The organism is Streptomyces sp. NPDC096152 (assembly GCF_044763235.1).
Classification (GTDB): domain Bacteria; phylum Actinomycetota; class Actinomycetes; order Streptomycetales; family Streptomycetaceae; genus Streptomyces.
Window position 1 is genome coordinate 171,418 of sequence record NZ_JBIWFW010000010.1, and the last position, 56,638, is coordinate 228,055.

General features: G+C 71.9%; 52 protein-coding genes, 2 pseudogenes and 1 riboswitch (1 of these 55 cut by a window edge). Of the genes and pseudogenes, 37 read left to right on the forward strand and 17 right to left on the reverse strand.

What is annotated here, in order from left to right; genetic code table 11:
- Nucleotides 1-130: 130 nt before the first annotated feature.
- Both ACIQ9G_RS31215 and ACIQ9G_RS31220 read right to left on the reverse strand, forming a co-directional pair.
- Nucleotides 131-761 (reverse strand): annotated as a pseudogene (locus ACIQ9G_RS31215) (LLM class flavin-dependent oxidoreductase); the annotation flags it as partial.
- 117 nt (nt 762-878) lie between these two features.
- Complete coding sequence (locus ACIQ9G_RS31220; protein WP_403616236.1) at nt 879-2,333, reverse strand: cytosine permease; 1,455 nt, start codon at nt 2,331-2,333, stop codon at nt 879-881.
- Nucleotides 2,334-2,555: 222 nt separating this feature from the next.
- On the opposite strand from ACIQ9G_RS31220, the gene ftsY reads away from it, so the two are divergent.
- Nucleotides 2,556-3,770: a signal recognition particle-docking protein FtsY gene (ftsY, locus tag ACIQ9G_RS31225; protein WP_403616238.1), complete on the forward strand. Its 1,215-nt coding sequence runs from the start codon at nt 2,556-2,558 to the stop codon at nt 3,768-3,770.
- 227 nt (nt 3,771-3,997) lie between these two features.
- Here the strand turns inward: ftsY and ACIQ9G_RS31230 are convergent, their stop codons facing one another.
- Entirely contained in the window at nt 3,998-4,663 is a 666-nt protein-coding gene (locus ACIQ9G_RS31230; RefSeq protein WP_403616240.1) for a bifunctional DNA primase/polymerase, read from the reverse strand.
- A 447-nt stretch (nt 4,664-5,110) separates the two neighbouring features.
- Here ACIQ9G_RS31230 and ACIQ9G_RS31235 point away from each other — a divergent pair, with 447 nt between their 5' ends.
- The 6 genes from ACIQ9G_RS31235 to ftsH all read left to right on the forward strand — a co-directional run bounded on the left by ACIQ9G_RS31235 (nt 5,111) and on the right by ftsH (nt 14,875).
- Complete coding sequence (locus ACIQ9G_RS31235; RefSeq protein WP_403616243.1) at nt 5,111-6,595, forward strand: hypothetical protein; 1,485 nt, start codon at nt 5,111-5,113, stop codon at nt 6,593-6,595.
- Between the two features lie 355 nt (nt 6,596-6,950).
- A complete protein-coding gene (locus ACIQ9G_RS31240) occupies nt 6,951-8,291 on the forward strand; it encodes an ammonium transporter (RefSeq protein ID WP_403616245.1) in 1,341 nt (446 codons plus the stop codon).
- Nucleotides 8,288-8,626: a P-II family nitrogen regulator gene (locus ACIQ9G_RS31245; RefSeq protein WP_007493361.1), complete on the forward strand. Its 339-nt coding sequence runs from the start codon at nt 8,288-8,290 to the stop codon at nt 8,624-8,626. Before ACIQ9G_RS31240 ends, ACIQ9G_RS31245 begins: the two co-directional genes overlap by 4 nt.
- 25 nt (nt 8,627-8,651) lie before the next feature.
- Nucleotides 8,652-11,168 carry a [protein-PII] uridylyltransferase gene (locus tag ACIQ9G_RS31250; RefSeq protein WP_403616248.1) on the forward strand — a complete coding sequence of 839 codons (2,517 nt, stop codon included), beginning with the start codon at nt 8,652-8,654 and terminating at the stop codon, nt 11,166-11,168.
- 81 nt (nt 11,169-11,249) lie between these two features.
- On the forward strand, nt 11,250-12,797 hold the full coding sequence (gene ffh / locus ACIQ9G_RS31255; protein ID WP_403616251.1) for a signal recognition particle protein: 1,548 nt from the start codon (nt 11,250-11,252) through the stop codon (nt 12,795-12,797).
- Between the two features lie 137 nt (nt 12,798-12,934).
- Nucleotides 12,935-14,875 carry an ATP-dependent zinc metalloprotease FtsH gene (gene ftsH, locus ACIQ9G_RS31260; protein ID WP_403616253.1) on the forward strand — a complete coding sequence of 647 codons (1,941 nt, stop codon included), beginning with the start codon at nt 12,935-12,937 and terminating at the stop codon, nt 14,873-14,875.
- Nucleotides 14,876-14,991: 116 nt separating this feature from the next.
- On the opposite strand, the gene ACIQ9G_RS31265 is transcribed toward ftsH, so the two are convergent.
- Nucleotides 14,992-15,849, reverse strand: coding sequence for an SAM-dependent methyltransferase (locus ACIQ9G_RS31265; protein WP_403616256.1), 858 nt, complete (start codon nt 15,847-15,849; stop codon nt 14,992-14,994).
- A 646-nt stretch (nt 15,850-16,495) separates the two neighbouring features.
- Here ACIQ9G_RS31265 and ACIQ9G_RS31270 point away from each other — a divergent pair.
- The 17 genes from ACIQ9G_RS31270 to ACIQ9G_RS31350 all read left to right on the forward strand — a co-directional run bounded on the left by ACIQ9G_RS31270 (nt 16,496) and on the right by ACIQ9G_RS31350 (nt 30,109).
- On the forward strand, nt 16,496-17,092 hold the full coding sequence (locus ACIQ9G_RS31270) for a hypothetical protein (protein ID WP_361297628.1): 597 nt from the start codon (nt 16,496-16,498) through the stop codon (nt 17,090-17,092).
- A gap of 368 nt (nt 17,093-17,460) precedes the next feature.
- Nucleotides 17,461-17,883 carry a 30S ribosomal protein S16 gene (gene rpsP / locus ACIQ9G_RS31275; RefSeq protein ID WP_403616258.1) on the forward strand — a complete coding sequence of 141 codons (423 nt, stop codon included), beginning with the start codon at nt 17,461-17,463 and terminating at the stop codon, nt 17,881-17,883.
- A gap of 5 nt (nt 17,884-17,888) precedes the next feature.
- On the forward strand, nt 17,889-18,128 hold the full coding sequence (locus tag ACIQ9G_RS31280) for an RNA-binding protein (RefSeq protein ID WP_030612780.1): 240 nt from the start codon (nt 17,889-17,891) through the stop codon (nt 18,126-18,128).
- 81 nt (nt 18,129-18,209) lie between these two features.
- Nucleotides 18,210-18,758 (forward strand): ribosome maturation factor RimM, encoded by a 549-nt coding sequence (rimM, locus tag ACIQ9G_RS31285; protein ID WP_356191708.1) that lies wholly within the window; start codon nt 18,210-18,212, stop codon nt 18,756-18,758.
- Nucleotides 18,758-19,591: a tRNA (guanosine(37)-N1)-methyltransferase TrmD gene (gene trmD / locus ACIQ9G_RS31290; RefSeq protein ID WP_403616262.1), complete on the forward strand. Its 834-nt coding sequence runs from the start codon at nt 18,758-18,760 to the stop codon at nt 19,589-19,591. The genes rimM and trmD overlap by 1 nt, the downstream gene beginning before the upstream one ends.
- A gap of 134 nt (nt 19,592-19,725) precedes the next feature.
- The gene (gene rplS / locus ACIQ9G_RS31295; RefSeq protein WP_356191714.1) at nt 19,726-20,076 is read left to right on the forward strand and encodes a 50S ribosomal protein L19; all 351 of its coding nucleotides are present in this window, start codon (nt 19,726-19,728) and stop codon (nt 20,074-20,076) included.
- 45 nt (nt 20,077-20,121) lie between these two features.
- A complete protein-coding gene (gene lepB / locus ACIQ9G_RS31300) occupies nt 20,122-20,937 on the forward strand; it encodes a signal peptidase I (RefSeq protein ID WP_403616264.1) in 816 nt (271 codons plus the stop codon).
- Entirely contained in the window at nt 20,930-22,027 is a 1,098-nt protein-coding gene (gene lepB / locus ACIQ9G_RS31305; protein ID WP_403616267.1) for a signal peptidase I, read from the forward strand. Before lepB (ACIQ9G_RS31300) ends, lepB (ACIQ9G_RS31305) begins: the two co-directional genes overlap by 8 nt.
- Entirely contained in the window at nt 21,915-22,925 is a 1,011-nt protein-coding gene (lepB, locus tag ACIQ9G_RS31310) for a signal peptidase I (protein ID WP_403616269.1), read from the forward strand. The genes lepB (ACIQ9G_RS31305) and lepB (ACIQ9G_RS31310) overlap by 113 nt, the downstream gene beginning before the upstream one ends.
- Before the next feature lie 181 nt (nt 22,926-23,106).
- Nucleotides 23,107-23,889: a signal peptidase I gene (gene lepB / locus ACIQ9G_RS31315; RefSeq protein WP_403616272.1), complete on the forward strand. Its 783-nt coding sequence runs from the start codon at nt 23,107-23,109 to the stop codon at nt 23,887-23,889.
- A gap of 148 nt (nt 23,890-24,037) precedes the next feature.
- A complete protein-coding gene (locus ACIQ9G_RS31320; protein WP_403616275.1) occupies nt 24,038-24,553 on the forward strand; it encodes an NUDIX hydrolase in 516 nt (171 codons plus the stop codon).
- Nucleotides 24,554-24,609: 56 nt separating this feature from the next.
- A complete protein-coding gene (locus ACIQ9G_RS31325; RefSeq protein WP_018102380.1) occupies nt 24,610-24,918 on the forward strand; it encodes a DUF2469 domain-containing protein in 309 nt (102 codons plus the stop codon).
- A 130-nt stretch (nt 24,919-25,048) separates the two neighbouring features.
- Nucleotides 25,049-25,411 carry a YraN family protein gene (locus ACIQ9G_RS31330; RefSeq protein WP_403616278.1) on the forward strand — a complete coding sequence of 121 codons (363 nt, stop codon included), beginning with the start codon at nt 25,049-25,051 and terminating at the stop codon, nt 25,409-25,411.
- The gene (locus tag ACIQ9G_RS31335; protein WP_403616281.1) at nt 25,411-27,036 is read left to right on the forward strand and encodes a YifB family Mg chelatase-like AAA ATPase; all 1,626 of its coding nucleotides are present in this window, start codon (nt 25,411-25,413) and stop codon (nt 27,034-27,036) included. The genes ACIQ9G_RS31330 and ACIQ9G_RS31335 overlap by 1 nt, the downstream gene beginning before the upstream one ends.
- Complete coding sequence (gene dprA, locus ACIQ9G_RS31340) at nt 27,033-28,193, forward strand: DNA-processing protein DprA (RefSeq protein ID WP_403616284.1); 1,161 nt, start codon at nt 27,033-27,035, stop codon at nt 28,191-28,193. The genes ACIQ9G_RS31335 and dprA overlap by 4 nt, the downstream gene beginning before the upstream one ends.
- Nucleotides 28,194-28,466: 273 nt before the next feature.
- Complete coding sequence (gene whiG, locus ACIQ9G_RS31345; protein WP_392194359.1) at nt 28,467-29,303, forward strand: RNA polymerase sigma factor WhiG; 837 nt, start codon at nt 28,467-28,469, stop codon at nt 29,301-29,303.
- 248 nt (nt 29,304-29,551) lie between these two features.
- Nucleotides 29,552-30,109 (forward strand): TetR/AcrR family transcriptional regulator, encoded by a 558-nt coding sequence (locus ACIQ9G_RS31350; protein WP_403616467.1) that lies wholly within the window; start codon nt 29,552-29,554, stop codon nt 30,107-30,109.
- Nucleotides 30,110-30,337: 228 nt separating this feature from the next.
- Here ACIQ9G_RS31350 and ACIQ9G_RS31355 read toward each other — a convergent pair whose 3' ends face one another.
- Nucleotides 30,338-31,063: a peptidoglycan DD-metalloendopeptidase family protein gene (locus tag ACIQ9G_RS31355; protein WP_403616288.1), complete on the reverse strand. Its 726-nt coding sequence runs from the start codon at nt 31,061-31,063 to the stop codon at nt 30,338-30,340.
- A 347-nt stretch (nt 31,064-31,410) separates the two neighbouring features.
- Between ACIQ9G_RS31355 and rpsB the strand changes: the two genes are divergently transcribed.
- The 5 genes from rpsB (at nt 31,411) to ACIQ9G_RS31380 (ending at nt 36,276) form a co-directional block, all read left to right on the forward strand.
- On the forward strand, nt 31,411-32,367 hold the full coding sequence (rpsB, locus tag ACIQ9G_RS31360) for a 30S ribosomal protein S2 (protein WP_403616291.1): 957 nt from the start codon (nt 31,411-31,413) through the stop codon (nt 32,365-32,367).
- A 151-nt stretch (nt 32,368-32,518) separates the two neighbouring features.
- Nucleotides 32,519-33,355 (forward strand): translation elongation factor Ts, encoded by an 837-nt coding sequence (gene tsf, locus ACIQ9G_RS31365; protein WP_403616294.1) that lies wholly within the window; start codon nt 32,519-32,521, stop codon nt 33,353-33,355.
- A 203-nt stretch (nt 33,356-33,558) separates the two neighbouring features.
- Nucleotides 33,559-34,317 (forward strand): UMP kinase, encoded by a 759-nt coding sequence (pyrH, locus tag ACIQ9G_RS31370; protein WP_403616298.1) that lies wholly within the window; start codon nt 33,559-33,561, stop codon nt 34,315-34,317.
- Nucleotides 34,318-34,525: 208 nt separating this feature from the next.
- Nucleotides 34,526-35,083, forward strand: coding sequence for a ribosome recycling factor (frr, locus tag ACIQ9G_RS31375; protein WP_403616301.1), 558 nt, complete (start codon nt 34,526-34,528; stop codon nt 35,081-35,083).
- Nucleotides 35,083-36,276, forward strand: coding sequence for a phosphatidate cytidylyltransferase (locus ACIQ9G_RS31380; RefSeq protein ID WP_403616303.1), 1,194 nt, complete (start codon nt 35,083-35,085; stop codon nt 36,274-36,276). Before frr ends, ACIQ9G_RS31380 begins: the two co-directional genes overlap by 1 nt.
- A 126-nt stretch (nt 36,277-36,402) precedes the next feature.
- Here the strand turns inward: ACIQ9G_RS31380 and ACIQ9G_RS31385 are convergent, their stop codons facing one another.
- From ACIQ9G_RS31385 to ACIQ9G_RS31395, 3 genes are all read right to left on the reverse strand, one after another.
- Complete coding sequence (locus ACIQ9G_RS31385; protein ID WP_403616305.1) at nt 36,403-37,719, reverse strand: PP2C family protein-serine/threonine phosphatase; 1,317 nt, start codon at nt 37,717-37,719, stop codon at nt 36,403-36,405.
- A 241-nt stretch (nt 37,720-37,960) separates the two neighbouring features.
- Nucleotides 37,961-38,374: a hypothetical protein gene (locus ACIQ9G_RS31390; protein ID WP_403616308.1), complete on the reverse strand. Its 414-nt coding sequence runs from the start codon at nt 38,372-38,374 to the stop codon at nt 37,961-37,963.
- A 417-nt stretch (nt 38,375-38,791) separates the two neighbouring features.
- The gene (locus ACIQ9G_RS31395) at nt 38,792-39,391 is read right to left on the reverse strand and encodes a TetR/AcrR family transcriptional regulator (RefSeq protein ID WP_403616310.1); all 600 of its coding nucleotides are present in this window, start codon (nt 39,389-39,391) and stop codon (nt 38,792-38,794) included.
- Nucleotides 39,392-39,457: 66 nt separating this feature from the next.
- On the opposite strand from ACIQ9G_RS31395, the gene ACIQ9G_RS31400 reads away from it, so the two are divergent.
- Nucleotides 39,458-40,387 carry a DMT family transporter gene (locus ACIQ9G_RS31400; protein WP_403616312.1) on the forward strand — a complete coding sequence of 310 codons (930 nt, stop codon included), beginning with the start codon at nt 39,458-39,460 and terminating at the stop codon, nt 40,385-40,387.
- A 276-nt stretch (nt 40,388-40,663) separates the two neighbouring features.
- On the opposite strand, the gene ACIQ9G_RS31405 is transcribed toward ACIQ9G_RS31400, so the two are convergent.
- From ACIQ9G_RS31405 to ACIQ9G_RS31415, 3 genes and pseudogenes are all read right to left on the reverse strand, one after another.
- Nucleotides 40,664-40,822 carry a hypothetical protein gene (locus tag ACIQ9G_RS31405; protein WP_403616315.1) on the reverse strand — a complete coding sequence of 53 codons (159 nt, stop codon included), beginning with the start codon at nt 40,820-40,822 and terminating at the stop codon, nt 40,664-40,666.
- A gap of 45 nt (nt 40,823-40,867) precedes the next feature.
- Nucleotides 40,868-41,596 (reverse strand): annotated as a pseudogene (locus tag ACIQ9G_RS31410) (tyrosine-type recombinase/integrase); the annotation flags it as partial.
- Nucleotides 41,597-41,714: 118 nt separating this feature from the next.
- Nucleotides 41,715-41,924: a hypothetical protein gene (locus ACIQ9G_RS31415; protein ID WP_403616318.1), complete on the reverse strand. Its 210-nt coding sequence runs from the start codon at nt 41,922-41,924 to the stop codon at nt 41,715-41,717.
- 540 nt (nt 41,925-42,464) lie between these two features.
- Between ACIQ9G_RS31415 and ACIQ9G_RS31420 the strand changes: the two genes are divergently transcribed.
- The 6 genes from ACIQ9G_RS31420 (at nt 42,465) to ACIQ9G_RS31445 (ending at nt 49,845) form a co-directional block, all read left to right on the forward strand.
- A complete protein-coding gene (locus ACIQ9G_RS31420) occupies nt 42,465-43,502 on the forward strand; it encodes a S8 family serine peptidase (protein ID WP_403616320.1) in 1,038 nt (345 codons plus the stop codon).
- A gap of 362 nt (nt 43,503-43,864) precedes the next feature.
- Entirely contained in the window at nt 43,865-44,971 is a 1,107-nt protein-coding gene (gene rlmN, locus ACIQ9G_RS31425; protein ID WP_403616322.1) for a 23S rRNA (adenine(2503)-C(2))-methyltransferase RlmN, read from the forward strand.
- A 91-nt stretch (nt 44,972-45,062) separates the two neighbouring features.
- Nucleotides 45,063-45,170, forward strand: a riboswitch (TPP riboswitch).
- 92 nt (nt 45,171-45,262) lie between these two features.
- A complete protein-coding gene (locus tag ACIQ9G_RS31430; protein WP_403616325.1) occupies nt 45,263-46,345 on the forward strand; it encodes a thiamine ABC transporter substrate binding subunit in 1,083 nt (360 codons plus the stop codon).
- Between the two features lie 23 nt (nt 46,346-46,368).
- Nucleotides 46,369-48,003: an ABC transporter permease gene (locus ACIQ9G_RS31435; protein WP_403616327.1), complete on the forward strand. Its 1,635-nt coding sequence runs from the start codon at nt 46,369-46,371 to the stop codon at nt 48,001-48,003.
- Entirely contained in the window at nt 48,004-49,023 is a 1,020-nt protein-coding gene (locus ACIQ9G_RS31440; RefSeq protein ID WP_403616329.1) for an ABC transporter ATP-binding protein, read from the forward strand.
- Nucleotides 49,024-49,047: 24 nt separating this feature from the next.
- The gene (locus ACIQ9G_RS31445) at nt 49,048-49,845 is read left to right on the forward strand and encodes a maleylpyruvate isomerase family mycothiol-dependent enzyme (RefSeq protein WP_403616331.1); all 798 of its coding nucleotides are present in this window, start codon (nt 49,048-49,050) and stop codon (nt 49,843-49,845) included.
- Between the two features lie 99 nt (nt 49,846-49,944).
- Here the strand turns inward: ACIQ9G_RS31445 and ACIQ9G_RS31450 are convergent, their stop codons facing one another.
- The 6 genes from ACIQ9G_RS31450 to ACIQ9G_RS31475 all read right to left on the reverse strand — a co-directional run bounded on the left by ACIQ9G_RS31450 (nt 49,945) and on the right by ACIQ9G_RS31475 (nt 55,825).
- A complete protein-coding gene (locus tag ACIQ9G_RS31450) occupies nt 49,945-50,658 on the reverse strand; it encodes an LAETG motif-containing sortase-dependent surface protein (RefSeq protein ID WP_403616334.1) in 714 nt (237 codons plus the stop codon).
- A 202-nt stretch (nt 50,659-50,860) separates the two neighbouring features.
- Nucleotides 50,861-51,268, reverse strand: coding sequence for a VOC family protein (locus ACIQ9G_RS31455; RefSeq protein WP_403616337.1), 408 nt, complete (start codon nt 51,266-51,268; stop codon nt 50,861-50,863).
- A 153-nt stretch (nt 51,269-51,421) separates the two neighbouring features.
- Entirely contained in the window at nt 51,422-52,975 is a 1,554-nt protein-coding gene (locus ACIQ9G_RS31460) for a hypothetical protein (RefSeq protein WP_403616339.1), read from the reverse strand.
- Nucleotides 52,957-53,697, reverse strand: coding sequence for an ABC transporter ATP-binding protein (locus ACIQ9G_RS31465; protein ID WP_392194496.1), 741 nt, complete (start codon nt 53,695-53,697; stop codon nt 52,957-52,959). Before ACIQ9G_RS31465 ends, ACIQ9G_RS31460 begins: the two co-directional genes overlap by 19 nt.
- A gap of 248 nt (nt 53,698-53,945) precedes the next feature.
- A complete protein-coding gene (locus ACIQ9G_RS31470) occupies nt 53,946-55,325 on the reverse strand; it encodes an aspartate aminotransferase family protein (protein ID WP_403616342.1) in 1,380 nt (459 codons plus the stop codon).
- Nucleotides 55,310-55,825: an Lrp/AsnC family transcriptional regulator gene (locus ACIQ9G_RS31475; protein WP_403616344.1), complete on the reverse strand. Its 516-nt coding sequence runs from the start codon at nt 55,823-55,825 to the stop codon at nt 55,310-55,312. The genes ACIQ9G_RS31470 and ACIQ9G_RS31475 overlap by 16 nt, the downstream gene beginning before the upstream one ends.
- 205 nt (nt 55,826-56,030) lie before the next feature.
- Here ACIQ9G_RS31475 and ACIQ9G_RS31480 point away from each other — a divergent pair, with 205 nt between their 5' ends.
- On the forward strand, nt 56,031-56,638 hold the 5' end (the start) of the coding sequence (locus tag ACIQ9G_RS31480; RefSeq protein ID WP_403616347.1) for a gamma-aminobutyraldehyde dehydrogenase. The gene runs 832 nt beyond the window's last position; the window shows 608 of its 1,440 coding nt (coding positions 1-608); it begins with the start codon at nt 56,031-56,033; its stop codon lies off the right edge, out of view.

A 56,638-nucleotide genomic window follows, 5' to 3' on the forward strand; every position in this document is an offset into this window, starting at 1 on the left:
CCCACTGACTCGAGGAGATGGGCCAAGTCCCCGCTGCCCCTCTCCTCGAACCCCGTAGGACGTACTGCCCCGGCTCACGCACCGAGCCGGGGCAGTACGTCTTCGCAGAACAGGCGCGGACTGCTTAGCACGCCTCCAGCTCCGGCAGGTGCGCGCTCGGGAAGAACGGCAGACCGAGCCGGGCGGCCCGGCGCGCGGCGGCCCGGGAGGAGCCGCCCACCAGCAGCGGTGGGTGCGGGTCCGAGTACGGGCGCGGGGTGACCCGCACGGTACGGCCCCGGAAGGCGAAGGGCTCACCCGTCCAGGCCCGCAGCAGGGTCTCCAGCACGTCGTCCTGAAGCCTGCCGCGCCCCTTCCACTCCACGCCGGACGTCGCGTACTCCTCGGGCCGGTACCCGATGCCGGCGACGGTCACCAGCCGTCCGCCGCTCAGCGGGTCCGGCACGGCGATGTCCTCGGCCAGGCGCAGCAGGTCGTGCAGCGGTTCGTGCAGCGGGCCGATCGCCGCCGACACGGTGACCGCGAGCCGCCGGGTCGCGCCGAGCACGGCACCGGCGAAGGTGAACGGCGAGGGCGGCCAGTTGCCGCCACCCCGTGGTGCAGTTGTCCGCCACCCCGTGGTGCTCCCCGGTCTGCACCACGGCGATCCCGCGGTCGTCGGCGTACGCGGCCATCTCGACGGCCGCCCGGTAGCGCGCGCCGAGCGAGGCCGGGGTGGCGCCGGGCTCGACGAGGTTGAAAGGGACGACCGTGACGGGCATGGCGACGTCCCCCTTCACCGGGCGTGTGTGCAGGGGGACGTCAACTGACGTGGCGTCGGATTGTGGTATTGGCGGCGGGCGTGCCGTTCGCGTCGGGGCCCGGCCGGTGCGGCGGGGTCAGGCGCCGACGCCCGCCCGCTCCTCGGCCGGCTCCGGCGCGCCGGTGGGCGCCGTCACCACCGCGGGCTTCGGCAGCACCGTGTACAGCAGGCCCGAGATCACGATCGTGGCGACCCAGCCGAGGCCGTACTCGCCGACGACGTTGTTCCGGGCCAGCGGACCCGTGAACCAGTCGGAGGCGGTGAACATCAGGCCCGCGCCCAGGCCGGCCGCCCAGGCGGCCACCGCGGCGGGGGAGAAGCCGCCCCGGTACCAGTAGGCGCTGGTGCGTGTGGTGTCGGCCAGGGCGCGGCCGTCGTACTCCGCGCGCCGCAGCATGTCCGCGCCGAAGACGCCGACCCAGGCGGAGAACGCCACCGCGAGCAGCGACAGGAACGCGATGAACGAGCCCAGGAAGCTCGTCGCCACCAGCATCAGGACACCGCCGAAGGCGAGCGAGATCACGGCGTTCACCGAGACCGCCCAGTGGCGCAGCACCCGGAAGCCGAGGGTCTGCGCGGTGAAGCCCGCCGAGTACATCGACATCGAGTTGATCAGCAGCATCCCGATCAGGGCGATCACCAGGTACGGCACCGCGAGCCACGTCGGCAGGATCTCGCCGAGGAAGGAGACCGGGTCGGCGGCGGAGGCCAGGTCCGGAGTGGAGACCGCCATCACCGCGCCCATCAGCACCATGGGAAGGACGACGAGGCCGGCGCCGCCGACCGTGGTGCCCACGATCGCCTTCGAGGAGGCGGTGCGCGGCAGGTAGCGGGTGAAGTCCGGCGCCGACGGGATCCAGCTGACACCGCCCGCCGCGATCAGCCCGATGCCCGTGATCACCGCGGCCGTGGGCCCGGCGGGCCGGCCGACGACCGCGGACCAGTCGGTGCGCACCACCAGATAACCGAGGACCAGGACCGAGAAGAGACCGAAGAGGTAGGTCGCGTACTTGTTGCACTTCTGCACGGCGTTGATGCCGAGCCCGGAGATCGCGAAGGTCGCGACGACGAACGCCAGCAGCATGACCATGTCCAGCACGCCGCTCGCGCCGAGGCCGAAGAGGATCTTCAGGATGGTGAGCATCGCGTAGGCGCCGGTCACCGCGTTGATCGTCTCCCAGCCCCAGCGGGCGACCCAGATCAGCGAACCGGGCAGCAGGTTCCCCCGCTGCCCGAACACGGCGCGGGACAGCGCCATGCCGGGCGCCCCGCCGCGCTTGCCCGCGATCCCGATCAGCCCCACCAGCCCGTACGACACGACGGGTGCCGCGGCGGCGACGACGAGCGCCTGCCAGACGTCGAGGTGGTACGCCACGACGAGGCTCGCGCCCATCGTGAGCAGCAGCACGCTGATGTTGGCGCCCACCCAGGTGGGGAACAGTTCGCGGGTCCTGGCGGTGCGCTCGTGGTCGGGCACCTGCTCGATGCCGCGGGTCTCCAGGGCGCCTTCGGTCTCGGCGGTCTTGCGCATAAAAAAGTGGTTCCGTGCCTCGGTCGTGGGGGACAGGGGAGGTGCGGTCGTAGCGGGAGAGAAGGGGGGAGACTGGGGGACTGGACGTCGCGGCTCCACGCGGGTGGACGCGAGAGGCTCCATCGTACTTTGATCCGACTCGTGCCTTTAAGTGGTGTTTGTCTCCCCGGCGAAGGCACAAGCAGGGTGTCGCCGGAACCCATGGCTGATACTGGACGGGTTATGGAAACCGTCATCCTTGCTGTAGTCATCGCCGTGGTCGTGCTCGGCGCACTCGGCGGGCTCATCGTCGGCAGCCGACGGAGAAAGTCGCTGCCCCCGCCGCCCCCCGCGCCGCCCGACATCACCGCCCCACCGGCCGAGCCGCACGTCGGCGACGAGGCCGAGACGCCGCGCGAAGAGCCGCGGCGAACGATCGAGGAGGTGGATCTTCCGGGCGGCTCGGCTCCCGTCGCCGTGGAGGAGCCGCCCACCGCCGAAGACCTGCTCCCGGCACCCGTCATCGAGGTGCCGGAGCCCACCGCGGGCCGGCTGGTCCGGCTGCGCACCCGACTCTCCCGCTCGCAGAACGCGCTGGGCAAGGGCCTGCTCACCCTCCTGTCGCGCGAGCACCTCGACGAGGACACCTGGGAGGAGATCGAGGACACGCTGCTCACCGCCGACGTCGGGGTGCAGCCCACCCAGGAACTCGTCGACCGGCTGCGCGAGCGCGTCCGCGTGCTCGGCACCCGCACCCCCGAGGAGCTGCGTGGACTGCTGCGCGAGGAGCTGCTCACGCTGGTCGGCACCGACCTGGACCGCATGGTGAGGACCGAGCCGCCCACCAGCAAGCCGGGCATCGTGATGGTCGTCGGGGTCAACGGCACCGGCAAGACCACCACCACCGGCAAGCTCGCCCGGGTCCTGGTGGCCGACGGCCGCAGCGTGGTCCTCGGCGCCGCCGACACCTTCCGCGCCGCCGCCGCCGACCAGCTCCAGACCTGGGGCGAACGGGTCGGCGCCCACACCGTGCGCGGCCCGGAGGCCGGCGACCCCGCCTCCGTCGCCTTCGACGCGGTCAAGGAGGGCAAGGAGATGGGGGCCGACGTGGTCCTCATCGACACCGCCGGCCGGCTGCACACCAAGACCGGTCTCATGGACGAGCTGGGCAAGGTCAAGCGCGTCGTCGAGAAGCACGCCCCGCTCGACGAGGTGCTGCTCGTGCTGGACGCGACCACCGGGCAGAACGGCCTGGTGCAGGCCCGTGTCTTCGCCGAGGTCGTCGACATCACCGGCATCGTGCTGACCAAGCTCGACGGCACGGCCAAGGGCGGCATCGTGGTCGCGGTCCAGCGCGAGCTGGGCGTACCGGTGAAGCTCATCGGGCTCGGGGAGGGCGCGGACGACCTGGCGCCGTTCGAGCCGGAGGCGTTCGTGGACGCCCTGATCGGCGACTGACCGAACCCGTCGCCCCACGCGCGGCGCCCGTCCCCGGGGTCCAGTCGGGGGCGGGCGCCGTCGCCGTGTCCGGGGGTGCGGGGCGGGTGTCCGTCCGCCGGGGCCGCCTCGGGGCGGCCGGGCGAGTGGGACGCGCCGGGTGGGATGAGCCGGGTGGGATGAGCCGGTGGGCCGGACGGACCGGTGGGCCGGACGGGCCGCGGGCGGTTCCCCGCCCTTCCGCGGGGCTACGCCCGAGACCGGTGCGCCACGTAGGCCAGGGTGCCCAGGAGCAGGCGGGCCTCCGGGGGCTGGGCCGTGTCCAGGGCGGGCGGGCGCAGCCAGCGCACCGGGCCGAGGCCGCCCCGGTCGGAGGGCGGTGCCGTGATGTACGTGCCCGGGCCCAGGCCGCGCAGGTCGAGGGAGCCGGGGTCGTCCCAGCCCATGCGGTAGAGCAGCCCGGTCAGTTCGACGGCGGCGCCGGGGGCGACGAAGAAGTGCGCGCGCCCGTCCGGCGTCGCGGCCACCGGGCCGAGGGGGAGGCCCATGCGCTCCAGCCTGGTCAGGGCGCCCCGCCCCGCCGGCTCGGCCACCTCGATCACGTCGAAGGCGCGTCCGACCGCCAGCATCACCGCGGCCCCGGGCATCTCCGCCCAGGCCCTGCTCACCTCGTCGAGGGTGGCCCCGGCCGGGATCTCGGGCGCGAAGTCCAGGGGGTGGGCGCCCGGTGCGGGACAGTCGGCGTGGCCGCAGGAGCAGGCGCCGCCGGCGGTCCGCGCGCCCCGCACCACGGGCCAGCCCCACAACCCGGTGTACTCGGCCACCGCCGTGCACTCCTCCGCCGAGCGGTACGACCGGCCGCGCCGCCGCGTGCCGGAGCGGATCTCGCGCATCCCGCCGATCGTGAACCCCATGCCCCCTCCAACGGCTCCGGCGCCTCGATGGTTACGAGGCGGAAGCGGATCGTGACTCTCCGTCCACACTCCCTCCCCGGCGTGGCCGGGTCCAGGCGGCGCCCGGCAGCGCCCCGGGTGGTGCGTTCGGCGGTGCGCGCCCTCCCGTGCACCGCTCCGCCCGCTCGCTGTTGTCCTATGTCAAGTGAATCGCGCCACGGCCACCGAGAGTTCATTCGAAGGGGTGGCGAATGGTGGCGTTTCCGGGATCGCTGTGGCTGGACGGGTGATCGTAGGATTACTGTGAGTGTGCGAGGCCTGGGGCACGTGCACTCGTGGGTATGCCGGAGGCAAGTCGGCAGTCCGTTCGAAGGGTGAGAAGCGGCGGACGGACGGCCGTATTGACGGGCATTCTGATAGGGCTTGGCGCACTCGGCGACAAGTGGTCTCAGGGATGGGGGCGTTCCAGTGAGCGGCAACGGCGGTGGCGGGACGAACGCTGCGAGCGCGGACAGGCGCCCCAACGAGCTGCTCACCTCCTGGTTCGTGCGCAGCGGCTGGTCCAAGGGCGAGCTGGCCCGCCAAGCCAACCGCCGTGCACGCCAGTTGGGCGCCAACCACATCTCCACCGACACCTCGCGCGTACGGCGCTGGCTGGACGGGGAGAACCCGCGCGAGCCGATCCCCAGGATCCTGTCGGAGCTGTTCTCCGAGCGCTTCGGCTGTGTGGTGTCGGTGGAGGACCTCGGCCTGCGCGCCGCCCGCCCGTCGCCCTCCGCGATCGGGGTCGACCTGCCGTGGACGGGCCCGCAGACCGTGGCCCTGCTGAGCGAGTTCTCGCGCAGCGACCTGATGCTGGCGCGGCGCGGCTTCCTCGGGAGCTCGCTGGCCCTGTCCGCGGGCCCGTCCCTCATCGAGCCGTTGCAGCGCTGGCTCGTGCCGTCCCCGCCCGCCCCGCTCCAGGAGCCCGAGCCGCCGGCCGCCGCCCGCCGCCCCGGCCGGCTCTCCCGGCCCGAGCTGGAGCTGCTGGAGTCCACCACCGTGATGTTCCGCCAGTGGGACGCCCAGTGCGGTGGCGGCCTGCGCCGCAAGGCGGTCGTCGGCCAGCTGCACGAGGTGACCGACCTCCTCCAGGAGCCCCAGCCCGAGGCCACCACCCGCCGCCTGTTCAAGGTCGCCGCCGAACTGGCCGAACTGGCGGGGTGGATGAGCTACGACGTCGGGCTCCAGCCCACCGCGCAGAAGTACTTCGTGCTCGCCCTGCACGCCGCCAAGGAGGCCGGCGACAAGCCGCTCGGCTCCTACGTGCTGTCCAGCATGAGCCGCCAGATGATCCACCTCGGCCGCCCCGAGGACGCCCTGGAGCTCATCCACCTCGCGCAGTACGGCAGCCGCGACTGCGCGAGCCCGCGCACCCAGTCCATGCTGTATGCGATGGAGGCCCGCGCCTACGCCAACATGGGTCAGCCCGGCCGGTGCAAGCGGGCGGTGCGGATGGCCGAGGACTCCTTCGCCGACGCCGGGGACTGGGACGAGCCGGACCCCGACTGGATCCGCTTCTTCTCCGAGGCCGAGCTGCACGGCGAGAACTCCCACTCCTTCCGCGACCTCGCCTACGTCGCCGGCCGCAGCCCCACCTACGCCTCGCTGGCCGAGCCGCTGATGGAGAAGGCCGTGCGGCTCTTCGCCGACGACCCCGAGCACCAGCGGTCGTACGCGCTGAACCTGATCGGCATGGCCACCGTGCACCTGCTGCGGCGCGAGCCCGAGCAGAGCACGGAGTACGCGACGCAGGCCATGCGGATCGCCAAGAAGGTCCGCTCCGAACGGGTGAACACCCGTATCCGCAAGACCGTCGACAACGCGGTGCGCGACTACGGGGATCTCGCCGAGGTCGTCGACCTCACCGAGCAGCTCGCCGTCGAGCTGCCGGAGACCGCCGAGGCGGTCTGACCCCCACCCGGACCCACCAGACCCCGGCCGCGGCCGGCCCTCCCGAACTGCCCGACTCGGCTCCCCCATGCCAGGTCATCGGAAGGCCGCCGCGGCCGGTTCCTCTTGCCGCGGAGAAGCGTGCGCCTTCCCGCGGAGAAGGTTGCGCCACGATAACGATCGCGCGGCCGGGCATCTCGCAATTCATCCACGCGTAACACACAGGGCGCCTTCGTCACTGCGGCGAAACAGCGAGGGGCGTCGACCGAAACCGCGCTGCGCCAATCTCAGGGCGCATAACCGGCCCACCCCTCAACAGACCGCACCGCTCAGGCTTCGCCCGCACGGGGCCGTACCAACCGACGAGGAGACGCCGATGGCACCAGCCATCATGCTTGCGGCGGACGCACCCAAGCTGTCGTCCGCCAACACAGGCTTCATGTTGATCTGTTCCGCCCTGGTGATGCTGATGACCCCGGGCCTCGCCTTCTTCTACGGAGGCATGGTCCGCGTCAAGAGCACGCTGAACATGCTGATGATGTCCTTCATCAGCCTGGGCATAGTGACCCTCCTGTGGGTGCTGTACGGCTTCTCGATGGCCTTCGGCACCGACAAGGGCTCGCTCCTCGGCTGGACCGGCGACTACGTCGGCTTCAGCGGGATCGGCAAGACGGACCTCTGGCCCGGGTACACCATCCCGGTCTTCGTCTTCGCCATGTTCCAGCTGATGTTCGCGATCATCACGCCGGCCCTGATCAGCGGTGCGCTCGCCGACCGCGTGAAGTTCACCGCCTGGTCCCTGTTCCTCGTGCTGTGGGTCACGGTCGTGTACTTCCCGGTCGCCCACTGGGTCTGGGGCACCGGCGGCTGGGCCTTCGAGCTCGGGGTGATCGACTTCGCCGGCGGTACAGCGGTCCACATCAACGCCGGTGCGGCGGCGCTCGGCGTGATCCTCGTCATCGGCAAGCGCGTCGGCTTCAAGAAGGACCCGATGCGCCCGCACAGCCTCCCGCTGGTCATGCTCGGCGCGGGCCTGCTGTGGTTCGGCTGGTTCGGCTTCAACGCGGGCTCCTGGCTCGGCAACGACGACGGCGTGGGCCCGCTGATGTTCGTCAACACCCAGGTCGCCACCGGCGCGGCCATGCTCGCCTGGCTCGCCTACGAGAAGATCCGGCACGGCGCGTTCACCACGCTGGGCGCCGCCTCCGGAGCGGTCGCCGGCCTGGTCGCGATCACCCCGTCCGGCGGTGCCGTCTCCCCGCTCGGCGCGATCGCGGTCGGCGCCATCGCCGGTGTCCTGTGCGCCATGGCGGTCGGCCTGAAGTACAGGTTCGGCTACGACGACTCGCTCGACGTGGTCGGCGTGCACATGGTCGGCGGAATCGCCGGCTCCCTGCTGATCGGCCTCTTCGCCAGCGGCAAGGGCCAGTCCGACGTGAAGGGCCTCTTCTACGGCGGCGGCCTGGACCAGTTCTGGAAGCAGTGCGCCGGTGTGTTCGCGGTCCTCGCCTACTCCCTGATCGCCTCCGCGATCCTCGCCTTCGTCCTCGACAAGACGATCGGCATGAGGGTCGCCGAGGACGAGGAGATCTCCGGCATCGACCAGGCCGAGCACGCCGAGACCGCATACGACTTCAGCGGTGCGGGTGGCGGCGTCATCGGCACCGTCGCCGCCCCGGCCCCGGCCGCCGCGCAGAGCAAGAAGGTGGACGCATGAAGCTCATCACCGCCGTCGTGAAGCCCCACCGGCTCGACGAGATCAAGGAGGCCCTGCAGGCCTTCGGCGTCCACGGCCTGACGGTCACCGAGGCCAGCGGCTACGGTCGTCAGCGGGGACACACCGAGGTCTACCGCGGTGCCGAGTACACCGTCGACCTGGTGCCCAAGATCCGTATCGAGGTGCTGGTCGAGGACGACGACGCCGAGCAGCTGATCGACGTCGTGGTCAAGGCGGCCCGCACGGGCAAGATCGGTGACGGCAAGGTCTGGTCCCTCCCGGTCGAGACGGCCGTCCGGGTGCGGACCGGCGAGCGCGGCCCGGACGCGCTCTGAACGGCTGAAGGACAGGAGTCGCTGGGTGACGAGTACGAACGTGCGGAAAGAAGCAGAGGACTCGGGACCCGGCGGGTACGCGGCGGCCCGGCTGCGCCTCCTCACCGAGGGGGCGCGGTCCGGGCCGCCGCGCCGTGCGGCCCTCGCCGAACTGACCGACGACTGGCTGGCCGGCCTGTTCACCTCCGGGGCCGGGGCGCTGCGTGGGGTGTCCCTGGTCGCCGTCGGCGGATACGGCCGCGGGGAGCTGTCCCCGCGCAGCGACCTCGACCTGCTCCTGCTGCACGACGGCGGCGACTCCGGCGCGGTCGCCGCCCTGGCCGACCGCCTCTGGTACCCGGTCTGGGACCTCGGCCTCGACCTCGACCACTCGGTCCGCACCCCGGCCGAGGCCCGCAGGACGGCGGGCGAGGACCTCAAGGTCCAGCTGGGCCTGCTGGACGCCCGGCACATCGCGGGCGACCTCGGCCTGACGGCGGGCCTGCGCACCGCGGTCCTCGCCGACTGGCGCAACCAGGCGCCGAAGCGTCTCCCCGAGCTCCAGGAGCTGTGCTCCGGACGCGCCGAACGCCAGGGCGAGCTCCAGTACCTGCTGGAGCCCGACCTGAAGGAGGCCCGCGGCGGCCTGCGCGACGCCACCGCCCTGCGCGCCGTGGCCGCCTCCTGGCTGGCCGACGCCCCGCGCGAGGGACTCGCCGACGCCCGCCGCCGGCTGCTCGACGTGCGCGACGCCCTGCACCTGACGACCGGGCGCGCCACCGACCGGCTCGCGCTACAGGAGCAGGACCAGGTCGCGGCCGAGCTGGGCCTGCTGGACGCCGACACCCTGCTGCGGCAGGTCTACGAATCGGCCCGGGTCATCTCGTACGCCAGTGACGTCACCTGGCGCGAGGTGGGGCGGGTGCTCAGGTCGCGCGCGGTGCGGCCGAGACTGCGCCAGATGGCGAGGGAGCGAAGCGACTTCCTCAGAAGGGTGGTGGCGGGCGACGGGAGGGCGTCGGGAGGCGGGAAACCGGGCGTCGAGCGGTCTCCGCTGGCCGAGGGGGTCGTGGAGCAGGACGGCGAGGTGGTGCTCGCCCGCGCCGCGCGCCCCGAACGCGACCCCGTGCTTCCGCTGCGCGCCGCGGCCGCCGCCGCGCAGGCCGGACTGCCGCTCTCCCTGCACGCCGTACGGCGCATGGCGGCCTCGGTGCGCCCGCTGCCCTCGCCCTGGCCCGCCGAGGCCCGCGAGCAGCTCGTCACCCTGCTCGGTTCCGGCCGCCCCACCGTCGAGGTCTGGGAGGCCCTGGAGGCCGAGGGCCTGGTCACCCGCCTGCTGCCCGACTGGGAGCGGGTGCGCTGCCGCCCGCAGCGCAACGCCGTGCACCTGTGGACCGTCGACCGGCATCTGATCGAGACCGCCGTGCGCGCCTCCGAGCTGACCCGCCGCGTCAGCCGCCCCGACCTGCTCCTGGTCGCCGCGCTGCTGCACGACATCGGCAAGGGCTGGCCCGGCGACCACTCCCTGGCCGGCGAGATCATCGCCAAGGACGTGGCGGCCCGAATCGGCTTCGACCGCGCGGACGTGGCCGTGCTCGCCACCCTGGTCCGCCACCATCTACTGCTCGTCGAGACCGCCACCCGGCGCGACCTGGAGGACCCGGCCACCGTCCGCTCGGTCGCCGAGGCGGTCGGCACCCAGAGCACCCTGGAACTGCTGCACGCCCTGACCGAGGCCGACGCGCTCGCCACCGGCCCCGCCGCCTGGTCGTCCTGGCGCGGCTCCCTGGTCGCGGACCTGGTCCGGCGGGCCTCCGCGGTCCTCGCCGGGGACGTGCCCGACGAGCCCGAGCCCACCGCCGCGCCCACCGCCGAGCAGGAGCGGCTCGCCGTCGAGGCGATCCGCACCGGCGGCCCGGTGCTGACGCTGCGGGCCCAGACCGAGCCGCCCACCGAGGAGGGGGCGGCGGCCGCCGCGCGGGAGCCCGAGCCGCTCGGCGTGGAACTGCTCATCGCCGTCCCCGACCAGCCCGGCGTGCTGCCCTCGGTCGCCGGTGTCCTCGCGATGCACAGGCTCACCGTCCGCACGGCCGAGCTGCGCGCCCTGGAGCTCCCGCACGACGTCGACGACGGCGCCGTCCTGCTCCTGGACTGGCGGGTCGCCGCCGAGTACGGCTCCCTGCCCCAGGCCACCCGGCTGCGCGCCGACCTCGTGCGCGCCCTCGACGGCTCCCTGGACATCGCGGGCCGCCTCGCCGAACGGGACGCCGCCTACCCGCGCCGTCGGGGCGTCGTGCCGCCCCCCGCGCGCGTGAAGGTCGCCCCGGCCGCCTCCCGGCACGCCACGGTGATCGAGGTCCGCGCCCAGGACGCGCCCGGGCTGCTGTTCCGCATCGGCCGGGCGCTGGAGGACGCCAAGGTCCGGGTGCGCAGCGCGCACGTGTCGACCCTGGGAGCCAACGCCGTGGACGCCTTCTACGTCACCGGTCCGGCGGGTCTCCCGCTGCCTGGCGAGGAGGCGGCGTCCGTGGCGCGGCGGCTGGAGGAGACGCTGCGCGCATGACCGTGACCCGGTTTTGTCCGGCCGGGATACCCTGGAGGGCGATTCTCCCAGCCATCCCCGACCCCGAGGACCGCGAGCGCCGTGTTCGACACTCTCTCCGATCGCCTGTCAGCGACTTTCAAGAACCTGCGCGGCAAGGGACGGCTCTCCGAGGCGGACATCGACGCCACCGCGCGCGAGATCCGCATCGCGCTCCTCGAGGCGGACGTGGCGCTGCCCGTCGTCCGGGCGTTCATCAAGAACGTCAAGGAGCGTGCCCTCGGCGCCGAGGTGTCCCGCGCCCTGAACCCGGCCCAGCAGGTCCTGAAGATCGTCAACGAGGAACTGGTCACCATCCTCGGCGGCGAGACCCGGCGCCTGCGCTTCGCCAAGCAGCCGCCCACCGTGATCATGCTCGCGGGTCTGCAGGGTGCCGGTAAGACCACCCTCGCGGGCAAGCTCGGCCGCTGGCTCAAGGAGCAGGGCCACTCGCCGCTGCTGGTCGCCGCCGACCTCCAGCGCCCGAACGCGGTCAACCAGCTGAGCGTCGTCGCCGAGCGCGCCGGCGTCGCCGTCTACGCGCCCGAGCCGGGCAACGGCGTCGGCGACCCGATCAAGGTCGCCAAGGACTCCATCGAGCACGCGCGGACCAAGGTCCACGACATCGTGATCGTGGACACCGCCGGCCGCCTCGGCATCGACCAGGAGATGATGCAGCAGGCCGCGGACATCCGGGACGCGGTCTCGCCGGACGAGATCCTCTTCGTCGTCGACGCGATGATCGGTCAGGACGCCGTCAACACGGCGGAGGCCTTCCGTGACGGCGTCGGCTTCGACGGCGTGGTGCTCTCCAAGCTCGACGGCGACGCCCGCGGTGGCGCGGCCCTGTCGATCCGGCACATGACCGGCAAGCCGATCATGTTCGCGTCGAACGGCGAGAAGCTCGACGACTTCGACGCCTTCCACCCGGACCGGATGGCCTCCCGCATCCTCGACATGGGTGACCTGCTCACCCTGATCGAGCAGGCGGAGAAGACGTTCAGCCAGGAAGAGGCCGAGAAGATGGCCTCCAAGCTGGCGTCCAAGAAGGGCCAGGACTTCACCCTGGACGACTTCCTGGCCCAGATGGAGCAGGTCAGGAAGATGGGCTCCATCTCCAAGCTGCTCGGCATGCTCCCGGGCATGGGCCAGATCAAGGACCAGATCAACAATCTCGACGAGCGGGACGTCGACCGCACCGCCGCGATCATCAAGTCGATGACCCCGGGCGAGCGCCAGGAACCGACGATCATCAACGGCTCCCGCCGCGCCCGTATCGCCAAGGGCTCCGGCGTCGAGGTCAGCGCCGTGAAGAACCTGGTCGAGCGGTTCTTCGAGGCCCGCAAGATGATGTCCCGCATGGCCCAGGGCGGCGGGATGCCCGGTATGCCGGGGATCCCGGGCATGGGCGGCGGCCCCGGCCGGACGAAGAAGCAGCCGAAGAAGGCCAAGGGCAAGCAGCGCTCCGGCAACCCGATGAAGCGCAAGCAGCAGGAGCAGGAGGAGGCCGCCCGCCGCGCCGCCGCGGCCCAGGGCGGCGCCCTCGGGCTGCCGCAGCAGGGCGGTCAGGACTTCGAACTGCCGGACGAGTTCAAGAAGTTCATGGGCTGACGCTCACCGCGGATCGACGACGTCGAGGGCGCCCCCGGCCCACGGGGGCGCCCTCGACGCGTGCCGGGTACCCGCGGGTCCCCGGGGGGCGCCCTCAGCGCGTGCCGGGACCCCGTGGGTGCCGTACCGTCCGAGGTATGAGCGATGCCGCGCCGCGCCGTGACGGCCCCGACCGGCCGTGGCGCACCGAGGGCACCCCGGACGAGACGCCCAGGCGGTCCGGCGGCAGGAGGATGCGGTGGTGGGGCCTGCTCGTCACCGCGGTCGTGGTTTTCCTGCTGGCCTATGTGGGGCTGACCTACTTCAACCGGGGCAACGAACCGACGGTCTCGTACACGGAGTTCAGCCGGCAGGTCGACGCCGGCAACGTCGCCAGGATCTACTCCAAGGGCGACGCGATCCAGGGCGAGCTCAAGACCGCGCGGGCCAATCCGGACGGCGGCGCGCGGTACACCAAGTTCCGCACCCAGCGCCCGGCCTTCGCGCAGGACCGGCTCTGGCAGAGCCTGAGCAGCCACGGGGTGACGGTGACCGCGCGGCCGGTCGTGCAGGAGCGCAGCCTCCTGTCCAACCTGCTGATCTCGCTGATCCCCATCGCGGTGCTGGTGGCGCTGTGGATCTTCATCGCGCGGCGGTTCGGTCCCGGCGGCCTCGGCGGTCCGGGCGGGATGCTCGGCCGCAAGGCCCCGCCGAAACCCGTCGAGCTGCGGGCGGGCACCCAGCGCACGACGTTCGCCGACGTGGCCGGCATCGACGAGGTCAAGGGCGAGCTGGACGACGTCGTCGACTTCCTGGAACATCCCGACGCCTACCGCAGGATGGGCGCGAAGATGCCGCGTGGCGTGCTGCTCGCGGGCCCGCCCGGCACCGGCAAGACCCTGCTGGCGCGCGCGGTGGCGGGCGAGGCGGGCGTGCCGTTCTTCTCCGCCTCCGCGTCCGAGTTCATCGAGATGATCGTCGGTGTCGGCGCCTCCCGCGTGCGGGAGCTGTTCGCCGAGGCCCGCAAGGTGGCGCCGTCGATCATCTTCATCGACGAGATCGACACCATCGGCCGGGTCCGCGGCGGCGGTGCCTCGGTGAGCGGCCACGACGAGCGCGAGCAGACCCTGAACCAGATCCTCACCGAGATGGACGGCTTCTCCGGCTCGGAGGGCGTGGTCGTCATCGCGGCGACCAACCGCGCCGACATCCTCGACCCGGCGCTGACCCGGCCCGGCCGCTTCGACCGGGTCGTCAACGTCTCCCCGCCGGACCGCGCCGGGCGTGAGTCGATCCTCGCGATCCACACCCGCCGCATCCCGCTCGACCCCGACGTGGACCTGGCCCAGGTGGCCCGTACGACCCCCGGCATGACCGGCGCGGACCTGGCCAACCTCGCCAACGAGGCCGCGCTGCTCGCGGTCAAGCGCAAGCAGGAGACGGTGACCCAGTCGGACCTGTCCGAGGCGCTGGAGAAGGTGCAGCTGGGCGCCGAGCGGGCCCTGGTGATGCCGGAGGAGGACCGCCGGCGCACGGCGTACCACGAGAGCGGGCACGCCCTGCTGGGCATGCTCCAGCCCGGCGCCGACCCCGTCCGCAAGGTCACCATCGTGCCCCGCGGCCGGGCGCTGGGCGTGACGCTCTCGACCCCCGAGTCGGAGCGGTACGCGCACTCGGAGGAGTACCTGCGCGGCCGCATCATCGGCGCCCTCGGCGGCATGGCGGCGGAGTACGTGGTCTACGGGGTGGTCACCACGGGCTCCGAGAGCGACCTGGAACAGGTCACCAACATCGCGCGCGGCATGGTCGCCCGCTGGGGCATGAGCGAGCGGGTGGGCCGGCTGTCCGCCCTGCCGAGCGACGCGCAGCAGGCGTACGGGCTGTCGGCCGCCCCGCGGACCCTGGACGTGATCGACGACGAGATGCGGCGCCTCGTCGAGGAGTGCTACGACGAGGCCTGCCACAAGCTCCGGGTCCACCGCCGGCAGCTCGACGCCCTGACGGAGTCCCTGCTGGAGAACGAGACCCTGGAGGAGGCCGACGCCTACCGGATCGCCGGAATCCCGCGCACGAACGCGAAGAAGGACGCGGACGCTTAGGACCTGTCCGGCGGATCATGCCGCAGACGCACCCAGCACGCGTGTCACGCGTGGCACGCGTGTCACCCACGTCCCGGGCCAGCACACCTGGTCCGTAGGCCGTACCGGCACGGGCGTCACGGGGTCCGCGCGATCAGGTAGCGGAACACGTTCGGCATCCATACCGTGCCGTCCTGCCGCCGGTGCGCGTGCAGCGCCTCCGTCAGCTCCTTGTCTACCTGTGCCTGGTCGGTCGTCCCGTCCGCCGCGTCGAACAGCCCGGTCGACTTCAGGCCGCGCACGGCGCTGTCCACGTCGGCGTAGCCGAAGGGGCAGGAGACCCGGCCGGATCCGTCCGCCCGCAGTCCGGCCCGCTGGGCCACCTCCTCCAGATCGTCCCGCAGGGTGGGCCGCCAGCCGCCCGGACCGCGTTGCGGGTCGGCCAGTCTCGCCGCCACCCGCAGCACGGACGACGTGGCGCAGCGCTCCGGCGGGCCCCAGCCGGCCAGCACGACCGCCGCCCCGCGCTCCGCGAGCGGTGCCGCCGCGGTGAGCAGCCCGCTCAGCCCCTCGGCGTCGCCCGTCAGGCACCCGATGGGCTCGAAGGCGGTCACCACGGTGAACGCGGGGCCCTCCGCGTCGGCGACGTCCCGGGGCGACCCGTGGACGATCCTGGCCCCCGCGCGCGGGGGCCGGTCCCACGACTGCGGCAGCAGCCGCTGCCGGGCCAGGGCGAGCCGTTCGGGGCCGGCGGAGTCGACACCGGTCACCGCCGCTCCTCTGGAGGCCGCCATCAGCAGGGCGAGCCCGGAGCCGCAGCCGAGCCCGAGCAGCCGCGTGCCCGCGCCCACTTCCAGACGTTCGTAGACGGACTCGTAGAGCGGAACCAGCATCCGCTCCTGGATCTCGGACCAGTCACGCGCGCGTGCACGCTGATCCACGCGGGGCGACCGTCCCGCGTGACGTACGTGCTGTCGCACGAGCGTAGGTGTCATGGATAAGCGCCCCAATCGCCGACGAGAGTTGCCGCTGTGCCCGATTCCTGTGGCCCCCGTGCAGTGCGCTCGCACTCCCGTAGGCCAGCAAACTCCGCGCCTTCCCGTGCGTCCAGGGGTTGCGGGGCCCGGCTTGAGGGTTGCACATGCCAGTGGCGATATTTCACATTCCGGTAATACGAATGGCCTGAAAATGACGCGCGGCGGTGACGTCGAGTCGCGTTTGCCGCCGCGAGACGTACTGTCCCCGAGGCCCCCTCGCGCGGTCGGGGGCGGCCACACGGTTTCGGCCAAGGTCCCCGCGCTGTCCGCCCGCCGTTCACGGGGCGGTGCCCCACGCCGGCGGCGCACCCGGTAACGTCGCGGTCGTCGTGTGCGCTGACCGAGGTGTCCCCTCCCGGTCGGAGAGCGACCGAAACGCCTCTTGCGCACCGCCCGGTCGCAGCCGCACCGGAGCGTACGGATCTCCTACGCGCGGGACCGTACGCGGAACTACGCACCAGCTTGGTACGAGCTGTGAGGCTTCTCCGCAGATCAGCGCACCCGCCCTCGTCAGCACGCATCAGCGGCAACTGACGGGTACGTGCAAATTATTTGGGATGCCCCGGAATAGGAACACAGCGGCACCGAGGCTCGTTGTCATTACGTGAGCACGACACCACCTGTTCTCGCCGCAGAGCTGGCACAGGCGTGGGCCGACATTCAGCGGTACCACCCCGAGCTGCCGGACCTTGCCGCGCCTGAGTCCCTGATCGGAGAGTCGTCGTCCGCGTGCGGTCACGAACTCTCCTTCGAGCGACTGCTCCATGAGGCAGTCCACGGCATCGCCGCCGCGCGCGGAGTCCGCGACACCTCGCGCGCCGGCCGCTACCACAACCGCAGGTTCCTCGCGATCGCCGAGGAGCTGGGCCTGGACCACCCCGAGGAGCCGCACCCGAGCAGCGGTTTCTCCCTGGTCACGCTCAGCCCCGAGGCGAAGCGGCGCTACCGCCCGACGATCGAGCGCCTTCAGCGCGCGCTGAAGGCCCACACGGCGGCGACCGCCGCCGACACGGCCCGCAGCTTCCGCGGCCCGGCCGCCCGCCACGGCTCCTCCGGCGGCGGAGTCCGGGTCAAGGCGGTCTGCGACTGCGGCCGCAACGTACGGGTCGTCCCGTCGGTGCTGGCCCAGGCGCCGATCGTGTGCGGAGGCTGCGGGAAGCCGTTCCGCATCCCCGAAGTGGTCGGCGCGGCGGCAGGCTGACACCGCGGCTGCTCGTGGCAGCCGCGGTCGGAGCTTGCGGCGGGGCCGGCCGGCCCCGCCGTCCCGCGGGCGGACGTGCCGCGGGACGGCACGGGCGGGCGCGGGACGGCATCCGCGCCACCGGGGTGAGCAGCCGGCGTACGGCCGTCGCCGTGGCGCCGGGTGCTCCTCAGTCATGCCCGCGCACCCTTCCCGACCCTCGGGGGAAAGGGCCCCCTGGGGTGTGGCACAATGGCAAGCTGTACTCGACAGCCGCACAGGACCCCTCTCTCCTCCGGCTGACGCGTCCGTCGGGCCACTCGGGTACCGCAGCCCCACGCGGCATTTCCGCAGTGCCCCACCACGTCAAACCAGGAGAACCCACTCCCGTGGCAGTCAAGATCAAGCTGAAGCGTCTGGGCAAGATCCGTTCGCCTCACTACCGCATCGTCGTCGCCGACTCCCGTACCCGCCGTGACGGCCGGGCCATCGAGGAGATCGGTCTGTACCACCCGGTGCAGAACCCCTCGCGCATCGAGGTCAACGCCGAGCGTGTGGCGTACTGGCTCTCCGTCGGCGCCCAGCCGACCGAGCCCGTGCTCGCCATCCTGAAGAAGACCGGCGACTGGCAGAAGTTCAAGGGCGAGCCCGCCCCGGCCCCGCTGCTGCAGCCGCAGGAGAAGGCCACGCGTCCGTCGTTCGAGGCTCTCGGCGGCGACGACGAGGGCAAGGGTGAGGCGATCACCCAGAAGAAGAAGGCCGAGAAGAAGGACGAGGCCGCCGCCGAGTCCTCCGAGTCCACCGAGGCCTGAGCAACATGCTCGAAGAGGCGCTTGAGCACCTCGTGAAGGGCATCGTCGACAACCCTGACGATGTGCAGGTCGCCTCGCGCAACCTGCGTCGCGGACGCGTGCTCGAGGTCCGGGTCCACCCCGACGACCTCGGCAAGGTGATCGGCCGCAACGGCCGCACCGCACGCGCCCTGCGCACCGTCGTGGGCGCCATCGGCGGCCGCGGCGTCCGGGTCGACCTCGTCGACGTGGACGACGTCCGCTGACGCTTATCGCAACCGGCTCGGGCCGGGGAGGGCCACTGGGCCGTCCCCGGCCCGCAGTCGTATGAACGGAGACCTGTAGAAGTGCAGCTGGTAGTCGCTCGCGTCGGCCGCGCCCACGGCATCAAGGGCGAGGTCACCGTGGAGGTGCGTACCGACGAGCCGGAGCTCAGGCTCGGGCCGGGCGCCGTCCTCGCCACCGACCCGGCCTCCGCCGGACCGCTCACCATCGAAACCGGCCGTGTCCACAGCGGCCGCCTCCTCCTGCGCTTCGAGGGCGTACGCGACCGCAACGCCGCCGAGGCGCTGCGCAACACCCTCCTGATCGCCGAGGTGGACCCGGCCGAGACGCCCGAGGAGGAGGACGAGTACTACGATCACCAGCTGATCGACCTGGACGTCGTCACCGAGGACGGCACGGAGGTCGGACGGATCACGGAGATCTCCCACCTGCCCTCGCAGGACCTCTTCATCGTCGAGCGGCCCGACGGCAGCGAGGTGATGATCCCGTTCGTGCAGGAGATCGTCACCGAGATCGACCTGGAGGAGCAGCGGGCGGTCGTCGCCCCGCCGCCCGGCCTGATCGACGACAGGGCGGAGATCGTGTCCTCCCGGGACGAGGACGAGTCCTGATGCGGCTCGACGTCGTCACGATCTTCCCCGAGTACCTCGAACCGCTGAACGTCTCCCTGGTCGGCAAGGCCCGCGCGCGCGGGCAGCTGGACGTGCGGGTGCACGACCTGCGGACCTGGACGTACGACCGGCACCACACGGTCGACGACACGCCCTACGGCGGCGGCCCGGGCATGGTCATGAAGACCGAGCCCTGGGGCGACGCCCTGGACACGGTCCTCGCCGACGGCTACGAGACGGGCGCCCGGGAGCCGGCCCTGATCGTCCCGACGCCCAGCGGCCGTCCCTTCACCCAGAAGCTCGCCGTGGAGCTCTCCGAGCGCCCCTGGCTGATCTTCACGCCGGCCCGCTACGAGGGCATCGACCGGCGAGTGACGGACGAGTACGCGACCCGGATGCCGGTGTACGAGGTGTCCATCGGCGACTACGTCCTCGCCGGCGGCGAGGCGGCCGTGCTGGTCATCACGGAGGCGGTCGCCCGCCTGCTGCCCGGCGTCCTCGGCAACGCCGAGTCCCACCGGGACGACTCCTTCGCACCCGGCGCCATGGCCGCCCTCCTGGAGGGCCCCGTCCACACCAAGCCGCCCCAGTGGCGCGGCCGGGACATCCCCGACGTGCTGCTCAGCGGCCACCACGGGAAGATCGCCCGCTGGCGCCGCGACGAGGCCCTGAAGCGCACGGCGGCGAACCGGCCCGACCTCATCGAGCACTGCCACCCCGAGGTCTTCGACAAGAAGGACCGGGAGATGCTGTCCATCCTGGGCTGGGAACCGGACCCGGAAGGGGAGCGGTACGGCCGATTTTGGCGCAGGACCGGGGGCGTGGAAGAATAGGCCGCTGCTGTGCGCCGTTCGGCGTGCGCCCCTGCCACAGGGGGACACGACGCCCGCCCCGACGGGCACAGCGCTCATCCCGAACATCTAGTTCCCGTTGATGACCTGTGGCATCAGCGAAGAAAGCAGACGAAATGTCTCACCTGCTCGACTCCGTCGACGCCGCGTCGCTGCGCGAGGACGTCCCCGCGTTCCGTCCGGGCGACACCGTCAACGTGCACGTGCGCGTCATCGAGGGCAACCGCTCCCGTGTCCAGCAGTTCAAGGGTGTGGTGATCCGCCGCCAGGGGGCCGGCGTCCGCGAGACCTTCACGGTCCGCAAGGTCTCCTTCTCTGTCGGCGTCGAGCGCACCTTCCCGGTGCACACCCCGATCGTGGAGAAGATCGAGCTCGTCACCCGCGGTGACGTGCGTCGCGCCAAGCTGTACTACCTCCGTGAGCTGCGCGGCAAGGCCGCGAAGATCAAGGAGAAGCGCGACAGCTGAGCGCCTCCCGGAGTCCGCGGCGGGGCCGGATAGCATCTGGCCCCGATGGACACCGAAGCACAGCCGACGGAGCGCGACCGCTCGTCCCGCCCCTCTGGATCCGGCAAGACCCCGGATACCGAGGGGCCGGAGGACCGGTCGCGTTTTCCGTTGGTGTCACGCCTCGCGGACTGGCTGCCGGGCGGGCGGATCACCCTGACCGTGTTCGTCTGTCTGGCCTCTTTGCTGCTCCTCAACACGTTCGTGGCGCAACCGTTCCAGATTCCGAGCGGATCCATGGAGCAGGGATTGAGGATCGGGGACCGCGTTCTCGTAAATAAGTTGGCGTACCGTTTCGGTGCCGGGCCGCGGCGGGGCGATGTCGTCGTGTTCGACGGCACCGGGTACTTCGGGGACGCCGACTACATCAAGCGCGTCGTGGGCGTAGGGGGAGACCACGTGGTCTGCTGTGACAAGGACGGGAGGATCCGGGTGAACGGCCGGTCGGTCGACGAGTCGACATTCCTCCACCCCGGCGACAGTCCCTCCACGGTGCCCTTCGACGTCGTCGTGCCCGACGGCACCCTGTTCGTCCTCGGCGACCACCGCAGCGACTCCCGCGACTCCCGCGACCACCTCGGCTCACCCGGCGGCGGCATGATCCCCGTCGGTGCCGTGATCGGCCGGGCCGAGGCGATCGTCTGGCCGCTCGGCCACTGGACCCGCCTGCACCGCCCGGGCGCCTACGCGCGCGTACCCGCCGCGGCGGACGCGCCCGCCCCGGCGCGCGTGCCGGTCGCCGCGTCGGACGAACCCGTTTCCGCGCGGCCGCACGCCGCCGCGGCCGCGGGGCCGACGGCCGCGGACGGCGCGCATGGGTAACCGCGGCAAACCACGCGGCGTCTCCGTCGGCGCCGCCGAGAACCTCCTGCCCACGGGGGCCCGGCGCGCTGGCGCCCCGGCCGGCGGCGGCGGCCGCAGCCGGGCCGAGCGCCGCAAGCTCCAGCGCAAGGTCAAGCGGAAGCGCAGGCGCTCCGCCGTGCGGGAGATACCGCTTCTGGTCGGCGTCGCCGTCCTCATCGCGCTGGTGCTGAAAACCTTCCTCGTCCAGGCCTTCGTGATCCCGTCCGGCTCCATGGAGCAGACGATCCGCATCGGCGACCGCGTCCTGGTCGACAAGCTGACCCCCTGGTTCGGCTCCAAGCCCCAGCGCGGCGACGTCGTGGTCTTCCACGACCCGGGCGGCTGGCTGGCGGGCGAGCAGACCCCGCCGAAGAACGACCCCGTCGTCGTCAAGCAGGTCAAGGAGGGGCTCACCTTCATCGGCCTGCTGCCGTCCGACAACGAGAAGGACCTCATCAAGCGGGTCGTCGGCGTCGGCGGCGACCACGTCAAGTGCTGTGACGCCCAGGGACGCGTCACCGTCAACGGCGTTCCCCTGAACGAGGGGGGCTACCTCTTTCCGGGCAACGCCCCGTCCGACGCGCGGTTCGACATCACCGTCCCCCCGGGCCGGCTGTGGGTGATGGGCGACCACCGGGGCAACTCCGCCGACTCCCGCGCCCACCAGGACACCGCCTACGGCGGCACGGTGGCCGAGAGTTCCGTGGTTGGCCGGGCCATGTTCATCGGCTGGCCGGTGGGCCACTGGACCACGCTGAAAGAACCTCCGACCTTCGCCTCGGTGTCCGACGCGACGGCCGGGTCGACCACCGCCGCCCGGCTGTCGCATAGGGTTGATCCCGACCATCCGAACGGATCGGTTCAGCTCCCGACCCCTGCGGAACTCCCGCTCGTTATGGGAGTGGTGGGCCTGCACCGGGCACGGTGCGGGCGGCGGCACGGAGTAAGGAGTTGGCGTGGGGGATGTGGCGGTTGGCGCACGGTCCGGACACGACGGCGAGGAGCACCGCGGACGTCCCGTGGAAGCGGCGGTGTCCGCCGCGAACAACGCCGTGACCTCCGGGAGTGAGTCCGGAACACCCGAGGACGGCACGGTGACGGAGCAGAACCAGAGCGATGAACAGGGCGCCGGCGGCGGGTCCCGGCAGCGGAACAAGCCGCGCTCCTTCTGGAAGGAGCTGCCCATTCTGATCGGTATCGCGCTGGTGCTCGCGCTGCTGATCAAGACCTTCCTCGTACAGGCGTTCTCCATCCCCTCGGACTCGATGCAGAACACCCTGCAGCGCGGCGACCGCGTCCTGGTCGACAAGCTGACCCCGTGGTTCGGCTCCGAGCCGAAGCGCGGCGAGGTCGTCGTCTTCCACGACCCGGACGACTGGCTGGCCGGCGAGCCGACCAGCAGCCCCAACGCGCTGCAGACCTTCCTCAGCTGGATCGGCCTGATGCCGTCCGCGGAGGAGAAGGACCTCATCAAGCGCGTCATCGGCGTGGGCGGCGACACCATCGAGTGCGAGGGCACCGGCCCGCTCAAGGTCAACGGCAAGGCGCTCGACGAGCAGACCTACGTGTACGCGGGCAACACCCCGTGCAGCCAGGACGACCAGGGCGGCCAGTTCAAGGTCACGGTGCCCAAGGGCTACATCTGGGTGATGGGCGACCACCGGCAGAATTCGCGCGACTCGCGCTACAACCAGAACGACAGGCACCACGGCATGGTCCCGGTGAACGAGGTCGTCGGCCGCGCCATCGTGAAGGCCTGGCCGATCAACCGCTGGGGCACCCTGCCGGTGCCGGACACCTTCGACCAGCAGGGGCTGCAGCAGCCCTCGGCGGCCGGCGCGCTGACGGTGGCCCCGCAGGGCGTGGCGCTCACCGCGGTGCTTCCGGTGGTCGTCTGGCGGCGCAGGCGGACCGGCGCGGCGGAGCCCTGGAAGGCCGGGACCACGACGGCGACGGGGAACCGCTGAGCCGACCGGCCTCGGGCCGTGGGCCGGGCCCGCGTGGCATCTGCGCCGCGACCGTGCGGACGCCCGGGTCCCGGGCTTCCGCTTCGGCGGCCCCTTCCCGTGAAACCCTTGTGGAGCTTGTGGCCCGGGTACCGGAAGAGGGGCTGCCCGGTTCCGGTACCGCCCGGTAGGGTGCGGGTCCATGGGTGGCGAGAGCACGACGCGTACGGCCCCGCGAAGCGGCGGCACAGGCACCGGCAAGGGCCAGGCGGGCGGCAGGACCGGGCAGCGGCTGTCCGGAGTGGCGGTGGCACTGGGACTGGTGCTGTTCCTCGCCGGATTCGCGTGGGCGGCGGTGGTCTACCGCCCGTACACCGTGCCCACCAGCTCCATGACGCCGACCATCAACATCGGCGACCGGGTGCTGGCCCAGCGCGTCGCGGGCGATGAGGTGCGCCGCGGCGACGTCGTCGTCTTCACCGACAAGTCCTGGGTGACCAACGCCCCCCTGGTCAAGCGCGTGGTCGCCGTCGGCGGCGACACGGTCTCCTGCTGCAAGCAGGGCAAGCTGACCGTCAACGGCAAGCGGATCGACGAGCCCTATCTGAAGGGCGGTCTCGCCGAGGCCACGAACTTCCCGACCGTGAAGGTGCCCGAGGGCCGCCTGTTCCTGCTCGGCGACGAGCGGCAGGGCTCCCTGGACTCCACCGCCCACCTCACCGACGCCGCGAAGGGCACCGTCTCCCGCGACGCCGTGACCGCCCGGGTCGACGCCGTCGTCTGGCCCGCGAACGGCATGCTGGAGCGTCCCTCGGGCTTCCAGGCCCTCGGCACGCTGTCCCAGCCGGGCCCGCTGCGCACGATGGTGCTCCTCATCGTCGTCGGGGCCGCCCTCGTTCTCGCCGGTGGCGCCTACGGTCCGATCGCCAAGCTGCTGGGCGGCTCGCGGGCCCGTGCCCGGACGGAGCCCGCCGGTGCCCGCTGAGGCGGCGGACACGGCTTCGGCCTCGGAGGGCGGGGCGGATCCGGCTTCGGCGTCGGAGAATGGGGTTGACCCGGCTTCGGACGCCGGTGGGGGTCCGGCCTCGGTCGCCGGTGCCGGTCTTGCACCGGACGCGGGGGCCGACCCGGCCGTGCGGGCCGGTGCGGACCCGGCTGGGGGCGGCGGCGGGCTGCGGAGGGTGGCCCGGGTGGTCCTGCTCGACCCCGAGGACCGCATCCTCCTGCTGCACGGGCACGAGCCGGACGACCCGGCCGACGACTGGTGGTTCACCCCCGGCGGCGGTCTGGAGGGCGACGAGACGCGCGAGGAGGCCGCACTCCGGGAACTCGCGGAGGAGACGGGCATCACCGAGGTCGAGCTCGGCCCGGTGCTGTGGCGCCGGACGTGCTCGTTCCCGTTCGCGGGCCGACGCTGGGACCAGGACGAGTGGTACTACCTGGCCCGTACGACCCAGACGGCGACCGCGGCGGTGGCCCTCACCGAGCTGGAGCGGCGCAGTGTCTCCGGAGCGCGCTGGTGGACGTGCCGGGAACTGCACCGGGCGCATGAGACGGTGTATCCGACCAGACTCGCCGAGCTGCTGCGCACACTGCTCGACGAAGGTCCCCCGGCCGGGCCCGTAACCCTGGACACGGAAATCGTCTAGGGCTCCGCGGGACTGGCGCACAATGGGGGGACCGCACGGCTGAAGGGGAACATGCCATGAGCGCCGAGGACCTCGAAAAGTACGAGACCGAGATGGAGCTGAAGCTCTACCGGGAGTACCGCGATGTCGTCGGTCTGTTCAAATTCGTGATCGAGACCGAGCGGCGTTTCTACCTCACCAACGACTACGAGATGCAGGTCCACTCGGTCCAGGGTGAGGTGTTCTTCGAGGTGTCCATGGCGGACGCCTGGGTGTGGGACATGTACCGGCCGGCCCGTTTCGTGAAGCAGGTACGCGTCCTCACATTCAAGGATGTGAACATCGAGGAGCTGAACAAGAGCGACCTGGAGCTGCCGAGCGGCTGATCGCCGGTCTCCGTCTCTCACCTCGCTCACCCGTGTGAGTGACGGAGTTGTCCACAACCGCCGGGTAGCCCACCAAGATCCACTTCTTTGGGGCGGATGCGTGACCGTGGGCGCCGGAGGTGGTGCCGACATGAACGCACGCAGTGCACTCGGCAGGTACGGGGAGCAGCTGGCCGCGCGACGGCTGGCCGAGGGCGGAATGACGGTCCTGGCGCGCAACTGGCGCTGCGGCCGGACCGGCGAGATCGACATCGTCGCCCGGGACGGCGACGCCCTGGTCGTCTGCGAGGTGAAGACCCGCAGGGCGGGGGCCTTCGGCCGGCCGATGGCCGCCGTCACGCCGCAGAAGGCCGAGCGGCTGCGGAGCCTGGCCGAGCGCTGGATCCAGACGCACGGAGGGGCCCCTCCGGGAGGCGTCCGCATCGACCTGGTCGGCATCGTCCTGCCCCGGCGCGGCGCGCCCGTGGTCGAGCACGCGCGGGGGGTGTCCTGATGGGATTCGCCCGAACGTGTGCGGTCGCCCTCGTCGGCGTCGAGGGCGTGGTCGTCGAGGTCCAGGCCGACCTGGAACCCGGCGTCGCGGCCTTCACCCTGGTCGGCCTCCCGGACAAGAGCCTGACGGAGAGCCGCGACCGGGTGCGGGCGGCGGTGGTGAACTCCGGCGCCGAGTGGCCGCAGAAGAAGCTCACGGTGGGGCTGAGCCCGGCCTCGGTGCCGAAGGCGGGCAGCGGCTTCGACATGGCCGTCGCCTGCGCGGTGCTCGGCGCCGCGGAGCGGATCGACCCACGGGTCCTCGCCGACATCGTGATGATCGGAGAGCTGGGTCTGGACGGGCGGGTCCGGCCGGTGCGGGGCATCCTGCCCGCGGTGCTGGCCGCGGCGGACGCGGGCTACGAGCAGGTGGTCGTACCCGAGTGCGCCGCCGCCGAGGCCTCACTCGTGCCCGGCATCTCCGTCCTCGGCGTCCGCAGCCTGCGGCAACTGATCGCCGTGCTGACCGACGAGCCCGTCCCCGAGGAGGAGCCGGAGGAACAGGGGCGCCCGGACCCGCTCCTGGCCGGCCTGCGCATGCCGGGCACCGGCGCGGCCACCGGCATGCACGGCGTGGGCGCCGCACAGCAGGACCACGGGCACGACCTCGCCGACGTCGTCGGCCAGACCTCGGCGCGTACGGCGGTGGAGGTCGCCGCGGCGGGCGGACACCACCTGTTCCTGGAGGGGCCGCCGGGCGCGGGCAAGACCATGCTCGCGGAGCGGATGCCCGCCGTCCTGCCCCCGCTCGGCCGCGAGGAGTCTTTGGAGGTCACGGCGGTGCACTCGGTGGCCGGGCTGCTGCCGCCCGGCAAGCCGCTGATCGACACGGCCCCCTACTGCGCCCCGCACCACTCGGCCACGATGCAGGCCCTGGTCGGAGGCGGCCCCGGCGTGGCCCGACCCGGTGCCGTGTCGCTGGCGCACCGGGGCGTGCTGTTTCTGGACGAGGCCCCGGAGTTCAGCGGCCGGGCGCTCGACGCCCTGCGCCAGCCCCTGGAGGCGGGCCATGTCGTGATCGCCCGCAGTGCCGGGGTCGTGCGGTTCCCGGCCCGGTTCCTGATGGTGCTCACGGCCAACCCGTGCCCGTGCGGACGCTTCTCGCTGCGGGACTCCCTGTGCGAGTGCCCGCCCTCGGCGATCCGCCGCTACCAGGCCCGGATCTCCGGCCCGCTGCTCGACCGGGTCGACCTCCGGGTCGAGGTCGACCCGGTCACCCGGGCCGAACTCAGCCGGCGCGGCGCCGCCGGGGAGTCCACGGCGACGGTCGCCGACCGGGTGCGTACCGCCCGGGAACGCGCGGCGGCGCGGCTCACGGGCACTCCCTGGCGCACCAACAGCGAGGTGCCCGGACGGGAGCTGCGCAACCGCTGGCACGCGGCGCCCGGCGCGCTGGACGAGGCCGAGCGGACTCTGGAACGCGGTGTCCTGACCGCCCGCGGTCTCGATCGCGTCCTGCGGGTCGCCTGGACCGTGGCGGACCTCGTCGGCCACGACCGGCCCGACGCGACCGACGTCGCCCTGGCCCTGCACCTGCGCACCGGAGTGCCGCGGGGCGCCCCGATGGCGATCGGAGCGCTGACGTGAGCGCCGAGGACGGCCCCGACGCCGAACTGCTCGCCCGGGTCTTCCTCGGCCGGGTCCTCGAACCCGGGGACGAGGTGGGCGGGCGGTGGGTGCGCGAGTTCGGGGCGGTGGAGGTGGCGCGCCGGCTGCGGGAGGACGGCCCGCGCCTGGACGGGGTGTCGGACAAGCGCTGGGCGGGACTGCGCGCGCGGGCCGTCCGCGCCGCGCCCGAGCGGGATCTGGCTCTCGCGCGGAGCGCCGGCGTGCGGTTCGTGCGGCCCGGCGACACCGAGTGGCCCGCGCAGCTCGACGACCTGGGGGACGCGCGCCCCACGGGGCTGTGGGTGCGCGGCAGGCCCAGCCTGCGGATATGGGCGCTGCGCTCGGTCGCGGTGGTGGGCGCCCGGGCCTGCACGGGGTACGGGGCCCACATGGCCGCCACCCTCGCCGCCGGCCTCGCCGAGCGCGGCTGGGTCGTGGTCTCCGGCGGGGCCTACGGCGTCGACGGTGCGGCCCATCGCGGCGCGCTCGGCGCGGGCGGCGCCACCGTCGCCGTACTGGCCTGCGGTGTCGACCGGCCCTACCCGCGCGGGCACACCGGGCTGATCACGCGTATCGCCCAACAGGGTCTGGTGGTTGGGGAGTTGCCGCCCGGCGAGCATCCGACGCCGAGCCGGTTCGTGGTCCGCAACCGGGTCATCGCCGCGCTCACCCGCGGCACCGTGGTCGTCGAGGCGGCCTATCGCAGCGGTTCGCTGGTCACCGCGCGGGCGGCGCGGCGGCTGGGGCGCCACACCATGGGCGTCCCCGGGCCGGCCACCAGCGTCCTCTCCGCCGGGGTGCACGAGTTGCTGCGCGACGGAGCGGGACTGGTCGGCGACGCCGCGGAGGTGATCGAGCTGGTCGGCGACATGGGCGAGCTGGCACCGGACCGGCGCGGCCCGGTGCTGCCCCGTGACCTGCTGGAACCGGACGCCCGGCAGGTCCTGGCCGCGCTGCCCGGCCGCGGTGCGGCCACGGCGGCCGAGATCGCGCGCGGGGCCCGGACCACCCCGGACGACGCGATCGCGAGACTGTACGAACTCCGATCACTTGGGTATGTCGAACGACAGGGCGACGGCTGGAAGTTGACACGCCAGGCGATGATCTCCGTTCACGCCGGGCGGAGCGAGTGCTGACCGAGCGTGTTCGGCCGTCCGGGCGAATGCCGACGGCTGGCGGAATCACCGCAGTTGAGAGTGGTGCCGGTCACCGACGGTGACGGACGCGACCGGCGCGGGACACCCAACGGAACGAATCTGCGCACGCCTCGCGCCCCGCCGTTCGCGCACCGCGACACCCCAGTCACGCTACGCTCACGAGGATTCCGGCACAGAAACCCGATCCCGGCACCAGACCGACACCCTCACCCAGGCCCCCGCACTCCACGGCAGAACGGCACAAGGCGACGAATGCCCCAGCACACCTCCGGGTCCGACCGGGCGGCGATCCCCCCAGCCGCCCGCGACGGTGGCAGCGTGCGGCCGCCCGCTCCCTCGACGCTCGACGAGTTGTGGCGGTCGTACAAGGCGACGGGGGACGACCGGTTACGGGAGCAGCTGATCCTGCACTACTCGCCCCTGGTGAAGTACGTGGCAGGGCGGGTCAGCGTGGGGCTGCCGCCCAATGTGGAGCAGGCGGACTTCGTGTCCTCCGGGGTCTTCGGGCTGATCGACGCGATCGAGAAGTTCGACGTCGACCGCGAGATCAAGTTCGAGACCTACGCGATCACGCGGATCCGCGGCGCGATGATCGACGAGCTGCGGGCGCTGGACTGGATCCCGCGGTCGGTCCGGCAGAAGGCGCGCAACGTGGAGCGGGCCTACGCGACCCTGGAGGCGCGGCTGCGGCGCACGCCGACGGAGGTGGAGGTGGCCGCCGAGATGGGCATCGCGGTGGACGAACTCCACGCCGTGTTCAGCCAGTTGTCGCTAGCCAACGTGGTGGCCCTGGAGGAGCTGCTGCACGTCGGCGGCGAGGACGGGCTGAGCTTCATGGACACGCTGGAGGACACCGCCGCCGACAACCCGGTGGAGGTCGCCGAGGACCGCGAGCTGCGGCGGTTCCTGGCACGGGCGATCAACACCCTGCCGGAGCGCGAGAAGACCGTCGTCACGCTGTACTACTACGAGGGCCTCACGCTCGCCGAGATCGGCAACGTGCTCGGGGTGACCGAGAGCCGGGTCAGCCAGATCCACACCAAGTCGGTGCTCCAGCTGCGCGCGAAACTGGCGAGCTTCGGCCGCTGATCACCACCGCCGTCCCAAGTCCGCCCACCGGCGGTGCCGGCACCACCCGCCGCCCGAGGCGTCCCGGCCGGCCCGCCCGCCCCGGCCCTCCGGCCGTCCGCTCTTCCTCCTGCGGTGCCGCCGGACCCTCGTCCGCCCGCCCGTCGGGCCGAACGGGGCGGGGCCCGGGGCGGGTCGTCCCAAGGCGCTCCCGCGGTGCGGGGCGCCTCCGTACAGTGGGTGACGTGCCAAGGATTCGAGCGGCCTCCGTGGCCGAGCACCGGTCGATGCAGCGAGCCGCCCTGCTGGACGCGGCGCGGACCCTGCTGTCCGAGGGCGGGACGGAGGCGCTGACCTTCCCGGCCCTTGCCGAGCGGACGGGGCTGGCGCGCTCGTCGGTGTACGAGTACTTCCGGTCCCGGGCCGCCGTGGTCGAGGAGCTGTGCGCGGTCGACTTCCCGCTGTGGGCGGCCGAGGTCTCGGCGGCGATGGAGCGTGCGGCCGGCCCGGAGGCCAAGGTCGAGGCGTACGTCCGCAAGCAGCTGGAGCTGGTCGGGGACCGGCGGCACCGGGCCGTCGTGGCGATCTCGGCGAGCGAGCTCGACGCGGGGGCCCGGGAGAGGATCCGGGCCGCGCACGGCGGGCTGATCGCCATGATCGTCGAGGCGCTGGCCGAGCTGGGGCACGCCCAGCCGCGGCTGGCGGCGATGCTGCTCCAGGGAGTCGTCGACGCGGCCGTGCGCCGGATCGAGCTGGGCGCGGCGGAGGATCCGGCGGCCATCGCGGAGGCGGCCGTGAGCATGGCCCTCAGGGGCGTGCGCGGCTGACCCGCTCGGCCGTCGTCCCTCCCGCCTCCGCGCGTTCGCCCACGCGGCCCGGCGTCCGGACGGCCGTCGTCCCTCCCGCCTCCGCACCCCCGTCCTCCACCGAGCGGCACTCGACGCAGTCCTCGCGTGGCCGGCGTCCTCCCGCTCCACCAGCCTCGCCCCTGGTGGAGCACTCACCGGACCGGCGGCATCGCCTCCGCGCCGGGCCGCGCGCCCCTCGCGGAGCGCTCACCGGGGCGGCGGCATCGCCCCCGCCCCTGCCCCCGTTCCGGCCCCCGTGCTCGTCCCGGCGCGGGGCGGCGGCACTCCCAGGACCGGCAGGAGTCTCGACGGGCCCGGGTGGAGCAGCCATGGCGGGAGCAGGCTCAGGGGGTTCAGGTAGGTGTCGCCTCGGAGCAGGCCCCAGTGCACGCACGTGGCCGTGCAGTGCGAACCCGTCGCCTCGACCGTGCCGACCACCTCGCCCGCCGTCACCTCCTCGCCCTCGGCGACCGACGCCCGGACCGGTTCGTAGGTCGTCCGCAAGGGTGGGTCTCCCGTGTTCGTGAGTGCCACGGAGACGACCCCGCGGCCCGCGACCCGCCCCGCGAAGAGCACCCGGCCCGCGGCGACCGCCCGTACGGGAGCACCCGCCGACGCGCCGAGGTCCACCCCGCGATGTCCCGGGCCGTACACCGTCGCCGGCGGCTCCCAGCCCCGCAGGACCGGGGGACGCACCCCCACGGGCCACGCGCGGCCCACGGCCGGGACCGGCGCCCCCGGATCCGCCGGTCCCGGGACCGGCGCCCCCGGGGCCGGCGCGCCCGGATCCGCCGGGGCCGCGGACCCGGGCGGCGGTGCCGGACCGCCACCACCACCGGCACCACCGCCGCTGTCGTCGCCGGCACCACCACCCGCCCAAGCCGTCCACCCCGCCGACGCCAGGACGCTCACCGACACCAGCGCACTCACCACCGCACCGAGCGGCGATCCGCGCGATACCCGCGACCCGCCCGCCCGACTCGTCGGCCTCGTCCGCATGTGATCCATGCGCCCACCGTCCCGCACCCCGCCGATCACGGCCGGGATCTGTGGACAACCCACCGGTTGTGGACAGCGGCGTCACCCGGGGCCTCCCGTGTCCCGTACACTTCTGGTGGCGATCCGGGTCACCGGGTCGACTTCGCACGCCCCGACATCCTGGCCGGAGACGGTCGGTGTCAGCGCCTCTCGGTCCTCAGCGGCACGGCGCGTTGCGGGCGTCAGGCGCGGAAGCCGTCCGGCTTCCGCGGCACAACCGAGAAATTCAAGGAGATACGGCCATGGCCGTCGTCACGATGCGGGAGCTGCTGGAGAGCGGCGTCCACTTCGGTCACCAGACCCGTCGCTGGAACCCGAAGATGAAGCGCTTCATCTTCACCGAGCGCAACGGCATCTACATCATCGACCTGCTCCAGTCGCTGTCGTACATCGACCGCGCCTACGAGTTCGTCAAGGAGACCGTCGCCCACGGCGGCACGGTCATGTTCGTCGGCACGAAGAAGCAGGCGCAGGAGGCCATCGCCGAGCAGGCCACCCGCGTCGGCATGCCCTACGTCAACCAGCGCTGGCTGGGCGGCATGCTCACCAACTTCTCGACCGTCTACAAGCGTCTGCAGCGCCTCAAGGAGCTCGAGCAGATCGACTTCGAGGACGTCGCGGCCTCCGGTCTGACCAAGAAGGAGCTGCTGGTCCTCTCCCGCGAGAAGGCCAAGCTGGAGAAGACCCTCGGCGGTATCCGCGAGATGCAGAAGGTGCCCAGCGCCGTCTGGATCGTGGACACCAAGAAGGAGCACATCGCGGTCGGTGAGGCCCGGAAGCTCAACATCCCGGTCGTCGCCATCCTCGACACCAACTGCGACCCCGACGAGGTCGACTACAAGATCCCGGGCAACGACGACGCGATCCGCTCCGTCACCCTGCTCACCCGTGTGATCGCCGACGCCGTCGCCGAGGGCCTCATCGCCCGTTCCGGCGCCGCGGCCGAGGGCAAGGGCGAGAAGGCCGCGGGCGAGCCGCTCGCCGAGTGGGAGCGCGACCTGCTCGAGGGCGAGAAGAAGGCCGAGGAGGCCCCGGCCGCCGCCGAGGCGCCCGCTGCCGAGGCCCCCGCTGCCGAGGCCCCGGCCGCCGCCGAGGCGCCCGCCGCCGAGGCGCCCGCCGCCGAGGCGCCTGCTGCGGAGGCTCCCGCCACGGAGGCTCCGGCCGCCGAGGCTCCGGCCGCCGAGGGCAAGCAGGCCTGACCCGTCGGCGTTGACGGCGGGAGCGCCGACATGAAGTGCGCTCCCGCCGTTCACCCGTAGGCCAGCGGTGCGTCAGCGGCCTCCCTCTCCATGGGAACCGCGGACCCCCTGATCTTCGATCTTCCAGACTTCGAGAAAGACTCACAGACTCATGGCGAACTACACCGCCGCCGACGTCAAGAAGCTCCGCGAGCTCACGGGCGCCGGCATGATGGACTGCAAGAAGGCGCTGGACGAGGCCGAGGGCAACGTCGAGAAGGCCGTCGAGGCGCTGCGCATCAAGGGCCAGAAGGGCGTCGCCAAGCGCGAGGGCCGCTCCGCCGAGAACGGCGCCGTGGTCTCGATCATCGCCGACGACAACTCCTCCGGCGTCCTCGTCGAGCTGAAGTGCGAGACGGACTTCGTCGCCAAGGGCGACAAGTTCCAGGCCGCCGCCACCACGATCGCCGAGCACGTCGCCAAGACCTCCCCGGCCGACCTCGAGGCCCTGCTCGCCTCCGAGATCGAGGCCGGCAAGACGGTCCAGGCCTTCGTGGACGAGGCCAACGCCAACCTCGGCGAGAAGATCGTCCTGGACCGCTTCGCGCAGTTCGCCGACGGCTACGTGACCGCGTACATGCACCGCACGATGCCCGACCTGCCCCCGCAGATCGGTGTCCTCGTCGAGTTCGACAAGCCGAACGCCGAGGTCGCCAAGGGCGTCGCCCAGCACATCGCCGCCTTCGCGCCGAAGTACCTCGCCAAGGAGGAGATCCCGGCCGAGGTCGTCGAGTCCGAGCGTCGCATCGCCGAGGAGACCACCCGCGCCGAGGGCAAGCCCGAGGCCGCGATCGCCAAGATCGTCGAGGGTCGTCTGAACGGCTTCTTCAAGGACGCCACCCTGCTCGGCCAGCCGTACGCCCTGGACAACAAGAAGTCCGTCCAGAAGGTTCTGGACGAGGCCGGTGTCACCCTGAAGCGCTTCACGCGCATCAAGGTCGGCATCTGAGTCCGTACCGCGACGGACGCCCGACCCGGATAGGGTCGACAGCAGTCGTCCGTGTGGCTCGCGGATGCGTCACGCACGCACGCGCGCGTGACGGACGACAGCAGATCTGACGAGGAGGCCATTGCCGCGCATGGGATGCGAAATATTCCCCACCGGCAATGGCCTTCTTCGTATGTGCACCACGTAAAAGAGGCGGGATCTCCATGACCACCAAGGCCCAGAAGAGCGACGACGGCAAAGTACCCGGCCGGTTTCTGCTGAAGCTGTCCGGCGAGGCCTTCTCCGGCGGTGGGGGCCTGGGCGTGGACCCGGACGTGGTGCACGCCATCGCCCGTGAGATCGCGGCCGTCGTCCGGGACGGCGCGCAGATCGCGGTCGTGATCGGCGGCGGCAACTTCTTCCGCGGCGCCGAACTCCAGCAGCGCGGCATGGACCGGGCCCGCTCGGACTACATGGGCATGCTCGGCACCGTGATGAACTGCCTCGCCCTGCAGGACTTCCTGGAGAAGGAAGGCATCGACAGCCGGGTCCAGACCGCCATCACCATGGGCCAGGTCGCCGAGCCGTACATCCCGCTGCGCGCCGTGCGGCACCTGGAGAAGGGCCGCGTGGTCATCTTCGGCGCCGGCATGGGAATGCCGTACTTCTCCACCGACACCACCGCCGCCCAGCGCGCCCTGGAGATCGACGCCGAGGCGCTGCTGATGGGCAAGAACGGCGTGGACGGGGTGTACGACTCCGACCCGAAGGCCAACCCGGACGCCGTGAAGTTCGATTCGCTCGGCTACGGCGAGGTCATCACGCGCGACCTGAAGGTCGCCGACGCCACGGCGGTCACGCTGTGCCGCGACAACAAGCTCCCGATCGTCGTCTTCGAGCTCCTGAAGGAGGGCAATATCGCCCGCGCCGTCAAGGGTGAGAAGATCGGCACGCTCGTGGGCGACCACGGCAGCCGGGACTGACCGGAGAACCATCCGGTTCCGGAACCGACCGGAGGCGTCCGGTCCGCGGAACGGCACCTGCCCGGAGGACGGGCGGGACGGACCCGGCCGGGGGATGGACAATGTCCTGCCGGTCGGGAACCGTGCAGGAAGAAGACGCGACGCAGCCGGCCGCCGCCCCGACAAGGAACCGCAGCCGGGCCTACTCACAGACACGCAGGAGCAAGTGGTGATCGAAGAGACCCTCCTCGAGGCCGAGGAGAAGATGGAGAAGGCCGTCGTGGTCGCCAAGGAGGACTTCGCCGCGATCCGCACCGGCCGTGCGCACCCGGCGATGTTCAACAAGATCGTGGCCGACTACTACGGCGCGGCGACGCCGATCAACCAGCTGGCCTCGTTCTCCGTGCCGGAGCCGCGCATGGCCGTCGTGACCCCGTTCGACAAGAGCGCGCTGCGCAACATCGAGCAGGCGATCCGGGACTCCGACCTGGGCGTCAACCCGAGCAACGACGGCAACATCATCCGTGTGGTGTTCCCCGAGCTCACCGAGGAGCGCCGCCGCGACTACATCAAGGTGGCCAAGGGCAAGGGCGAGGACGCCAAGGTGTCCATCCGCTCCGTCCGCCGCAAGGCCAAGGACGCAATCGACAAGCTGATCAAGGACGGCGAGGTCGGCGAGGACGAGGGCCGCCGTGCGGAGAAGGAGCTCGACGACCTCACCGCGAAGTACGTCGCGCAGGTCGACGAGCTCCTGAAGCACAAGGAAGCGGAGCTGCTCGAGGTCTGATGAACGACTCTTCCTGGGGAGCGCCGCAACAGGCCGGGTACTGGGGGCCCGCGGACCAGGGACCCGTGCAGGGTCCGGTCCAGGGGGCCGTCCCGGCGGGTCCCGCGTACGATGCGCACAACGCCCAGCAGACTCGCCCCATGCCCGTCGTGCCCGACGTGCCCGTTTACGGCGGAATCCAGGATGACGACCGGGGGGCCGCTCGGCTGAGCGGCCCCCTCTTCCGCCCCGACGACCCGCCGCAGCCGCAGCCGTACGAAGCAGTCCGGCCGCGGCCCTACGACACGCCGCAGACGTCGTCCTTCCCCGGGCCGGTGTCGCAGAATCCGGAGCCCATGCCCGACGCCCCGCAGCCGGTGCCGCCCGCACCGCAGAAGAAGAGCGCGGGCCGCGACCTGGGCGCCGCCATAGGAGTCGGTGTCGGGCTCGGTGTCGTGATCATCGCCTCGCTGTTCGTCGTCAAGGCCGTGTTCGTCGGTGTGGTCGCCGTCGCGGTCGTCGTGGGGCTGTGGGAACTGACCAAGCGGCTGGAGGAGCGCAAGGGCATCAGGGCGCCGCTCGTCCCGCTCGCGGTCGGCGGTGCCGCGATGGTGGTCGCCGGATACGTCCGGGACGCCGAGGGCGCCTGGGTCGCGATGGCGCTGACCGCGCTCGCGGTCCTGGTCTGGCGCATGACGGAACCGCCCGAGGGCTATCTGAGGGACGTCACGGCGGGTGTCTTCGCCGCGTTCTACGTGCCGTTCCTGGCCACGTTCGTCGCGATGATGCTCACCGCCGAGGACGGCCCGTTCCGGGTGCTGACGTTCCTGCTGCTGACCGTGGTCAGCGACACCGGCGCGTACGCCGTCGGCTGGCGCTTCGGCACGCACAAGCTCGCCCCGCGCATCAGCCCCGGCAAGACCCGCGAGGGCCTGGTCGGCGCGGTCGCCTTCGCCATGGTGGCCGGGGCGCTGTGCATGCAGTTCCTGATCGACGGCGGCAGCTGGTGGCAGGGTCTGCTGCTCGGCCTGGCCGTCGCCGCCAGTGCCACGCTCGGCGACCTCGGCGAGTCCATGATCAAGCGGGACCTCGGCATCAAGGACATGGGCACGCTGCTGCCGGGCCACGGCGGCATCATGGACCGCCTGGACTCGCTGCTGCCCACCGCGCCCGTGGTGTGGCTGCTGATGGTGCTCTTCGTAGGGGGCGGCTGACCGAGGACGGCGCGTACGGGTAGGTACTCGTACGTGCGGAGGGCATGAGGGAAGGGACCCGCGGGGCCGTAGCCGCGGGTCCCTTCCGACTTTCCGTCGGATTCCGTCCGTGGCTCTCCGCCGCTGTCAGTCCTCCAGGAGCGCGTCCGTGAGGGCCTCGGGGCCCGTGTCCAGGGCGGTGGCGACCGCGGTGGGGGAGCGCCGGACCGCCACCATGGCCACGTCGTCGGTGAGCCGGGCACCACCCACGTACCGCCGCAGATCCGCGTGGACGGCGGTCAGCAGGGCGTTCGGAGGCAGAGCGGTCCAGCGCCGCAGCCGGTCGGCGAGCGGATAGAAGTCGCCGGACGGCCCGCGGGCCTCGGTCACGCCGTCGGTGTAGAGCAGCAGGGTGGCGCCCGGCGGGAAGTCGGCCTCCTCCACCACGACGTCCCCGCCGTTGAGGTCGGCGAGGCCGAGCGGGGGCACCGGCACCTTCGGTTCCAGGGCGCGGACCGTCCCGTCTTGCAGGAGAAGCGGCGGCGGATGCCCCAGATTCGCCAGGCGCATGGGGCCGTCGTCGGGCAGCTCCACCACGACCGCGGTGACGAACGACTCCTCGCCGGGCGGGCTGCCCGCGCTGGGAATCGCGTCCGCGTCGTACGGGAAGCCCGCGCCGACCACCACGTCGGTGCCGTACGGGGCGCCGGCGACCTTGCCCGCGTCACGCGCAGCGCCCGGGCCGGGAGCGGTGCCGGCCGCCTCGCACAGGTCGCGCATCTCCTCCCGGAAGGACGTCTCCAGCTCGCGCACCACCTCCGGCAGCGGGCTGCCGTGGCGTACCGAGTGCCGGAAGTCGTTCAGCACGTAGCTGACCATCTCCAGCGCGGCCAGCCCCTTGCCCTGTACGTCGCCCAGCAGGATCCGCGCGGACGAGCCGCAGCGGGCGACGGCGTACAGGTCACCGCCTATGGCGGCCTCCTCATCGGCCGCCAGATAGAGCGAGGCGACGTCGAAGGGGCCGACCCGGCGCGGCAGCGGGTGCAGCAGGACGCGCTGGGTGACCTGGGCGACCCAGCGGGACCGGGCCAGTTCCCGCTCCCGGCGCATCCGCACGGCACTGGCCGCCAGGGCGGCCACGCTGATCAGCGCGATGGTGCCCAGCTGCACCGGGAAGTTGGCACTGTCGAGAATGCCGTTCGCCGCAGACGCGCTGACCACACAGGGCAGGGTCACCGCGATCACCACCAGGACGCCGGTGGGGCTGCAGAAGATGGCCGCGAGGGCGGGCGCCGCCACCATCAGCGCGCCGAAGCGGATGTCCTCCGGCGTCAGCACGTCCACCACCAGCAAAATCACCGGGAGGAGCGACAGCGCAACCGTGACGGTCGCGGGATGACGCCAGACGCGGGCGCCCGCCAGCCTGCCGATGACGTCCCGCACTCCGACCACCTCCAGCCGCACGTCCCGTACGCCCCACCCGCCGTCCCTCCAGGGAACGCGGTGGACTTCACCACCACAAGGGGCCGATTGGCACCTCAACGGGTCAATCGTCCCAATACGCACGTATTCGACGCACATGCGGTCCCCGGATGCAGCCACTCACACCAAAGGCCCGGATCCGCCGGGAGGCGTGTCGATCTCGGCCGGGGTGACCGGTCAGGGGTTGTCATGGCGAGGCTGCGTCGAAGGCGCAACGACCTGCCTAGGAGGGCCCGCGGCGCAGGCTTCGCACGACGATCGGCGCCGACAGGAGGAGCAGGGCACCTTCGAGGGCCAGGCTGACCAGCCCGATCGGTTCCGTCCAGTTGCCGATGTCCTCGGTGTAGCCGGGCAGTCCCGGCCCCCTGGAGAGGACGTACCCCAGCAGAGGGCCGGCGGCGACCCCGGCCGCCAGCAGCCATCCCAGTCGGACGGGACCGACGAGGAGCAGCGTGGCGGCGACCACGGCCGCGACCTCCAGGACGTGGTAGGCGATGCCGATGTAGTAGGGGTCTCTCGTCGCCGTGATGCCGCCTTGGTCCACGACATGGACGGTGGCCACCGCGAGGCACAGCAGAACTCCCGCCCACCTGGCCGGCCAGGCGGCCCCCGGCGTCATCGTGGCCCGGTGCGCCATGCGGAGCCCCTCCTTCCTTCCTCGGCGGAGCGTGTCCGCCGTGCCGCGATCCGTCCGGTCAGCGGGATTCCGAAGATGCGGCGCGCCGCACCTGTGTCAGGTCCCAGCCTCCGTGGAGGCGGGCCCGTCGTCGTCCCCGACGGTGCGGACGAGTGACACGGGAGAGGCGCCGGCGCGGACGACTCCGTTCCCGGGCCGTCCCTGGGCCCCCCGAGGTCGTCCGGTGACGCCCGGTGGGCTCTGTTCACGAGATTGGACAGCGCAAGGACCGCGAAGGGTGCCCGGTCACCCACTGGCGCGGCCGGCAAAGCCGCAGGTCATCCATGCGACACCCCAGCCGCTCCCCTGAAGCGGATGTCGCCTGCCCAGTGGGCGCCCTTCGGAAGCCGCGAAGTCCCTTCGACCGTCATTCCCCGGTCAGTGGTGATGTTCCTCGGCGGCGACCAGATCGTGTGCGTGCCGGCGGGCGTGGTCGAAGGGGTTTGGGAAGGTGCTCAGGCCGTGTGCGACGAGAGCTCCTTCGTGCAGGAGCATCAGGGTCCGGCCGAGGTGCTCCGCCGTTTCTGGGGCGAGTTCGCGGGCGAGGTCGGTGAACAGGGCGAGCATCCAGTGCTTCTGCTCGGTGATGATCGCGTAGGCGGGGTGGGACGGGTCGCTGATCTCGGCGTGGGCGTTGACCATGCTGCACCCCTTGGAGCTGTGCTCGGCCGACCAGGCGCGTGAAGCGTCGTAGACGGCCAGGATGCGCCTGCCCGGCTCGGACCCCGCGACGTCGAGGTACTGGGCGAGGAAGGTGCGCCAGCGCTGGTCGCGGTCGGCCAGGTACGCCACGACGATCTGCTCCTTGGAGCCGAAGCGGTCGTAGAGCGTCTTCTTGGTCACCCCGGCCTCGGCGGCGATGAGGTCCACGCCGACGGCATGGATGCCCCGCTCGTAGAACAGCCTGTCGGCCGCGTCCAGGACCCGCTGTGCGGCGGGGGTCAATCCATCCCGTTGCAGGGGGTGCGATGCATCCATGCCTCCACTGTAGACCGATCTGTATAGTGCGACAGGTATACCGATCTGTATAGCCGGAGGTGTGGTGTGAACGTTCTCCCCTCGGTCGCCTTCGTCGTCTGCTGGAGTTCAGGGTTCATCGGAGCCAAACTCGGCGCCGGCAGCGCCTCCGCGGTCACGATCCTGATGTGGCGGTTCCTGCCGCTCGCCGTGCTCCTGATCGCAACGCTCCCCCTCACCCGAGCCTCGTGGCGGGGCATCTCCTCGCGCGCACTGGGCAAGCAGGCCCTGGTCGGCCTGCTGTCGCAGAGCGGCTACCTGCTCACGGTGTACGTCGCCATCCAACTCGGGGTCTCCAGCGGCACCACGGCACTCATCGACGGCACCCAGCCGCTCGTCGCCGGGGCACTCACCGGACCGGTACTGCACCAACACGTCTCCCGCAGGCAGTGGCTCGGCCTCCTGTTGGGGCTGGCAGGCGTCACCCTCGTCACCACGGCCGACGCCACGGCTGGTACCGGCGCCCCCGGGTGGGCCTATCTCGTGCCCTTCCTCGGGATGTTCTCGCTCGTCGCCGCAACGTTCATCGAAGGACGCTCCCGCACACCGACGTCTCCCTCGGTGGCGATGACGGTCCACTGCACCACAAGCGCCGTCGTCTTCAGCGCTCTCGCCGCGTGCACGGGAGCCGCACAGCCGCCCGCCGAGGCCTCGTTCTGGATCGCGATCACCTGGCTCGTCGTACTGTCCACGTTCGGCGGCTACGGCATGTACTGGCTCATCCTGAGGCGCTCCGGGGTCACCAAGGTCAACACCCTCATGTTCCTCATGGCCCCCGTCACCGCACTCTGGGGAGCCCTCATGTTCGGTGAACCCTTCGGCCTGCAAACAGCCTTCGGGCTCGTGATCGGTCTCGCAGCAGTCGCCATCGTCTACCGCGGCGCCCCGCCGTGCGTCGTTCAACCGGTGGAACCGACTCCTCCTGGCCGTCCCCACCGCCGTGACCACGTCCCGTGATCGACGAGCACTGGACGCGCGCCGTCTCCGGGCCGTCCGAGGTCGCTCAGTGACGACCGGTGACGACTGCTGACGACAGTCGTCCAGGTCGACAGCCGCAGGTCACCCGATTGGATCTGTGACACTGGTACCGCCATGCCTGAGCTCGGAGAACTGGCAGTGATGCCGGGCAGGCAGCGCTCCTACCAGCACGTTTGATGTCGGCGCAGGGTCTGCTACGGGCTCCTGGGCCGTGCCTGGGCCGTGAGCCGCAGACCCACACCTGCGAGAGCGGACTCAGCTTTGAGTGAGGCGACGGCGTACCGCGTTGCCGCTCGCCGCAACGAAGCGCTCGATGGCTTCGGAGTAACGGCCCCAGCGAGCGGCGTACTGCTGACCCACAAGCGCGATCACAGCACCGGCAATGGTCGCCAACAACGTCCCCCACACATCCATGCCAGGGATTGTTCCCAGACCCCTGTCACCCGCATGCCCGTCAGGTCAGCCGTACTGCGCGGTGTCCCTGTCGGGAGACAACACCGCGTCCACCGCCTTCCGAGTCCGCTCCTGGCTCGACGGCATGAGATGCGCGTACACCCGCAGCGTCAGTCCCGGATCGGAATGGCCCAGGTACTGGCTGACTGCCTTGATGCTCTCACCGGCGTCGAGCAGCACGGACGCATAGAGGTGCCGCAGCGCATGCATACCGTGCTCACGAGCGGACTCGTGCCTGCCGTCCTCCCTGGCTTCCGCGATCAGGCCGGCCGCCGCAAGCGCGGGCTTCCATTCCTGGATGTTGAAGTTGCTTCGCCAGACGAGTCCGCTCGCGGTGTTCGTGAACAGGAGTCGGGCCGACACCTTCGGGCCGTCCGGCTTGCGCCAGGGCAGCGTGATCCCAGTCGGCTTGAAGCCGTCCATATGGGCCCGAAGTGCCTCGGCCGCCGAGGGCGGCAACGGTACGTCCTGTTCCTTGTTGCACTTCGGCGGAGCGAACACCGCCCTCCCCCGAATCAGGTTCACCTGACGGACCACCCGAATGAGGCCGCCGTCGAAGTCGAGTGCATCCTCAGCCAGTCCCACGATCTCTCCCTGACGGAGCCCGCACCCGGCTCCCACGTCCACCATGGGCCGGCAGCGCTGGGGGAGTGCAGCACGGACTGCGCGAACCTGGGCAGGCAGCCACGGCACAACACGGCGTTGCTCGGCGGCTGGCGGGCGGACGGATTTGGCGCGACGGCGTACGGGATGGGAGCCGGGCAGGGTGGTGGGAGTTGACGCGGTGTGGAGTCTGAAGGCGGCAGGTCCGCTACTCATCCAGCTATGGGACGAGTGCCAGCCGTAGGCGTTCTCAGCCCAGCGAGGCCGCGAATCCGCCGTGCTGAGCCTCTGCCGACGAAACGGTGATCTTGCCTCGGTGGGAAACCTCCACCTGGTAGAACGTCGAGCCGTCTGGAACGCCCGTCACCGCCACCCGGAAGACGCAGGCAGCCGAGTTTGGCTTGCCCGTGCCGAGCTCGCCGGTCGCTACGACCTTCCCGGCCGAGTCGTACACCGTCACCCCTGCGCCCTCTCGGATGTCGTCGTAGCCCTCGTATCCGGTGCAGTTGTGGTGAATGGCGTTCGGTCGGGCCTGTCGCGGGCGTGGCGGCCTTCTTCTGCTATACGGGTGGTTTCCGTGCGCCATCCGGTGGTCGATCAGGCGCTCCTTGGGCGGCTCTCGTACCCGGGGCGCCGACAGTGGGCGCTGCGGCAGACGCCGCAGGGTTGCGCTGACCGGCGGGGAAAGCCGGGTGGGACGGGTCAAGGGCGGCGAACCCCAGGCCAGGCGGCGACAGCCCGCCAGAGAACGGTGCCGCCCGTCCGGCCCCGGAGGAGTGTCATGTTCCGCGCGCGTCCGATCCGGTCGCTGCTGGCCGCGGCCTTCGTACTGGTGGGCTTGGCGGCAGCTTCGGCGACCGCCCAGGCCCAGGGCTCGCCCACCGACCACCGCACAGCAGTCGTCCAGGCCCACGGTTCGGCTGCCGGCCGACCCAAACCGCTGCCACCTGTGCGAGTTTGCCGGCCGACAGCCAACTGGCATCGGGCGGCCTGTCTGGCCATGCTCAATCCCAACTTCAGACCCGTCGCATCCCTGCCACCGGGCGCCACGCCGGCAGGCCTCGGCCCGTCCGACATCCGCAGTGCCTACAAGCTGTCCGGCACCAACGGCGCGCGCCGGACCGTGGCCATCACCCTCGCCTACCACAACCCCAACCTGGAAAGCGACCTGGCCGTCTACCGACGCCAGTTCCACCTCCCGCCGTGCACCACGACCAACCGCTGCCTCCGCGTGATCAACCAGAACGGCGGCACCACTCCACCGTCCGGCACCGCCCCCGAATGGGCATTCGAGTCGTCCATCGACGTGGACGCCATCAGCGCCACCTGCTCGAACTGCCACATCCTGGTCGTCGAAGCGGACGACGCCACCCCTGCCAACATGTTCACCGCAGTCGACCAAGCCGTCGCTCAAGGCGCGAAGTTCATCTCCAACAGCTGGGTCCTGCCCGAGGCCTCGTTCGAGGGCGCGTTCGACTTCCACTTCAACCACCCCGGCGTAGCCTTCACCTTCGCCTCGGGCGACAACGCAGGCGTCACGCAGTACCCAGCCGCGTCCCCCTACGTCACCGCCGTGGGCGGCACCACCCTGACCCGCGCGCAGAACCCTCGCGGCTGGGCAGAAAGCGCCTGGAACGGCACCGGATGCGGCTGTTCCCTCTTCGAACCCAAACCGGCCTTCCAGCACGACACCATCTGCACCAACCGCACCATCGCCGACGTCTCCGCCGTCGCCGACAACTTCGCGGTGTACGACACGACCCCCTTCAACGGCTCCACCGGCTGGTTCGTCGCCAACGGCACCAGCATCTCCGCCCCCCTGATGGCCGGGATGTACGCCCTGGCCGGCAACCCCACCCCCGGAACCTTCCCCAACTCCTACCCCTACGCCCACCCGCAGAACTTCTTCGACATCACAACCGGCGCTGCCGACGGCTTCGCCGCGATGCCCGGATACGACGCCCCCACCGGCATCGGCACCCCCAACGGCGTTCGCGGACTGCGCGACCCCTCGGGCGGGGGGTACGGCGCCGCCTGATCACGGCGCCTTGAGCGAGCCGGAGGAAGCCTCCGGGGATGACCGGCAGCGGCCGTCGTCTTCATACGTATGGACGGCGTGCCGAACGCCATAGCGCTGGCGGAGATCACGGCCATGCCGCACGGGATGAACCTCCCGGCCCTCAGGGCCTTCGTCAGTGGTGAGGTTGTCTGGCACTCCGCACACAACCACCAGGTGAGGGTCCGGCTCGATGAGTGGCGGGCAGCGGACGAGTGATCATTCCTGGGCCGTCTCCGGGCCGTCCGAGGTCGCTCAGTAACTACCGGTGACGACTGCTGACGACAGTCGTCCAGGTCGACAGCCGCAGGTCACCCGATTGGATCTGCGACACTGGTAGCGCCATGCCTAAGCCCGGAGAACTCACTTTCGTCGCCCCGCGCGGAGCCAAGAAGCCGCCGCGGCACCTTGCCGATCTCACTCCTGCCGAGCGCAAGGAGGCCGTCGCCGCGATCGGCGAGAAGCCGTTCCGTGCCAAGCAGCTCTCGCAGCACTACTTCGCGCGGTACGCGCACGACCCGGAGCAGTGGACCGACATCCCCGCCGGCTCGCGCGCCAAGCTGCGGGAGGCGCTGCTGCCGGACCTCATGACGGTGGTGCGGCACCTGTCGACCGACCAGGGCACCACCCGCAAGACGCTGTGGCGGCTGTTCGACGGCACCCTCGTGGAGTCGGTGCTCATGCGCTACCCGGACCGGGTGACCATGTGCATCAGCTCGCAGGCCGGCTGCGGTATGAACTGCCCGTTCTGCGCCACCGGCCAGGCCGGTCTGGACCGCAATCTGTCGACCGCCGAGATCGTGCACCAGATCGTGGACGGGATGCGGGCCCTGCGCGACGGCGAGGTCCCCGGCGGCCCCGCGCGGCTGTCGAACATCGTCTTCATGGGCATGGGCGAGCCGCTCGCCAACTACCGGCGCGTCGTCGGCGCCATCCGGGCCCTGACCGACCCCGAGCCGGACGGGCTGGGCCTGTCGCAGCGCGGGATCACCGTGTCCACCGTCGGTCTCGTCCCGGCCATCCACCGGTTCGCCGACGAGGGCTTCAAGTGCCGCCTGGCCATCTCCCTGCACGCGCCGGACGACGAGCTCCGCGACACCCTCGTACCGGTGAACACCCGGTGGAAGGTGCGCGAGGTGCTGGACGCCGGGTTCGAGTACGCGGCCAGGTCCGGGCGCCGGCTGTCCATCGAGTACGCGCTGATCCGGGACATCAACGACCAGGCGTGGCGCGGGGACCGGCTCGGGCGGCTGCTCAAGGGCAAGCCGGTGCACGTCAACCTCATCCCGCTGAACCCGACTCCGGGCTCCAAGTGGACCGCATCACGGCCCGAGGACGAGAAGGCCTTCGTCGAGGCGATCGCCGCCCACGGTGTGCCGGTCACCGTTCGGGACACCCGGGGCCAGGAGATCGACGGGGCGTGCGGGCAGCTCGCCGCCACGGAGAGGTAGCGGCCGGGCGGCCGGCACCGGGACGGGACCGGTTGTGCCACCGGGGCGGGGACGGGCGGTAGTCTGAGGCCGTCCATATATCAACATCTTCATATTCCGACAGGGGAGCGCCACAGCGCTGAGAGTGCGGCAATCGGGCCGCAGACCCTCCGAACCTCGCCCAGGTCATTCTGGGTAGGGAGATCGGTCTTCACTCGAGCTGTTGCGCCCTGCCCGGGAACCCGCGGACCCCGTCCGCCGGACCCGGGCAGGGCCGCGTCTCTTCCTGGCCAACCCCAGGAGGAAAATCCAGTGCACACCAAGACCTTCGTGGCCGTGGCCGTCGGGCTCGGCCTCGTCACGCTGTCCGCGTGCGGATCGTCGAACGGTTCCGCGGGCGGCAGCGGCGGCGACACCAAGACCGTGACCCTGGTCAGCCACGACTCGTGGGCCGTGTCGAAGAACGTCCTCAAGGAGTTCGAGAAGCAGTCCGGGTACAAGGTCAGGGTCCTCAAGGACGGCGACGCCGGACAGGCCGTCAACAAGGCCATCCTCACCAAGGACAACCCGCAGGGCGACGTCTTCTTCGGCGTCGACAACACCCTGTTGTCACGCGCCCTCGACAACGGGCTGTTCCAGCCGTACCGGGCCAAGGGGCTCGAGCAGGTCGGCGCCGCCTACCAGCTCGACGGGGCGAAGCACCGGGTCACCCCGATCGACTACGGCGACATCTGCGTCAACTACGACAAGGAGTGGTTCGGCAAGCACAAGCTGACCCCGCCGCAGTCCTTCGACGACCTGGCCAAGCCGGCGTACAAGAACCTGCTCGTCACCGAGAACGCCGCCACCTCCTCGCCCGGCCTCGGCTTCCTGCTCGGCAGCGCCGCGAAGTACGGCGACGGCGGCTGGTCCGGCTACTGGAAGAAGCTCAAGGCCAACGGCGTCAAGGTGGTCGACGGCTGGGAGCAGGCCTACAACGAGGAGTTCTCCGGCTCCGCGGGCGGCAGGAAGGCCAAGGGCGACCGCCCGCTCGTCGTCTCCTACGCCTCCTCCCCGCCCGCCGAGGTCGTCTTCGCCGACCCCCGGCCGAAGACCGCCCCGACCGGGGTCGCCACCGGCACCTGCTTCCGGCAGATCGAGTTCGCCGGGCTGCTGAGCAACGCGAAGAACGGCAAGGGCGGCAAGGCGCTCGTCAACTTCCTGATCTCCAAGAGGTTCCAGGAGGACATGCCGCTGAACATGTTCGTCTACCCGGTGGTCGGGGGCGCGAAGGTGCCCGCCGAGTTCACCCAGTACGGCCCGCCCGCCAAGGCCCCCGAGACCATGGCCCCCGGCAAGATCGCCGCCAACCGCGACCAGTGGGTCAAGTCGTGGACGTCGCTCGTACTGAAGTGACCCCGCGCGAGGGCCGTGCGCCGATGCGTACGGGGAACGCGGCGCGGTTCGGCCTGATGGCCGTGCCCGTCGCGTTCTTCGCGCTGTTCTTCGCCTACCCGGTGGCCGCGATCGTCCGGCGCGGCCTCCGGGTCGACGGCTCCTGGCGCTTCGGGCGGCTCGTGGACGTGCTCGGGCAGCCCGACATCCGGCACGTGCTGTGGTTCACCACCTGGCAGGCGTGCGCCTCCACCGCGCTCACCCTGCTGGTCGCGCTGCCCGGCGCGTACGTCTTCGCCCGCCTCGACTTCCCCGGCCGGCAGGTCCTGCGCGCCGTGGTCACCGTGCCCTTCGTGCTGCCCACGGTCGTCGTCGGCACCGCCTTCCTCGCCCTGGTCGGGCGCGGCGGGCTCCTCGACCAGATGTGGGGCGTACGGCTGGACACCACGGTCTGGGCGATCCTCCTGGCGCACGTCTTCTTCAACTACGCAGTCGTCGTACGGACCGTGGGCGGTCTGTGGGCCCAGCTCGACCCGCGGCAGGAGGAGGCCGCCCGGATGCTCGGCGCCTCACCGCTGCGGGCCTGGCGCAAGGTCACCCTGCCCGCCCTCGCGCCCGCGGTCGCCGCCGCCGCGCTCATGGTCTTCCTGTTCACCTTCACCTCCTTCGGCGTGGTGCAGATCCTCGGCGGCCCCACCTTCTCCACCCTCGAGGTGGAGATCTACCGGCAGACCTCCGAGACCTTCGACCTGTCCACCGCCGCCGTCCTCACCGTCGTCCAGTTCCTGGCGGTCGGCGCGATCCTCGCCGTGCACGCCCGGACCGTACGGCGGCGGGAGGCCGCCCTGAAGCTCGTCGACGCCTCCATGACCGCGCGCCGGCCGCGCGGGGCCGGTCAGTGGGCGCTCCTCGCGGGCGTCCTCGGCACCGTCGCCGTACTGCTTCTGCTGCCGCTGGGGGTGCTCGTGCAGCGGTCGCTGCAGGCGCCGGGCCTCGGCTACTACCGGGCGCTGACCGACGCCGACGGCGGCACCTTCCTGGTGGCACCGGTCGCCGCCATCGGCACCTCCCTGTCCTACGCGGTCGCCGCCACCGCCATCGCCGTGCTGATCGGCGCTCTCGCCGCCGCCGCGCTCACCCGCCGGGACGCCGGCCGGATCGTCCGCGGGTTCGACGCGCTGCTGATGCTGCCGCTCGGGGTGTCCGCGGTGACCGTCGGCTTCGGGTTCCTGATCGCCCTGGACGAGCCGCCGCTGGATCTGAGGTCCTCCTGGCTCCTGGTGCCGCTGGCCCAGGCCCTGGTAGGCGTCCCCTTCGTCGTACGGACGATGCTGCCGGTGCTGCGGGCGGTGGACGCGCGGCTGCGGGAGGCGGCGGCCGTGCTCGGGGCGTCGCCGTGGCGGGTGTGGCGCGAGGTGGATCTGCCGATGGTGCGCCGGGCGCTGCTGATCGCCGCCGGGTTCGCCTTCGCGGTGTCGCTCGGCGAGTTCGGGGCGACCGTGTTCATCGCGCGGCCCGACAACCCGACCCTGCCGGTCGCCGTGGCCCGGCTGCTCGCACGGCCCGGCGACCTCAACTACGGCCAGGCGATGGCCCTGTCGACGATTCTGATGGTGGTGTGCGCGGTCGCGCTGCTCGTCCTGGAGCGGCTGCGCACCGACCGGAGCGGGGAGTTCTAGATGCTGCTGAGCCTGGCCGCCGCGACCGTCCGCCTCGGCGGGCGGCCCGTCCTGGACGCCGTCGACCTCGGTGTCGCACAGCACGAGATCGTGTGCGTTCTCGGCCCCAGCGGCAGCGGCAAGTCCACGCTGCTGCGGGCGGTGGCCGGCCTGCAGCCGCTGGACTCCGGACGGGTGCTGCTCGACGGACGGGACCAGGCCGGGGTGCCCGCGCACCGGCGCGAGGTCGGGCTGATGTTCCAGGACCACCAGCTCTTCCCGCAGCGGGACGTCGGCGGCAACGTCGCGTTCGGGCTGCGGATGCGCGGCGCGGAGAAGAGCGAACGCGCGGTACGTGTGGGGGAGTTGCTGGAGCTGGTCGGGCTGCCCGGCGCCGGGTCGCGGGCGGTGTCCGCCCTCTCCGGCGGGGAGCAGCAGCGGGTGGCGCTGGCCCGGGCGCTCGCGCCCCGGCCCCGGCTGCTCATGCTCGACGAACCGCTCGGCCAGCTCGACCGCTCGCTGCGGGAGCGGCTCGTCGTCGAACTGCGTGAGCTGTTCGGCCGGTTGGGCACCACCGTGCTCGCCGTCACCCACGACCAGGGCGAGGCCTTCGCGCTCGCCGACCGGGTGGTGGTGATGCGGGACGGGCGGATCGCCCAGTCCGGCACGCCGCTCGAGGTGTGGCAGCGGCCGGCGGACGCGTTCGTGGCGCGCTTCCTCGGCTTCGACAACGTGGTCGACGCGACCGTCGGCGGCCGGGCCGCGGTCACGCCGTGGGGCAAGGTGCCCGTGCTCGAGGGCGCGCCGCAGGGCGCAGGCACCCTCCTCGTCCGGCCCGCCGGCGTCCGTCTCGTCCCCGTCGACCGGGGCCTGCGCTGCACGGTCGCCGCCCGCGCCTTCCGGGGCACCCATGTCGCGGTGCACCTCCAGCCGGACGACGCGCCCAGGCTGGAGGCGGCCTGCGCGCTGCGGCACGCGCCGGAGGTCGGGGACGAGGTCGGGGTGGAGTTCGACGCGGCCGAAATCGTGGTGCTCGGCTGATCGGCCGCCCGTAGGGTGCGGCCCATGACACGACTCGCACACGACCGCTACTGCGACGAGATCGGCCGTCAGGTCGAACTGCTGAGAACCGTGGTGACCTCCGGCGCGGACCTGTCGGCCACCGTGCCGACCTGTCCGGAGTGGTCTCTGGAGTACCTGGTACGGCACATGGGCGGCGCGCTGCGCTGGGTCGAGGCGCTGGTGCGGACCCGCGCCCGGGAGGACATCCCGGAGGAGCGGATCCCGCTCGTGCGTGGGCCCGAGGAGCAGGGCGATCCCGCGGCCCTGGACGCCTGGCTGGCCCAGAGCGGCCGGATGGTCGTCGACGCGCTGCGTGAGGCGGGACCGGACGCGCGGGTGTGGGCGTGGGCCGGGGAGCCCGACTCGGGTTTCTGGGCCCGCCGTATGACCCACGAGATCACCGTCCATCGCGCCGACGCGACGCTCGCCGCCGGGCTGCCCTACGAGGTGGCTCCCGAGGTGGCCGCCGACGCGCTCGACGAGTGGCTGGAGATCGTGGAGTGGGTGCAGCGGACGAAGCCGAACAAGGACTCCGAGGAACTGCGCGGACCGGGCCGCAGCATCCATCTGCACGCCATCGACACCGATCCCGGGCTGAACGCCGAGTGGATCGTCGAACTCACCGAGACGGGCGTCGCCTGGCGGCGCGGCCACGAGAAGGCGACGGTCGCCCTGCGCGGACCGCTCACCTCCGTGCTGCTCGCCTTCTACAGCCGACTGCCCCTGGACAGCGCCGAGTTGGACGTGATCGGTGACCGGGCCCTGCTGGAGTTCTGGCTGGAGCGGGCCACCTTCGGGTGACCGGGAACGCCGCCGGCCCGTCCCCTCCTCGACCGAGGGGACGGGCCGGCGGCGTGTGCGGGCGGGCGACGCGTCCGCCGCCCGCCGGTGCGCGTGGCGTCAGCGCCCGGCCCGCCCGCCGTTCGCCCCGCGACGGCGCAGGCCGAGGAAGACGGCACCGCCGCCGACGACGACCAGGGCCACCGCGATCCCGGCGATCAGGCCGGTGTTCGAACTCGCCCCGGTCTCGGCGAGGTTGGAGTCACCGGCCGCGGGCGACGGAGCGTTGCTCGCGGCACCGGCCGGAGCGCTGCCGCTGTGCGAACCGGACGGCGTCGTGGTGCCGGCCGCGGGCGCCGACGTGGTCGGGGAGGGCGGCCTGCTCGTGGGCGTCGAGGGGGTCGGGGACTTGCTCTCCTGCGTCGTGCAGGCCGTGGACGGGGTGGTCAGGTTCGGCGCGATGTCCGCGTCGACCAGCGCCTTCTTCTTGCCCTTGCCGGCCTTGACGTGGACGCGGTAGATGGCGTTCGGCTCCCAGTCCTCCGTGAAGGTGACCGCGGTGCCCTTGAGCGAACCGGCGACCCGCTTCTCGCCGACCTTCCTCGCGTCCGCGCCGTTGTTCTCGAGGAACACGGAGACGACCGCCGGAGTGCCGGAGGGGTCCTTGTCGGTGACGACGACGACGCCCTTGCCGCCTTCACATTTGGCCTCGGCGGAGAACTCGGTGATGTCGCAGGCGAGCGCGTTGCCCGCCGCGCCGAGCGCCAGGGCGGCGGACGCGGAGGCGACACCGAGGGCGCGCACGGTGCGTGCGCTGCGTCGGGATATGGACAAGATGGCCACTTTGCCCTTCGGGGGGATGTGCAATTGAGGGGGGTTGAAGGGGAGTTGAGGCGGCCACTAGGTGACGCCCCGGCATCCCCAGGAGCTCACAGGTGTATTGGTGGGCCCCATCAAGTGTCAATGCATATGCGCCCCGGGGGTGTTGACTTTACCTGCTTATTAACCACCCCGATGTTTCAAGGTCTTGTGGACCTCAACGCTGCACGGCCGCCGGGTCCATCCACATGACCTCCCAGGTGTGGCCGTCGAGGTCGTCGAAGGCGCGGCCGTACATGAAGCCGTGGTCCTGTGTCTGGCCCGTCGCCCGGCCGCCGGCCGCGATCGCCCGGTCGACCAGCTCGTCGACCTTCTCGCGGCTCTCGGCGCTCAGGCACAGCAGCACCTCGCTGGCCTTGGTCGAGTCGACGATCTCCTTCTGGGTGAAGGTCGCGTAGTGCTGCCTGCTGAGCAGCATCGCGACGATGGTGTCGCTGATCACGACACAGGCGCACGCCTCGGTGCTGAACTGCGGGTTGATGGTGTACCCGAGCTCCGTGAAGAACTTCCCGGACGCCTCGACGTCTTCGGTCGCCAGGTTCACGAAGATCATCTGCTGGTACATACGAGGTCTCCCATCGGGTGCGTGCCGTTCGGTGGGGTAGACCGGGGGCCCGCAAGGAACTCATCGGCGGCCGCCGACTTTTCCCGCGCCGGGTCTCCGTCCCGTCCCCGACCCGCCGCCGACCGCTCGCCGCGTGCCGCCCTCCGCGTCGGTTCAGGCGGCCAGCGGCAGGGCGGCGAGGTCGGCGACGGCCAGGGTCAGCGGGACGAACAGGCCCAGCAGGGCGGCGGCGCGCAGGGCGGCGGCCGCGCGCAGGGTCGTGGCGGGCGCGCCGAGCCGCAGCAGCGCGGCGGTGGTGCCGGCGCGGGCCTGCCGCGCCTCGACGGCCGCGATCAGGAGGGTGGCCACCGAGCAGCCCGTCACGAGCAGCGTGCCGAGCAGGGTGAGCGGTCCGAAGGCCGGTGCGCCCTCGCGGTACAGCACGATCATGGCGTACGTCCCCGAGGCCACCGCGCAGACGACGCCCAGCGGGCGGCCGATGCGGCCCGCCTCCTCCATCAGGACCCGGCCGGCCAGCAGGCGCACGGCGCCGGGGCGCACCGCCTGGAGCAGCCGCCCGATCAGATGGGTCAGGCCGGGACCCGCCAGGGCGAGGCCCAGGGCGGTCAGCAGCCAGCCGACGAGGGTGGGCGCGGTGCCCGCGGTGAGACCGCCGGGCAGGGTGGGCCCCGAAGCGGCCGGCCCGTCGCCGGGCCGCGCGAGGCCGGAGAGGGTGACGAACCGGTTCGCGTACGCCTCCACGGCCAGGCCGGCGGCGAGTACGGCGATGCCCCAGGGGAGGCCGGCGGGGGGCCGGCGCGGGGCCGGGGGGCGGTGCGGGTCCGGGTCGTCGTGCTCCGCACCGGTGAGCGTGCCGGCCCAGTCGTCCGGCGACACGGGGGAGTCGTCGGCCGCGGGGGAGCCGTCCGCGGCGGCGGGCAGTCCGGCCGCACGGCCCTCGGCCGCCGGAGCGCCCGCCGCCGCGACGACCCGTGCCGCCTTGCCGGTACGACCGCCGGCGGAGGGCGCGGACGGTGCGGAGGTCGCGCAGGGCGCGGCCGGGTCGGCGCCCGCGGCTCCGGACGCGCCCGTCCCGCCCCTCAGCCGGGCCCCGAACCGTCCGTACGCCCCGAACGTCTCCCGCGCCCCCGCCCGCCCGTACGCCCCGAACCGGCCGAACCCGCGGGCCGGGACCCGTGCCCCGGCCGCCCGCCCGCGCTCGCGCGGCCGCAGCACCAGGGCAGCCGCCACCGACGCGAGCGCGGGAACCAGCATCAGCAGGGTGAGCACGGCCGGGACCGGCAGCGGCTGGTGCGCGGCGAGGAACTCCTGCGCCGCGCCGCCGAAGGACAGCGCGGTGAGGTCGCCGCGCAGGAGCACGAAGCCCAGCAGCGCGAGCAGCGAGCCGAGCGTGCAGGACAGGGCCGTCGTGGCCGCCGAGACGGCCATCAGACGGCCGGGGCCGAGGCCCAGCGCGGACAGGCCGGGGCGGGGCCGGGTGCCCGGGTCGGTGCGGGCGACCGCCACCGCGAGGTGGACCGTGGCGGCCAGCGGCACCGCGCACCAGGACAGCCGCAGCGCGGCGGCGGCGGAGTGCTCGGGCCGGCCGAGCGCGTAGCCGAGGGTGCACAGCAGGAGGAAGCCCGTGCCCGCCGACGCCGCCGCGACCGTCAGACGGCGCAGCTGGACGGCCGGGCGGGCGGCGCGGGTCAGACGGAGAGCGAGCACGCCGCCCTGCCCTCCGTCTCGCCGACGGGCGGCAGGTGCACGGTCCTCACGCACCGCCCGTCGAGCAGCGCCACCGTGCGGTCGGCGAGGGCCGCGGTCTCCGTGTCGTGCGTGGCGAGCACGACCGTGATGCCGTGCGAACGGGCCGCCGTGGTGAGCGTGCGCAGCACATGGGCGCGGTCGGCCCGGTGCAGCGGCGCGGTGGGCTCGTCGGCGAACAGCACCGTCGGCGCGGGCGCGAGCGCGCGGGCGATGCACACGCGCTGCCGCTCGGCCTGGCGCAGCTGGTGCGGGCGCCGGCGGGTGAGCTCCCCGACGTCGAGGCGCTCCAGCCACTCCAGCGCGGCCGTCTTGGCGCGGCGCCGGCTGGTGCCGCGCAGCATCAGGGGCAGCGCCGTGTTCTCCCAGACGTTCAGCTCCGGGACGAGCACGGGGGACGGGTCGATCCAGCCGAACCGGTCGCGGCGCATCCGCTCCCGGGTCAGCGGGCCCATGGTGTGCACGGGCGTGCTGTTGAACCAGACCTCGCCGCGCTGCGCGGGCACCAGTCCCGACAGGCAGTGCAGCAGGGTCGTCTTGCCGCTGCCGTTCGGGCCGCTCACGGCGAGGATCTCGCCCTGACGGACGCCGAGCGAGACACCGCTGAGCGCGGGCGAGCCGTCGTCGTGGGTGAAGTGCAGGGCGCGTGCCCAGAGCACGTCGTTGTCCGGCGGGGCCACCACCATGGCGTACACCTCGGTTCACATCGGAAATGCCGTGCGGGATCCGCGATTTCCCCCGTCCGGGGGAACGAAGGCGAAGCCGGTCGGTCACTGGCACGCTAGGCAGCCGAGGGCGGGAGGCCGGACAGTACGCGGCCCCGGGCCGCCGTTTCTCACTCGAACGGACGGCACCGGGGCCGGAGATGATCATCTGATCGGAGGTATGTGCCTCGCGTGATCGCCGGGTGCGGTGGTGGGGCCGCCCCGCGTCACAGCTTGGTCCAGGCCTCCGTCAGCGTGGCGCGCAGGATCTGCTCGATCTCGTCGAAGGTCTCCTGGTTGGAGATCAGCGGCGGGGCGAGCTGGACGACCGGGTCGCCGCGGTCGTCGGCACGGCAGTACAGGCCGTTGTCGAACAGGGCCTTGGAGAGGAAGCCGTAGAGGACGCGCTCGGTCTCCTCCTCGTTGAAGGACTCCTTGGTGTTCTTGTCCTTCACCAGCTCGATGCCGTAGAAGAAGCCGTTGCCGCGGACGTCGCCGACGATCGGCAGGTCGTGCAGCTTCTCCAGGGTCGAGCGGAACGCGGCCTCGTTGTCCAGCACGTGCTGGTTCAGGCCCTCGCGCTCGAACAGGTCGAGGTTGGCCAGGCCCACCGCGGCCGAGACCGGGTGGCCGCCGAAGGTGTAGCCGTGCAGGAAGGTGTTGTCGCCCTTGTAGAACGGCTCGGCGAGGCGGTCGGAGACGATGCAGGCGCCGATCGGGGAGTAGCCCGAGGTCATGCCCTTGGCGCAGGTGATCATGTCCGGGACGTAGCCGAACTTGTCGCAGGCGAACATCGTGCCGAGCCGGCCGAAGGCGCAGATGACCTCGTCCGACACCAGCAGCACGTCGTACTTGTCGCAGATCTCGCGGACCCGCTGGAAGTAGCCGGGCGGCGGCGGGAAGCAGCCGCCGGCGTTCTGCACCGGCTCCAGGAAGACCGCGGCGACCGTGTCCGGGCCCTCGAAGAGGATCTGCTGCTCTATCTGGTCGGCGGCCCAGCGGCCGAAGGCCTCCGGGTCGTCGCCGAAGATCGGGGCGCGGTAGATGTTGGTGTTCGGGACCTTGTGCGCGCCCGGCACCAGCGGCTCGAAGGGGGCCTTCAGGCCCGGCAGGCCGGTGATGGACAGCGCGCCCTGCGGGGTGCCGTGGTAGGCGACCGCGCGGGAGATTACCTTGTACTTGGTGGGCTTGCCGGTCAGCTTGAAGTACTGCTTGGCGAGCTTCCAGGCGGTCTCCACCGCCTCACCGCCGCCGGTGGTGAAGAAGACCTTGTTGAGGTCGCCCGGCGCGTGGTGCGCGAGACGCTCGGCCAGTTCCACGGCCTTGGGGTGGGCGTAGGACCACACCGGGAAGAACGCCAGCTCCTGCGCCTGCTTGAAGGCGGTCTCGGCCAGCTCCGTGCGGCCGTGCCCGGCCTGGACCACGAACAGACCCGCGAGACCGTCCAGGTAGCGCTTGCCCTTGTCGTCGTAGATGTGCGTGCCCTCGCCGCGCACGATCGTCGGCACGGGGGAGTTCTCGTACGAGGACATGCGGGTGAAGTGCATCCACAGGTGCTCGTAGGCGGATCGGCTGAGGTCCTTGCTCACGGTTATCGGGTTCCCCACATGTAGGTCTGCTTCTTGAGCTTGAGGTAGACGAAGCTCTCGGTGGAGCGCACACCGGGCATGGCCCGGATGCGTTTGTTGATGACGTCCAGCAGGTGGTCGTCGTCCTCGCAGACGATCTCCGCGAGGATGTCGAACGAGCCCGCGGTCATCACCACGTACTCGACTTCCGACATGGCGGTCAGCGCGTCCGCGACGGCCTCCACGTCGCCCTGGACGTTGACCCCGACCATCGCCTGCCGGCGGAAGCCCACGGTGAGCGGGTCCGTGACGGCGACGATCTGCATCACGCCCTGGTCGAGCAGCTTCTGGACGCGCTGGCGCACGGCCGCCTCGGACAGGCCGACGGCCTTGCCGATCGCGGCATACGGCCGGCGGCCGTCCTCCTGGAGCTGCTCGATGATGGCGAGGGAGACGGCGTCCAGGTGGGGGCTGCCGTTCCTGGACTCGCGGAGGTCCCTCTGGTCTGCGCTTCGACTGGCCACGACCTCACTGTGCACGACGTCTCGACAGTTCCGCAAGGCCGTACCGATGAAATTCGTTGTTTACGAGAGTGAGGCCTGCGGATTTCGCAGCAGTGGCGGGATCAGGGGTGTTGAAAACGTCGGCCTCCCGGCTAGGGTGGGCATGTCTCAGTGCGTGGACACCCCCAGGGTCCGCCCTGAGACCTTCGAAAGCAGCCAAGACCTGACAGGAGGGCCGGCAGTGAGCACCGAGCTGCGTCGTCTGCGCAACTACATCGACGGTGAGTTCCGGGACGCCGCCGACGGACGGACCACCGAGGTGGTCAACCCCGCGACGGGCGAGGCGTACGCGACCGCGCCGCTGTCCGGGCAGGCGGACGTGGACGCCGCCATGGCGGCCGCCGCCGCGGCCTTCCCGGCCTGGCGCGACACCACTCCCGCCGAGCGCCAGAAGGCCCTTCTGAAGATCGCGGACGCCTTCGAGGAGCGCGCCGAGGAGCTCATCGCGGCCGAGGTGGAGAACACCGGCAAGCCGATCGGGCTGACGCGGGACGAGGAGATCCCGCCGATGGTCGACCAGATCCGCTTCTTCGCGGGCGCGGCGCGCATGCTCGAGGGCCGCTCGGCCGGCGAGTACATGGAGGGGCTGACCTCCATCGTCCGCCGTGAGCCGGTCGGCGTCTGCGCCCAGGTCGCGCCGTGGAACTACCCGATGATGATGGCCGTGTGGAAGTTCGCCCCGGCGATCGCCGCGGGCAACGCGGTCGTCCTGAAGCCGTCGGACACCACCCCGGCCTCCACCGTCCTGATCGCCGACATCATCGGCTCGATCCTGCCCAAGGGCGTCTT

What these genes read in the sequence shown, in the direction of transcription:
- ACIQ9G_RS31220 (WP_403616236.1), bottom strand. Translation starts at nt 2,333, where the DNA reads ATGCGCAAGACCGCCGAGACCGAAGGCGCCCTGGAGACCCGCGGCATC.
- ftsY (WP_403616238.1), top strand. Translation starts at nt 2,556, where the DNA reads ATGGAAACCGTCATCCTTGCTGTAGTCATCGCCGTGGTCGTGCTCGGC.
- ACIQ9G_RS31230 (WP_403616240.1), bottom strand. Translation starts at nt 4,663, where the DNA reads ATGGGGTTCACGATCGGCGGGATGCGCGAGATCCGCTCCGGCACGCGG.
- ACIQ9G_RS31240 (WP_403616245.1), top strand. Translation starts at nt 6,951, where the DNA reads ATGGCACCAGCCATCATGCTTGCGGCGGACGCACCCAAGCTGTCGTCC.
- ACIQ9G_RS31245 (WP_007493361.1), top strand. Translation starts at nt 8,288, where the DNA reads ATGAAGCTCATCACCGCCGTCGTGAAGCCCCACCGGCTCGACGAGATC.
- ftsH (WP_403616253.1), top strand. Translation starts at nt 12,935, where the DNA reads ATGAGCGATGCCGCGCCGCGCCGTGACGGCCCCGACCGGCCGTGGCGC.
- ACIQ9G_RS31265 (WP_403616256.1), bottom strand. Translation starts at nt 15,849, where the DNA reads ATGACACCTACGCTCGTGCGACAGCACGTACGTCACGCGGGACGGTCG.
- ACIQ9G_RS31280 (WP_030612780.1), top strand. Translation starts at nt 17,889, where the DNA reads ATGCTCGAAGAGGCGCTTGAGCACCTCGTGAAGGGCATCGTCGACAAC.
- trmD (WP_403616262.1), top strand. Translation starts at nt 18,758, where the DNA reads ATGCGGCTCGACGTCGTCACGATCTTCCCCGAGTACCTCGAACCGCTG.
- rplS (WP_356191714.1), top strand. Translation starts at nt 19,726, where the DNA reads ATGTCTCACCTGCTCGACTCCGTCGACGCCGCGTCGCTGCGCGAGGAC.
- lepB (WP_403616264.1), top strand. Translation starts at nt 20,122, where the DNA reads ATGGACACCGAAGCACAGCCGACGGAGCGCGACCGCTCGTCCCGCCCC.
- lepB (WP_403616267.1), top strand. Translation starts at nt 20,930, where the DNA reads ATGGGTAACCGCGGCAAACCACGCGGCGTCTCCGTCGGCGCCGCCGAG.
- lepB (WP_403616272.1), top strand. Translation starts at nt 23,107, where the DNA reads ATGGGTGGCGAGAGCACGACGCGTACGGCCCCGCGAAGCGGCGGCACA.
- ACIQ9G_RS31325 (WP_018102380.1), top strand. Translation starts at nt 24,610, where the DNA reads ATGAGCGCCGAGGACCTCGAAAAGTACGAGACCGAGATGGAGCTGAAG.
- ACIQ9G_RS31330 (WP_403616278.1), top strand. Translation starts at nt 25,049, where the DNA reads ATGAACGCACGCAGTGCACTCGGCAGGTACGGGGAGCAGCTGGCCGCG.
- ACIQ9G_RS31335 (WP_403616281.1), top strand. Translation starts at nt 25,411, where the DNA reads ATGGGATTCGCCCGAACGTGTGCGGTCGCCCTCGTCGGCGTCGAGGGC.
- whiG (WP_392194359.1), top strand. Translation starts at nt 28,467, where the DNA reads ATGCCCCAGCACACCTCCGGGTCCGACCGGGCGGCGATCCCCCCAGCC.
- rpsB (WP_403616291.1), top strand. Translation starts at nt 31,411, where the DNA reads ATGGCCGTCGTCACGATGCGGGAGCTGCTGGAGAGCGGCGTCCACTTC.
- tsf (WP_403616294.1), top strand. Translation starts at nt 32,519, where the DNA reads ATGGCGAACTACACCGCCGCCGACGTCAAGAAGCTCCGCGAGCTCACG.
- pyrH (WP_403616298.1), top strand. Translation starts at nt 33,559, where the DNA reads ATGACCACCAAGGCCCAGAAGAGCGACGACGGCAAAGTACCCGGCCGG.
- ACIQ9G_RS31380 (WP_403616303.1), top strand. Translation starts at nt 35,083, where the DNA reads ATGAACGACTCTTCCTGGGGAGCGCCGCAACAGGCCGGGTACTGGGGG.
- ACIQ9G_RS31390 (WP_403616308.1), bottom strand. Translation starts at nt 38,374, where the DNA reads ATGGCGCACCGGGCCACGATGACGCCGGGGGCCGCCTGGCCGGCCAGG.
- ACIQ9G_RS31395 (WP_403616310.1), bottom strand. Translation starts at nt 39,391, where the DNA reads ATGGATGCATCGCACCCCCTGCAACGGGATGGATTGACCCCCGCCGCA.
- ACIQ9G_RS31405 (WP_403616315.1), bottom strand. Translation starts at nt 40,822, where the DNA reads ATGGATGTGTGGGGGACGTTGTTGGCGACCATTGCCGGTGCTGTGATC.
- ACIQ9G_RS31420 (WP_403616320.1), top strand. Translation starts at nt 42,465, where the DNA reads ATGCTCAATCCCAACTTCAGACCCGTCGCATCCCTGCCACCGGGCGCC.
- rlmN (WP_403616322.1), top strand. Translation starts at nt 43,865, where the DNA reads ATGCCTAAGCCCGGAGAACTCACTTTCGTCGCCCCGCGCGGAGCCAAG.
- ACIQ9G_RS31435 (WP_403616327.1), top strand. Translation starts at nt 46,369, where the DNA reads ATGCGTACGGGGAACGCGGCGCGGTTCGGCCTGATGGCCGTGCCCGTC.
- ACIQ9G_RS31440 (WP_403616329.1), top strand. Translation starts at nt 48,004, where the DNA reads ATGCTGCTGAGCCTGGCCGCCGCGACCGTCCGCCTCGGCGGGCGGCCC.
- ACIQ9G_RS31445 (WP_403616331.1), top strand. Translation starts at nt 49,048, where the DNA reads ATGACACGACTCGCACACGACCGCTACTGCGACGAGATCGGCCGTCAG.
- ACIQ9G_RS31455 (WP_403616337.1), bottom strand. Translation starts at nt 51,268, where the DNA reads ATGTACCAGCAGATGATCTTCGTGAACCTGGCGACCGAAGACGTCGAG.